Origin of the sequence: Rhodococcus sp. 15-649-2-2 (genome assembly GCF_002258645.1) — a bacterium.
Taxonomy (GTDB): domain Bacteria; phylum Actinomycetota; class Actinomycetes; order Mycobacteriales; family Mycobacteriaceae; genus Rhodococcoides.
Genome location: NZ_NPFM01000022.1, coordinates 228,631 through 286,301 on the forward strand (window position 1 = coordinate 228,631; position 57,671 = coordinate 286,301).

Annotated in this window: 49 protein-coding genes (1 of these 49 running past the window's edge); 25 read left to right on the plus strand and 24 right to left on the minus strand. The window is 65.2% G+C overall.

Annotated features, from left to right (window positions below; genetic code table 11):
• The first annotated feature begins 33 nt into the window (after window positions 1-33).
• From tuf to CH305_RS15065, 3 genes are all read left to right on the plus strand, one after another.
• On the plus strand, window positions 34-1,224 hold the full coding sequence (gene tuf, locus CH305_RS15055; protein WP_032380840.1) for an elongation factor Tu: 1,191 nt from the start codon (window positions 34-36) through the stop codon (window positions 1,222-1,224).
• Between the two features lie 278 nt (window positions 1,225-1,502).
• Window positions 1,503-2,813, plus strand: coding sequence for a 3' terminal RNA ribose 2'-O-methyltransferase Hen1 (locus CH305_RS15060; RefSeq protein WP_256983770.1), 1,311 nt, complete (start codon window positions 1,503-1,505; stop codon window positions 2,811-2,813).
• On the plus strand, window positions 2,810-5,335 hold the full coding sequence (locus CH305_RS15065) for a polynucleotide kinase-phosphatase (protein WP_094704101.1): 2,526 nt from the start codon (window positions 2,810-2,812) through the stop codon (window positions 5,333-5,335). Before CH305_RS15060 ends, CH305_RS15065 begins: the two co-directional genes overlap by 4 nt.
• Window positions 5,336-5,483: 148 nt before the next feature.
• Here the strand turns inward: CH305_RS15065 and CH305_RS15070 are convergent, their stop codons facing one another.
• The 3 genes from CH305_RS15070 to CH305_RS15080 are packed head-to-tail and all read right to left on the minus strand — an operon-like array spanning window position 5,484 to window position 7,387.
• Window positions 5,484-5,873: a hypothetical protein gene (locus CH305_RS15070; RefSeq protein WP_141215847.1), complete on the minus strand. Its 390-nt coding sequence runs from the start codon at window positions 5,871-5,873 to the stop codon at window positions 5,484-5,486.
• Between the two features lie 24 nt (window positions 5,874-5,897).
• Window positions 5,898-6,449 carry a hypothetical protein gene (locus CH305_RS15075; RefSeq protein WP_094704102.1) on the minus strand — a complete coding sequence of 184 codons (552 nt, stop codon included), beginning with the start codon at window positions 6,447-6,449 and terminating at the stop codon, window positions 5,898-5,900.
• Window positions 6,446-7,387, minus strand: coding sequence for a DUF6286 domain-containing Asp23/Gls24 family envelope stress response protein (locus CH305_RS15080; RefSeq protein ID WP_179278298.1), 942 nt, complete (start codon window positions 7,385-7,387; stop codon window positions 6,446-6,448). Before CH305_RS15080 ends, CH305_RS15075 begins: the two co-directional genes overlap by 4 nt.
• Before the next feature lie 182 nt (window positions 7,388-7,569).
• Here CH305_RS15080 and ilvA point away from each other — a divergent pair, with 182 nt between their 5' ends.
• From ilvA to CH305_RS15105, 5 genes are all read left to right on the plus strand, one after another.
• Window positions 7,570-8,733 (plus strand): threonine ammonia-lyase, encoded by a 1,164-nt coding sequence (gene ilvA, locus CH305_RS15085; RefSeq protein ID WP_217901706.1) that lies wholly within the window; start codon window positions 7,570-7,572, stop codon window positions 8,731-8,733.
• Between the two features lie 74 nt (window positions 8,734-8,807).
• The gene (locus CH305_RS15090; RefSeq protein WP_094704104.1) at window positions 8,808-11,939 is read left to right on the plus strand and encodes an arabinosyltransferase domain-containing protein; all 3,132 of its coding nucleotides are present in this window, start codon (window positions 8,808-8,810) and stop codon (window positions 11,937-11,939) included.
• A gap of 55 nt (window positions 11,940-11,994) precedes the next feature.
• A complete protein-coding gene (locus tag CH305_RS15095; RefSeq protein ID WP_032401986.1) occupies window positions 11,995-12,963 on the plus strand; it encodes a daunorubicin resistance protein DrrA family ABC transporter ATP-binding protein in 969 nt (322 codons plus the stop codon).
• Window positions 12,960-13,754, plus strand: a complete 795-nt coding sequence (locus CH305_RS15100) for an ABC transporter permease (RefSeq protein ID WP_032380514.1) — start codon at window positions 12,960-12,962, stop codon at window positions 13,752-13,754. The genes CH305_RS15095 and CH305_RS15100 overlap by 4 nt, the downstream gene beginning before the upstream one ends.
• The gene (locus CH305_RS15105) at window positions 13,754-14,545 is read left to right on the plus strand and encodes an endo alpha-1,4 polygalactosaminidase (protein WP_094704105.1); all 792 of its coding nucleotides are present in this window, start codon (window positions 13,754-13,756) and stop codon (window positions 14,543-14,545) included. The genes CH305_RS15100 and CH305_RS15105 overlap by 1 nt, the downstream gene beginning before the upstream one ends.
• A 68-nt stretch (window positions 14,546-14,613) precedes the next feature.
• Here CH305_RS15105 and greA read toward each other — a convergent pair whose 3' ends face one another.
• A complete protein-coding gene (gene greA / locus CH305_RS15110; protein WP_008714076.1) occupies window positions 14,614-15,108 on the minus strand; it encodes a transcription elongation factor GreA in 495 nt (164 codons plus the stop codon).
• Window positions 15,109-15,332: 224 nt separating this feature from the next.
• A complete protein-coding gene (locus CH305_RS15115) occupies window positions 15,333-15,773 on the minus strand; it encodes a DUF4307 domain-containing protein (protein ID WP_032401988.1) in 441 nt (146 codons plus the stop codon).
• 103 nt (window positions 15,774-15,876) lie between these two features.
• Between CH305_RS15115 and mca the strand changes: the two genes are divergently transcribed.
• The 4 genes from mca (at window position 15,877) to CH305_RS15135 (ending at window position 20,081) form a co-directional block, all read left to right on the plus strand.
• On the plus strand, window positions 15,877-16,752 hold the full coding sequence (gene mca, locus CH305_RS15120; RefSeq protein ID WP_170944756.1) for a mycothiol conjugate amidase Mca: 876 nt from the start codon (window positions 15,877-15,879) through the stop codon (window positions 16,750-16,752).
• On the plus strand, window positions 16,749-17,021 hold the full coding sequence (locus CH305_RS15125; protein WP_032401989.1) for a hypothetical protein: 273 nt from the start codon (window positions 16,749-16,751) through the stop codon (window positions 17,019-17,021). The genes mca and CH305_RS15125 overlap by 4 nt, the downstream gene beginning before the upstream one ends.
• Window positions 17,021-19,045 carry a thioredoxin domain-containing protein gene (locus tag CH305_RS15130; protein ID WP_094609582.1) on the plus strand — a complete coding sequence of 675 codons (2,025 nt, stop codon included), beginning with the start codon at window positions 17,021-17,023 and terminating at the stop codon, window positions 19,043-19,045. The genes CH305_RS15125 and CH305_RS15130 overlap by 1 nt, the downstream gene beginning before the upstream one ends.
• A gap of 97 nt (window positions 19,046-19,142) precedes the next feature.
• On the plus strand, window positions 19,143-20,081 hold the full coding sequence (locus CH305_RS15135; RefSeq protein ID WP_052077447.1) for a GGDEF domain-containing protein: 939 nt from the start codon (window positions 19,143-19,145) through the stop codon (window positions 20,079-20,081).
• Window positions 20,082-20,088: 7 nt separating this feature from the next.
• On the opposite strand, the gene CH305_RS15140 is transcribed toward CH305_RS15135, so the two are convergent.
• Window positions 20,089-20,754 carry a hemolysin III family protein gene (locus CH305_RS15140; RefSeq protein ID WP_032380520.1) on the minus strand — a complete coding sequence of 222 codons (666 nt, stop codon included), beginning with the start codon at window positions 20,752-20,754 and terminating at the stop codon, window positions 20,089-20,091.
• 132 nt (window positions 20,755-20,886) lie between these two features.
• Here CH305_RS15140 and CH305_RS15145 point away from each other — a divergent pair, with 132 nt between their 5' ends.
• Together CH305_RS15145 and CH305_RS15150 are read left to right on the plus strand one after the other, a co-directional pair.
• Complete coding sequence (locus CH305_RS15145; protein WP_032380521.1) at window positions 20,887-21,669, plus strand: isoprenyl transferase; 783 nt, start codon at window positions 20,887-20,889, stop codon at window positions 21,667-21,669.
• A 143-nt stretch (window positions 21,670-21,812) separates the two neighbouring features.
• A complete protein-coding gene (locus tag CH305_RS15150; protein ID WP_094609584.1) occupies window positions 21,813-22,583 on the plus strand; it encodes an AfsR/SARP family transcriptional regulator in 771 nt (256 codons plus the stop codon).
• On the opposite strand, the gene CH305_RS15155 is transcribed toward CH305_RS15150, so the two are convergent.
• Together CH305_RS15155 and coaA are read right to left on the minus strand one after the other, a co-directional pair.
• The gene (locus CH305_RS15155) at window positions 22,552-25,206 is read right to left on the minus strand and encodes a LuxR family transcriptional regulator (RefSeq protein WP_094704106.1); all 2,655 of its coding nucleotides are present in this window, start codon (window positions 25,204-25,206) and stop codon (window positions 22,552-22,554) included. The two genes, CH305_RS15150 and CH305_RS15155, sit on opposite strands and share 32 nt — an antisense overlap.
• A 14-nt stretch (window positions 25,207-25,220) precedes the next feature.
• Window positions 25,221-26,156 carry a type I pantothenate kinase gene (gene coaA / locus CH305_RS15160; protein WP_176457345.1) on the minus strand — a complete coding sequence of 312 codons (936 nt, stop codon included), beginning with the start codon at window positions 26,154-26,156 and terminating at the stop codon, window positions 25,221-25,223.
• 153 nt (window positions 26,157-26,309) lie between these two features.
• Here coaA and CH305_RS15165 point away from each other — a divergent pair, with 153 nt between their 5' ends.
• From CH305_RS15165 to CH305_RS15175, 3 genes are all read left to right on the plus strand, one after another.
• Window positions 26,310-27,506 (plus strand): DUF885 domain-containing protein, encoded by a 1,197-nt coding sequence (locus tag CH305_RS15165; RefSeq protein ID WP_094704107.1) that lies wholly within the window; start codon window positions 26,310-26,312, stop codon window positions 27,504-27,506.
• A 59-nt stretch (window positions 27,507-27,565) separates the two neighbouring features.
• A complete protein-coding gene (glyA, locus tag CH305_RS15170; RefSeq protein WP_032401993.1) occupies window positions 27,566-28,849 on the plus strand; it encodes a serine hydroxymethyltransferase in 1,284 nt (427 codons plus the stop codon).
• A 484-nt stretch (window positions 28,850-29,333) separates the two neighbouring features.
• Window positions 29,334-30,659, plus strand: a complete 1,326-nt coding sequence (locus CH305_RS15175) for a PhoH family protein (RefSeq protein WP_170944747.1) — start codon at window positions 29,334-29,336, stop codon at window positions 30,657-30,659.
• Between the two features lie 118 nt (window positions 30,660-30,777).
• On the opposite strand, the gene CH305_RS15180 is transcribed toward CH305_RS15175, so the two are convergent.
• Both CH305_RS15180 and CH305_RS15185 read right to left on the minus strand, forming a co-directional pair.
• Window positions 30,778-31,185 carry a limonene-1,2-epoxide hydrolase family protein gene (locus CH305_RS15180; protein WP_373454562.1) on the minus strand — a complete coding sequence of 136 codons (408 nt, stop codon included), beginning with the start codon at window positions 31,183-31,185 and terminating at the stop codon, window positions 30,778-30,780.
• Entirely contained in the window at window positions 31,182-32,774 is a 1,593-nt protein-coding gene (locus CH305_RS15185) for a serine hydrolase (RefSeq protein ID WP_094704108.1), read from the minus strand. The genes CH305_RS15180 and CH305_RS15185 overlap by 4 nt, the downstream gene beginning before the upstream one ends.
• 128 nt (window positions 32,775-32,902) lie before the next feature.
• On the opposite strand from CH305_RS15185, the gene CH305_RS15190 reads away from it, so the two are divergent.
• Window positions 32,903-33,760 carry an acyl-ACP desaturase gene (locus CH305_RS15190; RefSeq protein ID WP_094704109.1) on the plus strand — a complete coding sequence of 286 codons (858 nt, stop codon included), beginning with the start codon at window positions 32,903-32,905 and terminating at the stop codon, window positions 33,758-33,760.
• A gap of 101 nt (window positions 33,761-33,861) precedes the next feature.
• On the opposite strand, the gene CH305_RS15195 is transcribed toward CH305_RS15190, so the two are convergent.
• Together CH305_RS15195 and glpX are read right to left on the minus strand one after the other, a co-directional pair.
• On the minus strand, window positions 33,862-35,265 hold the full coding sequence (locus tag CH305_RS15195) for a class II fumarate hydratase (RefSeq protein WP_094704110.1): 1,404 nt from the start codon (window positions 35,263-35,265) through the stop codon (window positions 33,862-33,864).
• A gap of 32 nt (window positions 35,266-35,297) precedes the next feature.
• A complete protein-coding gene (glpX, locus tag CH305_RS15200; protein ID WP_032402963.1) occupies window positions 35,298-36,338 on the minus strand; it encodes a class II fructose-bisphosphatase in 1,041 nt (346 codons plus the stop codon).
• Between the two features lie 135 nt (window positions 36,339-36,473).
• On the opposite strand from glpX, the gene CH305_RS15205 reads away from it, so the two are divergent.
• A complete protein-coding gene (locus tag CH305_RS15205) occupies window positions 36,474-37,046 on the plus strand; it encodes a DUF4245 domain-containing protein (protein WP_032402964.1) in 573 nt (190 codons plus the stop codon).
• Here CH305_RS15205 and CH305_RS15210 read toward each other — a convergent pair.
• The 3 genes from CH305_RS15210 to CH305_RS15220 are packed head-to-tail and all read right to left on the minus strand — an operon-like array spanning window position 37,043 to window position 39,139.
• The gene (locus CH305_RS15210; protein WP_032380531.1) at window positions 37,043-37,267 is read right to left on the minus strand and encodes an exodeoxyribonuclease VII small subunit; all 225 of its coding nucleotides are present in this window, start codon (window positions 37,265-37,267) and stop codon (window positions 37,043-37,045) included. The genes CH305_RS15205 and CH305_RS15210 overlap by 4 nt on opposite strands.
• Window positions 37,268-37,280: 13 nt before the next feature.
• Window positions 37,281-38,543 carry an exodeoxyribonuclease VII large subunit gene (xseA, locus tag CH305_RS15215; protein ID WP_094704111.1) on the minus strand — a complete coding sequence of 421 codons (1,263 nt, stop codon included), beginning with the start codon at window positions 38,541-38,543 and terminating at the stop codon, window positions 37,281-37,283.
• Window positions 38,540-39,139: a lipid droplet-associated protein gene (locus CH305_RS15220; RefSeq protein WP_032402966.1), complete on the minus strand. Its 600-nt coding sequence runs from the start codon at window positions 39,137-39,139 to the stop codon at window positions 38,540-38,542. The genes xseA and CH305_RS15220 overlap by 4 nt, the downstream gene beginning before the upstream one ends.
• Window positions 39,140-39,227: 88 nt before the next feature.
• Here CH305_RS15220 and CH305_RS15225 point away from each other — a divergent pair, with 88 nt between their 5' ends.
• Window positions 39,228-40,235, plus strand: coding sequence for a 4-hydroxy-3-methylbut-2-enyl diphosphate reductase (locus tag CH305_RS15225; protein ID WP_032402967.1), 1,008 nt, complete (start codon window positions 39,228-39,230; stop codon window positions 40,233-40,235).
• A gap of 36 nt (window positions 40,236-40,271) precedes the next feature.
• On the opposite strand, the gene CH305_RS15230 is transcribed toward CH305_RS15225, so the two are convergent.
• Window positions 40,272-41,444 (minus strand): DUF6542 domain-containing protein, encoded by a 1,173-nt coding sequence (locus tag CH305_RS15230; RefSeq protein ID WP_176458259.1) that lies wholly within the window; start codon window positions 41,442-41,444, stop codon window positions 40,272-40,274.
• A 20-nt stretch (window positions 41,445-41,464) separates the two neighbouring features.
• A complete protein-coding gene (locus CH305_RS15235; RefSeq protein WP_032380535.1) occupies window positions 41,465-42,631 on the minus strand; it encodes a DNA recombination protein RmuC in 1,167 nt (388 codons plus the stop codon).
• A gap of 125 nt (window positions 42,632-42,756) precedes the next feature.
• Here CH305_RS15235 and CH305_RS15240 point away from each other — a divergent pair, with 125 nt between their 5' ends.
• Together CH305_RS15240 and CH305_RS15245 are read left to right on the plus strand one after the other, a co-directional pair.
• Window positions 42,757-43,941, plus strand: coding sequence for an exonuclease SbcCD subunit D (locus CH305_RS15240; RefSeq protein ID WP_094704112.1), 1,185 nt, complete (start codon window positions 42,757-42,759; stop codon window positions 43,939-43,941).
• Window positions 43,938-46,946, plus strand: coding sequence for an AAA family ATPase (locus CH305_RS15245; RefSeq protein ID WP_094704113.1), 3,009 nt, complete (start codon window positions 43,938-43,940; stop codon window positions 46,944-46,946). Before CH305_RS15240 ends, CH305_RS15245 begins: the two co-directional genes overlap by 4 nt.
• On the opposite strand, the gene CH305_RS15250 is transcribed toward CH305_RS15245, so the two are convergent.
• From CH305_RS15250 to CH305_RS15275, 6 genes are all read right to left on the minus strand, one after another.
• Window positions 46,928-48,169, minus strand: coding sequence for an AI-2E family transporter (locus tag CH305_RS15250; protein WP_032402970.1), 1,242 nt, complete (start codon window positions 48,167-48,169; stop codon window positions 46,928-46,930). The genes CH305_RS15245 and CH305_RS15250 overlap by 19 nt on opposite strands.
• Before the next feature lie 96 nt (window positions 48,170-48,265).
• Entirely contained in the window at window positions 48,266-48,763 is a 498-nt protein-coding gene (locus CH305_RS15255; protein ID WP_094704114.1) for a methylated-DNA--[protein]-cysteine S-methyltransferase, read from the minus strand.
• A complete protein-coding gene (locus tag CH305_RS15260) occupies window positions 48,760-50,226 on the minus strand; it encodes a DNA-3-methyladenine glycosylase 2 family protein (protein WP_037153511.1) in 1,467 nt (488 codons plus the stop codon). The genes CH305_RS15255 and CH305_RS15260 overlap by 4 nt, the downstream gene beginning before the upstream one ends.
• A gap of 57 nt (window positions 50,227-50,283) precedes the next feature.
• Complete coding sequence (locus tag CH305_RS15265) at window positions 50,284-50,454, minus strand: YbdD/YjiX family protein (protein WP_072692145.1); 171 nt, start codon at window positions 50,452-50,454, stop codon at window positions 50,284-50,286.
• Window positions 50,455-52,728: a carbon starvation CstA family protein gene (locus CH305_RS15270; protein ID WP_094704175.1), complete on the minus strand. Its 2,274-nt coding sequence runs from the start codon at window positions 52,726-52,728 to the stop codon at window positions 50,455-50,457.
• 134 nt (window positions 52,729-52,862) lie between these two features.
• Window positions 52,863-54,044 (minus strand): ROK family transcriptional regulator, encoded by a 1,182-nt coding sequence (locus CH305_RS15275; RefSeq protein ID WP_032380540.1) that lies wholly within the window; start codon window positions 54,042-54,044, stop codon window positions 52,863-52,865.
• 142 nt (window positions 54,045-54,186) lie between these two features.
• On the opposite strand from CH305_RS15275, the gene edd reads away from it, so the two are divergent.
• The 3 genes from edd (at window position 54,187) to CH305_RS15290 (ending at window position 57,075) form a co-directional block, all read left to right on the plus strand.
• On the plus strand, window positions 54,187-56,010 hold the full coding sequence (edd, locus tag CH305_RS15280; RefSeq protein WP_094704176.1) for a phosphogluconate dehydratase: 1,824 nt from the start codon (window positions 54,187-54,189) through the stop codon (window positions 56,008-56,010).
• 30 nt (window positions 56,011-56,040) lie between these two features.
• Window positions 56,041-56,658 (plus strand): bifunctional 4-hydroxy-2-oxoglutarate aldolase/2-dehydro-3-deoxy-phosphogluconate aldolase, encoded by a 618-nt coding sequence (gene eda / locus CH305_RS15285; RefSeq protein WP_094704115.1) that lies wholly within the window; start codon window positions 56,041-56,043, stop codon window positions 56,656-56,658.
• An 84-nt stretch (window positions 56,659-56,742) separates the two neighbouring features.
• Window positions 56,743-57,075: a CD225/dispanin family protein gene (locus tag CH305_RS15290; RefSeq protein ID WP_094704116.1), complete on the plus strand. Its 333-nt coding sequence runs from the start codon at window positions 56,743-56,745 to the stop codon at window positions 57,073-57,075.
• A 22-nt stretch (window positions 57,076-57,097) separates the two neighbouring features.
• Here the strand turns inward: CH305_RS15290 and CH305_RS15295 are convergent, their stop codons facing one another.
• A protein-coding gene (locus CH305_RS15295; RefSeq protein WP_032402975.1) for an SDR family NAD(P)-dependent oxidoreductase crosses the window boundary here: on the minus strand, window positions 57,098-57,671 show its 3' portion. It continues 197 nt past the right edge of the window; only the last 574 of its 771 coding nucleotides appear in the window; the start codon falls outside the window, past its right edge; the stop codon is at window positions 57,098-57,100.

A 57,671-nucleotide genomic window follows, 5' to 3' on the forward strand; every position in this document is an offset into this window, starting at 1 on the left:
GGGTACGCACAGATCAGTCCAGGAGGACACACAGTGGCGAAGGCGAAGTTCGATCGGACGAAGCCGCACGTCAACATCGGCACCATCGGTCACGTTGACCACGGTAAGACGACGCTGACGGCTGCAATCACCAAGGTTCTGCACGACAAGTTCCCGGACCTGAACGAGGCATCGGCTTTCGATCAGATCGACAAGGCTCCGGAGGAGAAGGCTCGTGGTATCACGATCAACATCTCCCACGTCGAGTACCAGACCGAGAAGCGCCACTACGCGCACGTCGATGCACCGGGTCACGCCGACTACATCAAGAACATGATCACCGGCGCGGCTCAGATGGACGGCGCAATCCTGGTCGTGGCAGCTACCGATGGCCCGATGCCGCAGACCCGCGAGCACGTGCTGCTCGCCCGCCAGGTCGGTGTTCCTTACATCCTGGTCGCACTGAACAAGGCCGACATGGTCGACGACGACGAGATCATCGAGCTCGTCGAGATGGAGGTCCGCGAGCTCCTCGCTTCGCAGGAGTTCGACGAGGACGCACCGGTCATCAAGGTCTCCGCACTCAAGGCACTCGAGGGTGACGAGAAGTGGGGCGAGTCGGTTCTGGAGCTCATGCAGGCCGTCGACGATTCCGTTCCGGATCCCGTCCGTGAGACCGACAAGCCGTTCCTCATGCCCGTCGAGGACGTCTTCACCATCACCGGTCGTGGCACCGTGGTCACCGGACGTATCGAGCGCGGCTCGGTCAACGTCAACGAAGAGGTCGAGATCGTCGGCATCCGCCCCGGCTCGACCAAGACCACCGTCACCGGAATCGAAATGTTCCGCAAGCTGCTCGACTCGGGTCAGGCAGGCGACAACGTCGGCCTCCTCGTTCGTGGCATCAAGCGCGAAGACGTCGAGCGTGGACAGGTCATCATCAAGCCCGGCACCACGACTCCCCACACGGAGTTCGAGGGCAATGCCTACATCCTCTCGAAGGACGAGGGCGGCCGCCACACGCCGTTCTTCAACAACTACCGCCCGCAGTTCTACTTCCGTACCACGGACGTTACGGGCGTTGTGACCCTCCCCGAGGGCACCGAGATGGTCATGCCCGGTGACAACACCGAGATGTCCGTCACGCTGATCCAGCCGGTCGCCATGGATGTCGGCCTCCGTTTCGCAATCCGTGAGGGCGGTCGTACCGTCGGAGCCGGTCGCGTCACGAAGATCGTCAAGTGACCTAGTTTCACCCTGCTCTACAAAAAGCGGCACCCACCTTCTGGTGGGTGCCGCTTTTGCGTGCGTGCGGCTCCGCCGCCCGCGTCAATGGACCCTTGCACCGCTCAGACGTATGCAGTGGTTCATTCACGCGGTCCGAGGTGGCCACCCACAGTGGGTGAATGAACCCTTGTCGCGGTCAGACGTATGCAGTGGTCCATTGACGCGGCCCGAGGGCCCCGAAAAATGGGACGCATCGGACGCCCCACTCCCGTAACGTCGCTGCGGTGCTACTGACCGTGGCTGCAAATGCCACAACCGATTTCCCGGACACCTCCGACATCGGGTATCTGTTGCACAAGCACCCCGATCGCGTGCTGAGCCGAAACCTGCCCATGGGTGCCGCGACGGTGCTGTATCCCGAGGTCTCGGCAGAGCGGACAACCCTCGCAGTACTGCTCGACGCTATCGACGACAAGAGTCCTGCCGCATCGGGGCTTGCGGTGGCACTGTCTCGGTTGTTCAAGCAGGCATTGACCGGCGTGTGCGCCACCAGGCCCGAATTGGTCTCTGTCGCAATCGATCTGACCATGTCGATGCCTGCCGCGCCGTCTCGTGGTGAGACCGACCTCACGTCGCGGTTGTTCGGTCCCCTGGGATGGAACGTGGAGGCGACGCCCATTCCGCTCGACCCGACGCAGCCGGAATGGGGCAATTCCGAATACGTCGACCTCGTTCTCACCGGCACGTTCACTCTGTCGGCAGCGCTGCGGCACCTGTACGTACTCCTTCCGGTTCTCGACGACGCCAAGCACTATTGGGTCGGCGAGGACGAGGCAGACAAACTCGTTCGAGCAGCGGGGGATTGGCTCGGAGATCATCCCGAATCGTCGTTGATCGCATCCCGCTACCTGGCGCACCGCCGCGAGCTCGTGGCCTCCGCGCTGGACCGACTGGTGCCCGACGCGCCGCAGGACGACACGACCCCACGGGATCCGACGTTGGCCGAGCAGCGGGTACGCACCGTGCTGGCGGCGCTGACAGACGTCGGCGCGAAGTCGGTGATCGACCTGGGTTGCGGCGAGGGTCGTCTGCTGCGAGAACTGCTCGCAGACAGTACTTTCGAGCGCATTGTGGGTGCCGATGTGAGTGATGGGGCACTTGCGAAGGCGCATCGCCGATTGCGGCTGGACGATATGGCGGATCGGCAGCGAACACGCATCGAACTGCTCCAGTCGTCGGCGACCTACCGCGACGTGCGGTTGCAGGGCTTCGACGCGATGGTGCTCATGGAGGTGATCGAGCACGTCGACCTCGATCGGCTCCCGGCGTTGGTGCGGTCGGTCTTTCGCGAGGCCCGTCCCCGGACGGTGCTCGTGACCACACCGAACTCCGAATACAACGTGCTGTATCCCGGGCTCGAGGCGGGTGCCTTCCGTCATGTCGACCACCGATTCGAGTTCACCCGCGCGGAGTTCGAGCAATGGGGATCGTTGGTTGCACATGAGCATGCCTATGAGGTGCGTGTCGAGGGAATCGGCCCCGTCGACGACACGCACGGCACCCCGACCCAGATGGCCGTCTTCACTCGAAAGGAGCAGTCCCAGTGAGTACTTTCGACATTCCGGATCTGTCCCTCGTCGTACTCGTCGGCATCAGCGGCTCCGGCAAGTCGTCGTTCGCGGCGCAGCACTTCGGTCCGTACGAAACGGTCTCGAGTGATGCCTGTCGAGGGATGGTGAGCAACGATCCCAATCTGCAGAGTGCGACCAAGGACGCGTTCGCCCTCCTCGAATTCCTGGTCGCGACCAGACTGCGGGCAGGCCTGCTCACAGTCGTCGACGCCACCAACGTGCAACCGGCAGCCCGCAAGGCGTTGATCGCGCTGGCCCGAGAACACGACGTCCTGCCGGTTGCCGTTGTGCTCGATGTGCCGGAAGCTGTGTGCGCACAGCGCAACGCCGAACGCACCGACAGGACGTTCGGCCGAGATGTGTTGCGCCGCCAGCAGTCACAGTTGCAGCGGTCCATGCGCGGATTGGGCAAGGAAGGGTTTCGTTCGGTTCATGTGCTCGACGGTGTCGATGCGGTGGCGTCGGCGACGTTCGTTCGTACGCCTCTGCGTAGTGATCGACGTGAGCTGACCGGGCCGTTCGACGTCATCGGCGATATCCACGGCTGTCTCGCCGAGCTCGAAACCTTGCTCGCAGCATTGGGTTACACGGTGGAGCGTGACGAGGCCGGTCGAGCGGTCGGCGCAACGCCGCCGGACGGACGCACAGCTGTGTTCCTCGGTGACTACATCGATCGGGGGCCCGACTCGGTCGGAGTACTGCGGCTGGTGATGGGGATGGTCCGTGCCGGTGCGGCGCTGGCAGTCCCGGGTAACCACGAGAACAAGCTCGTCAAGGCACTGCGAGGTCGGAAAGTGACGGCCTCGCACGGTCTCGCCGAGACTCTCGAACAGCTCGACGGCGAGCCGGCAGAGTTCCGCCGAGAGGTGCTCGAGTTCTGCGACGGTCTCGTCGCGCACCTCGTGCTCGACGGCGGAAGGCTCGTCGTCGCGCACGCCGGTCTGATCGCGAAGTACCACAACCGGGCGTCGGGCAGAGTTCGGAGCTTTGCTCTGTACGGTGACACCACCGGGGAGACCGACGAATTCGGCCTGCCGGTTCGGTATCCGTGGGCCAAGGACTATCGCGGTTCGGCGACGGTGCTCTATGGGCACACTCCGGTACCGGAAGTGGAGTGGGAGAACAACACTGCGTGTCTCGATACCGGTTGCGTATTCGGTGGCAAGTTGACGTCGCTGCGCTACCCGGAGCGCGAGATCGTGTCGGTGCCGGCCGAACAGGTCTGGTACGAGCCGGCCCGTCCGGTGGGTGCATTCGTGCGAGATGCGGCGTCGCTCGATCTGTCGGACGTGATCGGCCCGACGGGTGTCGAGACGTCGCTGCGCGGACGAGTGTCGATTCGGTCCGAGAATGCCGCCGGCGCGTTGGAAGTGATGAGTCGGTTTGCGCTCGCTCCGCAGTGGCTGCACTATCTGCCGCCGACGATGGCACCGAGTCGAACCTCGGAGCGCGACGGGTATCTCGAGTATCCGACGGAGGCGTTCGACGCGTATCGGGCGCTCGGTGCGTCGGCGGTGATCTGCGAGGAAAAGCACATGGGCTCGCGGGTCGTCGTGGTGGTGTGTCGCGATGCCGAAGCCGCGCGGGAGAAGTTCGATGCACCGGAGGGAGCGCTCGGTACCGCGTACACCCGCACCGGTCGTCCCGTCTTCGACGAAGCACTGACGGGAGAGCTGATCTCCGGAGTGGCCGACGCGCTCGAAAGAGCCGGGGTGTGGGACGAAGTGGATTCGCGCTGGCTGATTCTCGACTGCGAGCTGATGCCCTGGTCTGCGAAGGCGGAGGGGCTGATCAAGACCGAGTATGCCGCAATTGGTGCGGAGTCTCGGGCCACTCTCGCGGCCGAAGCAGGTGTGCTTGCCCAGGCTGCGTCGCGTGGTCTGGACATGCAGGAACTGCGAGACCGCAACAGAATTCGTCAGGACAATCTGATGGAGTTCACCGCTGCCTATCGGCGGTACATCTGGCCGACCGACGGGTTGAACGGCGTTCGGATTGCGCCGTTCCAGGTGTTGGCGTCGAACCTCGGAACCTATGCCGATCGTCCGCACCAGTGGCACCTCGATCTCGCCGACCGGATGGTGACGGCTGCTCCCGAGGTGTTCGCCTCGACCCGTCGGATCGAGGTGGATCTGTCATCGGCCGATTCGGTTGCGGCAGGAGAGAAATGGTGGGAGGCGTTGACGGCGCAGGGCGGCGAGGGCATGGTCGTCAAACCTGCCGAGAACAGTCCGCGCGGAAAGATACAGCCCGGCATGAAGGTTCGCGGCCGAGAGTATCTGCGGCTGATCTACGGTGCCGACTACACCGACCCGGATCGACTCACTGCACTGCGCAACCGGAACGTGGGACACAAGCAGTCGATGGCTCTGCGCGAATACGCACTCGGCATGGAGGCGTTGGACCGATCGGTGCGTGGTGAACCGCTGTATCGCATCCACCAGGCGGTGTTCGCAGTACTGGCACTGGAATCGGAGCCGGTGGACCCGCGGTTGTAGATGCCGATCATCGAAGGCAGGCAGTCCGCTGGACGTCGAGTGCTGCGCCCACCCCTGCCTGGATCAATGTGGCTTTCAGTCGGTCAGAGTGCAACAAAGGCGCATTGATCCGGACCGAAGGGGAGGGGGGAGGGGGAGGGCGCGGGCGCTAGTTCTTCGGCGACGCGAAGGGAGTGATTCCGGCACTGATCGGTGCCGCGATTGCAGCAGTTGTCCCGATCGACGCCCAGAAGGTGGTTGAGTCCAGCAGCAGACCGCCTGCCAGTCCGCAGACCGCAACCACAATGCCGCATCCGATCAGCAGCGCCGATCCGACAGCGGCGTGCAACAGGCTGCTTCGGTCGGGGGCGCGGCGCCCTGTGAGCCAGATCATCGTTCCGGTGGCCGCGAATACCAGGGGAACGTAGAAGTAGAGAGAACTGTCACCGAGTTTCGACGCGAAGGTGGCAATCACCAGCACCGCCCCGAATGCCAGAGGTACGGCGAGGGGCATTCCACCGGACCATCTCTCGAACTTGCTGCGCGTCGATGCAACCATGGCCATACCGTACCGCCGGGACTGTTACCGACGCTTGTCGACGTGCAACTGAATGCGGGTAGCGACGTAGGTACCGGCGAGAGATTCGGCGACGAATGCGGCTCGTGATTCGGCCAGGGAGGTGAAGGCAACTACATCGAAGTCTGCTGCAGCATAGACCGATACAGCGATGGTGGGCATTCCGCGATCATCGATCGCTGTTCCTCTGGCTCGTCGAACACCGTGAAATTCTGCCAACTCCGCGGCCACGCCCGAAGCGATCGCACTGAGGTCCACGTGCGCCGAGAAGTGCGGCTCCTCGATCACGCTCGCCGTTCCGGTCCGACGCGGAGAGAAGTTGCCGATCAGCAACACCAGAGCCATCACGACAGTCACTGCGACGGCGATCGCCAGCGTCGGCATCCACCAACCCTGCTGCGGCAGCTCCGCAATACGCGCACGGTCGAAGCGAGACAGCGTCTCTCGTGCCCACGGAACGTCGTAGTGCCAGGCAAGGGCGAAGCCGCCACCGGCCACGAGCACGAGCCCGGCGACGACGGCGAGAAGCCGATCCACCCCGGCGACAAATGTCTTCACGAGACCCTCTTCGGCTGCGCTACCGAATGCTGAACCGTCAGCCTGCGTCCACCCGCGGCGACGGACAGCACCGGAGCGAGGGAATCGCGCACGGCAGTATCGACACTGTCGACCTCGAAACCAGGATCGCGCTCCACCCGCACTTCGATCTTCTTCCGCGTCACGACGGTATGCGCGTCCGTGACTCCGCGAGTGGACTGTGCTGCAGCACTGCACAACCGAGCGATATCGGTGGGGGTTGCCCAGACGGTCGGTACCCCGTCGCCCAGGCCGGAATGAGTTTTCGTGCGCGGTTTGACTCCGACGAACACGAGTGACGATCCGACGACTGCGGAACCGATCGCGGCGGCGATCATCCAACTCTGCCAGTGCAATCGGGCGACCCAGCCTGTCGCGTCGGCGATCCACGGACTGCCACCGATGCTTCCGTGCGCGATGAAGAACTCGCGGCCGGCAACGAAGGCCACGCCCAGCAGCATGAATCCGAACAGCAGCGCCACCGGCATCGCGGCCGGACCGGCGGTGGGTGGACGGGGTGAAACAGCCTGCGGAGCATCGGGATTCGCCTCAGGTGCGGGACCGCTGTCGAGGGTGGTGTCGGATACCAACACGTTCACCCGATGCACGTGCAGTCCCGTCATCGTCGCCAGGGCTTCTTCGACGGCTGCGTGTACGGCCTGGGTCACCTCGGTGATTTGCGACGGCCACCGGACCCCGATGTAGAGGTTGACGGCGATCGTGTCCGCGCCGAGGGTGACGTCGGCGCGGGGTAGCTCTCGCCCGGTCAGTCGCGAGAGGCCACCGGTGGTGCGGGTGACTCGAGGGTCTTTCAAGGCCGCAGCGATGGCGGTCCGGGAGATGGCCCGATCCTTTATTTCCACACTGCCGCGCGAACCGGGGTCGTCGCTGACCTCGTCGGATGCAGCCTGCGTCGTCACCGAGAATCCTTTGCGCCGGTCGCGGCTCGCTCTGGTGCGGCTCGCGCTCCACAACTGTAGTGACGACCGACGTCGCATGCCGTCATAGGAGTAATTGTTCCTGGCATACTGCGACTGTGTCGGAAATTGTGCGGGTGACCGCGTCGGATATCGCCTCGGCCGAGGAGCTGCTGGAACCGGTGATGCGCCGGACCCCGGTGGTGGCCTCGCGGATTCTGTCGGATCTGACCGGCCACGAGGTGCGCCTCAAGTGCGAGAACTTGCAGCGCACCGGATCGTTCAAGCCACGCGGGGCGTACAACCGCATCGCCAGGCTCGACGCCGAGCAACGCGCCCACGGGGTGGTCGCGGCCAGCGCAGGCAACCACGCTCAGGGTGTCGCGTGGGCCGCGTCGCAGGTGGGGATCACCTCGACGGTGTTCATGCCGGTAGGCGTGTCGCTGCCGAAGCTGGTGGCCACCAAGGCATACGGCGCGACAGTGCATCTGGTGGGCAACACCGTGGACGAGGCGTTGAAGTCGGCTCGGGAATTCGCAGAACGTACCGGTGCCACCCTCATCCATCCGTTCGACCATCTCGACATCGTCGCCGGGCAGGCGACACTCGGTACCGAACTGCTGCAGCAGATGCCGGACGTCGGCACCATCGTGATCCCCACCGGCGGCGGGGGACTGCTGGCCGGTGTCGCCGCGGCGGTCAAGCTGACCAAGCCCGATATCAGAATCGTCGGAGTGCAGGCAGAAGGCGCTGCCGCCTGGCCCGCGTCGCTGAAGGCGGGGCACCCCATTGCGCTGGAATCGATGTCGACGATGGCCGACGGCATCGCGATCGGTCTGCCCGGATCGGTGCCGTTCGATCACGTGCAGGGCTGGGTGGACGACGTCGTCACCGTCAGCGAGGACGCTCTGTCGCGGGCTCTGGTGCTGTGCATCGAGCGCGCCAAACTCATCGTCGAACCAGCGGGTGCGGCGGCAGTGGCGGCGCTGATGACGCACTCGGCCGAGGAGCTCGGTTTGACCGGCTCGGTGTGCGCCATCCTCTCCGGCGGGAACATCGATCCGCTGCTGCTCACCCACGTCATCACCCACGGTCTCCGGGCGGGTGGGCGCTACCTCGCTGTGCGCGTGACCATTTCGGACCGACCGGGCGGGCTCACCGGCGTGCTCGGGGTGGTGCGCGACGCCGGCGCAAGTGTGGTCGACGTCGTCCACTCCCGCACGGGTGGCCGGCTCGGCCTCGAGGAAGTCGACGTGATGTTGACCGTCGAGACGCGCGGACCCGATCACCGAGGCTCGGTGCTCGACGCCCTGGGCGCGGCCGGATATGCGGTGCACGTCGAGAACTGACCTCCCGGGCCACACAGGTTGCACTGGTACCTTGATCAGCGACTTGGACCAGGACATCGGTGGGAGATATTTGCATGGCTCGGCTCGTCGCGATCGTCTCCGCTGTCCTGGGAATTCTGCTGACGATCTCGATACCGCTGTTGCCGATAGAGCAGCAGCAGTCGTCGTTGACCTGGCCGCAGAGCGATACTGTCGGCAATGTCGAAGCTCCGCTCGTCGGCTACACGCCGATCAGCGTCGATGCCAACGTCCCGTGTGACGCCGCGGGCAGGCTCCCCAGCGGTGGGATACTGCTGTCCACCTCACCCAAGGGATCGCCCGACGCCTATCGATACGGTCTTGTCGCGGAAGTAACGGGCGGTGAGGCGTCGCAACTGAAGGTGACGCTGCGTGATTCGGTTCTCCTCGAGAAGCCGGTCTCGGAACTGAGCCCATCGACTGCAGGCGAGTGCTCGTTGACGATCATCTCGAACGGCACTGCGACCACTGTCGGACTGACCGGCGAAGACACCGTGACGCGCGACGGCGACGTCCGGCCACAGATGGTCGGCGTGTTCAGTGATCTACAGGGAAGCATTCCCGGTCTGCAGCTGCAGGCCGAGCTGGACAGTAGGTTCTCGTCCACGCCGAGCATCCTGAAGTGGTTCGCGATGATCGTCGGCGTGCTCGCCACCATCGTCTCGTTGGTGGCGCTGCACCGCCTCGACCTGTCCGACGGCCGGCGCGCCCGACGGTTCCTACCGCGTCGCTGGTGGACGTTCGGGCTGGTGGACGCGGTAGTGATCGGAACGCTGCTGGTGTGGCACGTCATCGGCGCGAACACCTCCGACGACGGCTATCAACTCGGCATGGCCCGCACGGCCGATCATGCCGGGTACATGGCCAACTATTTCCGGTACTTCGGTGTGCCCGAGACGCCGTTCGGCACACCGTTGTACGACATGTTCGGCCTCATGTCGCACGTCTCGACCGCCAGTGTCTGGATGCGGTTGCCCACGCTGATCTGCGCCGTCGTCGCGTGGCTCGTCATCAGTCGCGAGGTGATCCCGCGGTTCGGTGCCGCCGCTCGTGCCTCGAAGACGGCGCTGTGGACCGGTGGTCTGGTGCTGCTCGCGTTCTGGTTGCCGTACAACAACGGCCTGCGACCGGAACCGTTCGTGGCGATCGGTGTGCTGTTGACATGGTGTTCGGTGGAGCGATCCATCGCGACCCGCAGATTGCTGCCCGCAGCCGCGGCAATTCTGATCGCGGCATTGACGGTCACGTGTGCCCCGTCCGGATTCATCTGCTTCGCGCCGTTGATCGCCGGAGCTCGACCGGTGCTGCAGATCGTCGTGGCCCGCGCTCGCGAGTTCGGCAGCACCACACTCGGCGCGGTGACGCTGCTCGCCCCGTTGGTGGCGTCGGGCACGGTTGTACTGGTGTTCGCCTTCGGCAACCAGACCGTGGCGGGCATGCTCGAGATGCAACGAGTGCACACTGTGGCCGGGCCGAGTCAGGCCTGGTTCGACGAGTACCTGCGCTACCAGTGGTTGATGAACATGGACATCGACGGCTCGCTCGCGCGCCGGTTCGGGGTGTTCGTCATGATCGTCTCGCTGATCACGGTAGTCGTCGCGATGCTGCGCAAGGGCGGCAAGATCCCCGGCACCGCAACCGGTCCCGCCCGTCGGATCGTCGGTATCACCGTCGGGTCCATGGCGCTGATGATGATCACCCCCACCAAGTGGACACACCATTTCGGAGTGTTCGCCGGTCTGGCCGCCTCGGTTGCAGTCTTGGCGGCCGTGGCGACCGGCGCGGCAGTGCTGCGCTCGCGGCGCAATCGACTGTTGTTCGCCGCAGCGGTCTCGTTCCTGCTGGCGGTCGCGTTCACCGGAACGAACGGCTACTGGTACGTCTCGGCATGGGGAGTTCCGTTCTGGGACAAGCCGATTCTCGTCGCGGGCCTGGGCATCTCGACGATGTTCCTCGGACTGACGCTCCTGCTGTTGCTCGCGGCCGTATGGTTCCATATCCGCGCGCCGTACGTGCGCACCGACAAGCCCTTGGCGCGCTGGTGGTCGGTGCCGCCTATCGCCGTTGCGGCCGCGTTGATGGTGCTGCTCGCCGTGGCATCGATGGCCAAGGGCGCTGTGGCGCAGTGGCCGTCGTACTCGATCGCGAAATCGAATCTCTCGGCCCTGGCCGGGAACACGTGCGGTCTCGCCAACGACGTACTGCTCGAAACCGATCCCAATGCCGATGTGCTGCAACCGGTCAGCGGCGACGCATTTGCCGCATTGGGTGCCGACAACGACGGGTTCACCCCCGACGGGGTTGCGGGCGACCTCACCGCGGACAAGGAGGCCTCGGCGTCGGGCACCTCGAACACCGTCGATACCGAGGATCAACAGCAGCCGACGTCGACCACCGGAGCCGGAACCGGTGGCAGCGCACTTCCGTTCGGCTTGGACCCGGCAACCGTTCCGGTGCTCGGCTCGTTCGGATCCGATACCCCTGCCACGTTGACCACCAGCTGGTACGCGCTGCCCGCAGATCCGGGCGACCTGATCTCCATCGCCGCTGCCGGACGCATCCGCTCGGTGAACTCCGACGGCATCGTCACGTACGGCCAGAGCCTCGAGCTGGAGTACGGAGTCGACGGTCGCGCGCAGGGGCGAGTGACGCCGATCGACATCGGCCCGACGCCGTCGTGGCGCAACCTGCGAGTTCCGATGGACCAGATTCCCGCTGGTGCCAACACGATTCGTCTTGTGCTCTCCGACACCGATCGCGATCCCGACCAATGGCTTGCGATCACCCCGCCACGAGTACCGCGCACCCAGACGCTGAACGACGTCGTCGGCCGTGAGACTCCCGTGCTGCTGGACTGGGAGGTCGGCTTCAACTTCCCGTGCCAGCATCCGTTCGACCATCGCTTCGGCGTCGCCGAGGTGCCCGGGTACCGGGTGCTCCCCGACCGCAGCGGTGCCGTCATCACCAATGCGTGGCAGGACCATTACGGCGGCGGGCCGCTCGGGTGGATCGACATCGTGGCCTCGGCCCGCACCATTCCGTCGTATCTGTCCGGCGACTGGGACCGTGACTGGGGATCGATCGAGCGGTACACGCCGTACGACGAGACGGCGGAGCCGGCGCAGATTGCCACCACGGACGTCCAGCGTTCGGGCCTGTGGACGCCCGGTCCGATCAAAACCGGTTAATCTCTACGCGTTCGGAAGTCCTTATACCGACAGTGAAAGAAACGGGGAGAGGGCCATGGCGAACGCTATAGAAGTAGAGAACCTGGTACTTCGGTACGGGAAGAACGTCGCGCTCGGTGGGATCGACTTCACAGTTCCCGAGGGCACGGTGCTGGGTGTGCTCGGCCCCAACGGTGCCGGCAAGACGACGGCTGTCCGCATTCTCGCCACGCTGCTGAAGGCGACGTCCGGTTCGGCGAAGATCTTCGGTCTCGACGTGCTGAAGCAGGCGAACGAGGTTCGGGGCACGATCGGATTGACCGGCCAGTTCGCGGCCGTGGACGAGTATCTGACCGGCTACGAGAATCTCGAGATGGTCGGCCGACTTTTCGGGCTGCGCAAGGCGGAAGCGAAACAGCGAGCCGGTGAGCTACTCGAGCGATTCGACCTCGAGTACGCGCGCGATCGCACTGCCAAGCAGTACTCCGGCGGCATGCGTCGTCGACTCGACATCGCGGCCAGTCTGATCGGACGACCACGCGTGGTGTTCCTCGACGAACCCACCACCGGCCTCGATCCGCGCAGCCGAATCACCATGTGGGAGTTCATCGCAGACCTCGTGCGCGACGGAACGACAATTCTGTTGACCACGCAGTACCTCGAAGAAGCCGATCGGCTGGCCGATTCGATCATCGTCCTGAACAAGGGCAAGATCATCGCTCGCGGCACAGCGGACGAGCTCAAGGCCCAAACCGGCGGTGAGCGAGTCGAATTCGTGCTCACCGACCGATCTCAGGCCGATCGTGCCAAGGAGATCCTGACACCGCTCGGCGTCGAGCCGCCCACCCTGGACGAGCAGGTGGGCCGCATCGTCATGCCGGTCAACGGTGGATCCAAGGATCTGTCCTCGGCGTTGAGCTATCTCGAAGCAGCGGGGATCGGGGTCGTCGACGTCGGTCTGCGACGGCCGAACCTCGACGATGTGTTCCTGTCTCTGACCGGTCAGACCACCGGCGAGCCCGAGGCTGCGGAGGAAGAGAAATGAGCAACGTTCTCCTGGATTCGGCGATCATCACGAAGCGAAACCTGATCAAGCTCAAGCGAGTTCCCGATCTGCTGTTCTTCGCGACGCTGTCTCCGATCATGTTCGTGCTGTTGTTCGCGTACGTCTTCGGCAGTGCGATCGACGTGCCCGGCATCGACTACAAGAGCTTCCTGATGGGCGGCATCTTCGTCCAGACCATGATTTTCGGCGCGTCGATCACCGGATCCTCGTTGGCCGAGGATCTGCAGAAGGGCGTGATGGACCGGTTCCGGTCGTTGCCCATGGCGCGATCGGCCGTGGTCATCGGACGCACGGCAGCCGACGTCGGCAACAACATCGTCACCATCACGATCATGTCGATCACCGGGCTCATCGTCGGCTGGCGCATCACGTCGTCGTTCTTCGACGCCCTGTTGGGGTACGTGCTGCTGCTGTTGTTCGCCTACTCGATCTCGTGGGTGATGGCTCTGGTGGGGTTGATCGTGCGCTCCCCGGAGATCTTCAACAACGCGTCGTTCATCGTGATCTTCCCGTTGACGTTCATCGCCAACACCTTCGTCCCGATCGACAACTTTCCGAGCGTGCTCAAGACGATCGCGGAATGGAACCCGATCTCCTCGGTGACGTTGGCGGTTCGTGAGCAATTCGGCAACACCAATCCGATGGCACCGCCGCCGGAGGTGTGGCCACTGCAGAATCCAGTGCTCTACACCTTGATCTGGGTTGTGGTGATGCTCGTGGTGTTCGTGCCGTTGTCGGTACGCAAGTACCAGAAAACGATGACCGCCTGATGCGCACCGCGGCGGCGGGAGCATGCCTGCTGGCCGCCGCGGTAGCGATCGGGGGATGCAGTTCCGACCCGACACAGACCGACCCGGTACAGACCCAGCGATTCGATTACCAACTCGGCGCGGCGTACGACGTGCCCGGCGGTCTCGACACCGTCGTGCGCGATTCCACCGCCGAGCCGCTGCCCGGCGCAGTGTCGATCTGCTATGTCAACGGCCTGCAGACTCAGCCTGGAGCCGAGTGGAACCCGGAACTATTGCTGCGCGATGCGGGCGGCGAGGTTGTGGTCGATTCGGACTGGCCCGACGAGCACATCCTCGACCCGGGTACACCCGAGAAGCGCGCGGCGATCGACGCGGTGATCGGGCCCGTCATCGAAGGCTGCGCCGCACGGGGATTCGACGCCGTCGAAATCGACAACCTCGACAGCTGGACTCGGTTCCCGGATTCGATCGACGAGGATTCGGTACTCGCACTGGCGCGCCTGTACGCAGCCCGTGCCCATGCGTCGGGCATCGAGATCGCGCAGAAGAACACCCCGGACGGAGCCGGTCGGATGAGGGACGACGTCGGATTCGATTTCGCCGTCGCCGAGGAGTGTCTCGCCTACGACGAATGTGGCTCGTACACTTCGGCATACGGAGCGCGGGTGTACGACATCGAGTACACCGACAACCTCCCGGAGCCGTTCGATCGGCTGTGTGCCCGGCAGGATCGGCCGTCCGTCACGATTCTGCGAGATCGAGGCCTGGTGTCCCCATCCGATCCGGCGTACGTGTTCGAACAGTGCTGAACCGCCCAGACGAGTGCACCCCCGGTCGCCGAGCGACCGGGGGTGCAGCACATCTTCGGTGAGCAGGCTTACGTGTGGTACGGCTCCGCGCTCACGAGCGTGACCTTCATGGTCTTGCCGTTGGGGAGCGTGTACTGACGGGTGTCTCCGACCTTCGCATCGATGAGAGATCCGCCCAGCGGCGACGCGGGGGAGTACACCTCGAGCTTGCTGTCGCGGGCACCCTCTTCGCGGGTGGCGATCAGGAAGGTCTCGGTGTCGGACTCGTCGCCGTCGTAGTAGACCTTGACGACGGATCCGGGCAGTGCCACGCCGGACTGGGTCGGCGCTTCGCCGACCTTCGCGTTGTTGAGCAGTTCCTGCAGCTGGCGAATGCGTGCTTCCTGCTGACCCTGATCCTCGCGAGCAGCGTGGTAACCGCCGTTCTCCTTCAGATCGCCCTCTTCGCGACGCTCGTTGATCTCGGCGGCGATGACGGGGCGATTGGAAATGAGCTGGTCGAGTTCGCTCTTGAGCCTGTCGTGTGATTCCTGGGTCAGCCAGGTCACCTGGGTCTCGGTCATCTCGATCACTCCCTCGTAGTCGGAATCTCGATATCGATTCCGTTTTCTGAGCAGGTAGGGCACGCAACGAACAGGGGACTCCAATGGTTGGATCCCCTTGGTCGGCCCGCATCCTGGAGCCGTCGTCATCGTTCGCAGGTGAACCCTGCCCGCAATGCAGCAATACACGGCACCTGTTACGGCGGCCGTGTATGTGCCGAGCTTACCACGAACAGGTAGTTCGCCTATCGGGCTCGTAAATATTCGGGAACATCGAGGCTGCAGCCGTACACGTCACCGACCGCGGGGTCGGACGACGTCGTCACCTCGGTGGTCAGCTCGACGGTGCCGGACGCAGACTCCGGTGGGATGTACACCTCACGCCTGCCGGTCTCGGAACCGTCGCGGGAGCGGACACGGACGATGCACACGGCCGGTTGCTCGGGATCCTGTCGGGTGACGCTGAAACGGATGGACATCGTGGAGTCGTCGACGATGTCGAACGACAGCTGGCTGCCTTCGATGGGTTTGACCGAGAACTTGGAGTAGGCGTAGTAGGCCACGCCCAGTCCGACCAGCAGAACCAGGGCCACCAGTGCGATCTTCGTCGCACGTTTCGGGGCCTGCCGAATTCCGCTGGGACCGGAACCCGACGGGTACCTACCTGCGGGAAGTGCGTTGGTCATGGCCGCTCTCGGGGTCGATTCGGGGGTGCCGCTGGGGGCCTGTCGGCGTCAGGTGGAACTATAGGGCAGGCAAGAACCAGGCGAATCCGAGGTGAGGAAGAACGTGTCCGGACTGCGGCTCATGGCAGTACATGCCCATCCCGACGACGAGTCCAGCAAAGGTGCTGCGACGACGGCTCGCTACGCGGCCGAAGGACACGACGTACTGGTCGTCACCCTCACCGGTGGCGAGCGGGGCGACATTCTCAATCCAGCGATGGACATTCCGGGAGTGCACGAGCGTATCCACGAGGTTCGGCGCGAAGAGATGGCCGAGGCCGCTCGCATCCTCGGTGTCCAGCAGACCTGGCTCGGCTTCGAGGACTCCGGATTGCCCGAGGGTGATCCGCTACCACCTCTTCCGGAGGGCTGCTTCGCGCTGGTGCCGTTGGAGGTCTCCACCGAGGCGCTGGTCAAGGTGGTGCGCGAGTTCAAGCCGCACGTCATCACCACCTACGACGAGCGTGGCGGTTACCCGCATCCCGATCACATCCGCTGCCACGAGGTCTCGATGGCAGCGTGGGAGGCCGCGGGCGATCCCGAACGCTTCCCCGACGCGGGTGAGCCCTGGACTCCGCTCAAGCTGTACTACTCCCACGGGTTCATCCGTAAGCGCATGCAGCTGTTCCACGATTGGTTCATCGACCGCGGTGAAGAGAGCCCGTTCGTCGACTGGCTGAAGCGATGGGACGGCCAGCGCGACGAGATCATCGGCCGCATCACCACCCAGGTGACCGTCGGTGATTACTTCGAGCAACGCGACGACGCCCTCCGCGCGCACGCGACGCAGATCGATCCCAACGGATCGTTCTTCGCGGTGCCGCTGGACGTGCAGCGCAAGTTGTGGCCCACCGAGGAATTCGAGCTGGCTCGCACCCGGGTGGCGACCTCGCTGCCCGAGACGGACCTGTTCGCCGGAATCGAAGAGACCGACCGGTGATCGTCTCGATTCTCGCCCAGCAGCCCACCGGCCCCGAGTTCGGTAAGTCTTCGCCGATCGGGTTGGTGATCCTGGTGGCGTTGTTGGTCGGAACAGCCCTGCTGATCTGGTCGATGAACAAGAAGATCAAGCGTCTGCCCGCCACGTTCGAGAAAGAGGATCCGACGTTGGATCAGGCGCTCGACGAGGGCACCGATCGCGGCGGAATCGCCACCACCACTCCGCCGGAACAGAGTCCGGCAAAACCTGCCGCCACCGACGAGACCTGATGCTCGACGCCACGGTCCTGAACACCAATGCGCTGGACGAGTCCACCAGCCCGTATCTGCGGCAACATGCGGACAACCCGGTGCACTGGCAGCAGTGGGGACCGCAGGCTCTGCAGTCCGCACGCGATCGCGACGTTCCGATCTTGCTGTCGATCGGCTATTCGGCGTGCCATTGGTGCCACGTCATGGCCCACGAGTCGTTCGAGGACGAGACCACCGCGGCGCTGATGAACGAGAATTTCGTGTGCATCAAGGTCGATCGCGAGGAAAGACCGGACCTCGATTCGGTGTACATGAACGCCACCGTCGCGATGACCGGTCAGGGCGGGTGGCCGATGACCTGCTTCCTCACTCCCGAGACCGAACCGTTCTACTGCGGCACCTACTACCCACCGACCCCGCGGCAGGGAATGCCGTCGTTCGAGCAGCTGCTCACCGCCATTGCGGACACCTGGTCGACTCGCCGACAGGACGTGTTCGACGCGTCCGCCGCCATCGTCACCGAACTGCGCAAGCAGAGCGCCGGAATTCCGGCCGGCGGACGACCGATCGACGCCGATTTTCTGGCCGCGTCCGTCGCAGCGATCTGCGCCGACGAGGACACGACCTTCGGCGGCTTCGGTCAGGCGCCGAAGTTTCCGCCGGGCGCACTGCTCGAGGGTCTGCTCCGGCACTACGAGCGCACCGGTAACGGTGAGGTTCTCGACGTGGTTCGACGCACCGCGTCGGCGATGGCGCGCGGGGGCATCTACGACCAACTCGGCGGCGGGTTCGCGCGCTACTCCGTCGATGCCGAGTGGATCGTCCCGCATTTCGAGAAAATGCTCTACGACAACGCATTGCTGCTCAGGTTCTACGCGCACGCGGCCCGGGTCGACGACGATCCTCTGATTCGGCGGGTGGCGTCGGACACTGCGGAGTTCATGCTCCGTGAATTGCGCACGGCCAACGGCTGTTTCGCGTCGGCGCTCGATGCGGATACCGAGGGCGTCGAGGGCCTGACCTACGCCTGGACGCCGGAGCAATTGATCGAGACCCTCGGCTTCGAGGACGGGGTGTGGGCTGCGGGGTTGTTCGCAGTGAATTCGGCAGGCACGTTCGAAGCGGGCATGTCGGTATTGCAACTGCCCGCCGAACCCGAGGACTACGACCGGTTCGCCCGGGTACGTCGTGCGCTGTCCGACGCTCGCGCCATCCGGCCGCAGCCCGGCCGCGACGACAAGGTGGTCACCGCGTGGAACGGGTTGGCGATCACCGCGCTGGTCGAGGCCGGAATCGGGTCGAACACGCCGAAGTGGGTGGACGCGGCGGTCGAATGCGGCGAGCAACTCTTCGCCGCGCACGTCGAATCGGGGCGGGTGCGTCGCGCATCTCTGGGTAGCGCGGTGGGGGACGCCACCGGAGTGCTCGAGGACTACGCGTGTCTCGCTGTTGCCGCGGCAGCGCTGTTCCAAGCCACCGGAGACTCGGTATGGATCGAGCGCACGGTCTCGCTCCTCGATGCGGCGATCGAGCACTTCGCCGACCCGGACGACGCCGGCAGTTGGTTCGACACCGCCGACGACGCGGAGACACTCGTGACCCGGCCCCGAGATCCCATCGACGGGGCAACCCCATCGGGAGCATCCACGATGGCAGAGGCGTTGCTCACAGCTGCCGCTCTGGTCGATCACACATCCTCGGCGCGATACGGCGAACTGGCGGCGGCGTCGTTGGCGCGAGCGGCGTTGATCCTCGAGCGCGCGCCCAGGTCCGGTGGGCACTGGCTGGCGGTCGCAGAAGCCTCCGCATCCGGCCCGATTCAGATTGCGGTGTCGACCGCGCCGGGTGGCGACCTGATGTCCGCCGCCCGACGATTGGCGCCGGGTGGCTCGGTTGTCGTTGCGGGCGAAACGGATTCGTCCGTTTTACTGATGGACCGTCCGCCCGTCGACGGTGTCGAAACGGCGTACGTGTGTCGCGGCTTCGTCTGCGACCGTCCTGTGACCTCTGCCGAAGATCTGTCGCTCGCGCTGCAGAGATGACGAAGCTCGTCGATGCTTCTGCTCGAGAACAGTATTGTTGCGGGAACTTGTTCGGCCCGGGGCGGGAACTTCTATCAGTGGATCGATGGTGCGTGTCATGAGCGAAGGCGTCACCAAGGACAGTGTCGTGCGCGACGGCATGCTCGACGAGGCCGTGACCGACGAGCAGCGCGCGGCCGTCGCGGAGTTCGTCGCGTCGGTCCCGATGGCGGCGATGGTCCATTCCATGCAGTTCGAGGTGGTCGGTGCCAACACGCTGTGCGAGGAGGTACTCGACTGCCCGGTGGAGGGCATGCTGGGTCGTCCGGTGGCCGATTTCGTTCCGCTCGGGGACCGCGCGTCGGCCAAGGACATGGCGATGCAGCTCGACAACCGATACCCCGCGGCCGGCTCGTCCGACGGCGGTCGTCCGATCGGAGCTCTTCGTCGAGTACGGCGCAGCGACGGTGAGGTCGTCTCTTGTTGGATGCACGTGGGGATCTCGACCATCCTCGGACGGCGGTTCATCGTCGCGCTACTGGATCTGGTCAATCCCGTCGTCGACGACACCGTGCACTGGCGCGATCGCGCCGAACGCGACGACCTGACCGGCCTGCTGCGGCGGAGTCCCCTGTTGGCCCACGTCGACGAGTGGATCGTGGCCGATCGACCCGTAGCCCTGGCGTTCGTCGACGTCGACCGCTTGAAGTCGATCAACGACGCCCACGGTCATCCTGCGGGAGATGCCGTCCTCGAGGCAGCTGGGCGTCGACTGCAGCAGTGGTCGCCGCGCGGCAGCGTCGTCGGGCGATATGCCGGAGACGAGTTCGTGTTCGCGGTGACCGACGCGGTCGGTGGCAGTTCACTCGACGCCGCGAGACTGGCCGAATCTGTGCGGACCGCAATCTGCAGCGAACCGGTGCCGTTCGGATCTCGATTGCTCGGGGTATCGGTGAGTGTGGGCGTCGCGGTGCGAGAACCCGGCGAATCCAGAGATCGGCTCATTCAACGCGCCGACGAACTGATGTACCGAGACAAGGCATCCGGGCCCGCCTGACGGGTGCTCAGAACAAGACGAGCCACACGGCAACCAGGTGGCAGATCGCCGCCAATACCGTTGCGGCATGGAAGAATTCGTGATGGCCGAACGTCGTAGGCCATGGGTTCGGCCACTTGGTGGCGTACAGCACGGCTCCCACGCTGTAGAACACCCCGCCCACCAGCAGCAAGAGGAACGGTGCGTAGCCGACGTGTTCGATCAGGGTGGGGGCGACCGGTACGATCGCCCAGCCGAGGATCAGGTACAGCGGAACACCGACCCAGCGGGGAGCGGTGGGCCACAACATCTTCAGAGCCACTCCGGCAAAGGCCCCGAGCCACACGATGATCAGCAATGTGCGTCCGGTCGAGGCGGGCAGGCCCAGCACGGCAAACGGGGTGTAGCTGCCGGCGATGAACAGGAAGATCATCGAATGATCGGCGCGCTTCATCCAGATCTGCGACGCCGTGGTCTTCCACGGCACGCGGTGGTACGTGGCGCTGACCCCGAAAACCCCGCAGACGGTGATGGCGTAGACGCCCGTCGCGAGCCCCGCGCTGACCGAGACCATGCTGAACGCAAGCGTGACGAGCGTGATCGCACAGACCACCGCCACACAGAACGCGTACAGGTGAATCCAACCGCGCATGCGCGGTTTGACGGGTATCTCGTCGAGTCCGAACATCGTCATGTCGATTGCCTCCCGTGCCGCCGCCGTGAACCTACGCAACCGTAGGTTCAGACGCTACTGTACCGGCCGCCCGCTCGCAGACGTCGGCGTAAGGTAATCCTCCGTGGTGATGAGAGCAGCGGTGACGAAGTAGTGGTGATCATTCCGCAGAAGGTGCGCGGCGTTCTCTACAACGTGTACGAGCGGCGTCTGCTGAGCCAGCTCGAAGGGGTGCAGCACCCGCGGCACGTGGCAGTGATGTGCGACGGCAATCGCCGCTGGGCGCGCGAGAACGGGTTCACCGATGTCGCACACGGCCACCGGATGGGCGCGCTGAAGATCGCCGAAATGCTCGGCTGGTGCGATGCCGCCGGAATCGAGATGGCCACCATCTACCTGCTCTCCACCGAGAACCTCCGCCGAGACGCCGACGAACTCGATTCGTTGCTCGATATCATCACCGACGTCGTCGAGGAAATCTGCGGGCCCGAGATGAACTGGGGCGTCAAACTCGTCGGCACCCTCGACCTGCTGCCCGCGTCGACCGCGCGTCGCCTCAAAGAAGCGGCCGCGCTCACCGAGGGACGGACCGGAACACACGTCAACGTCGCCGTCGGGTACGGCGGTCGACAAGAAATCGCCGATGCAGTGCAATCCCTGGTGAGCGAGAAGATCGCCGAGGGCGTCACCGGAGACGACCTGATCGCCTCCATCAACGTCGACGGCATCGACAGCCACCTCTACACCTCCGGCCAGCCCGATCCCGATCTCGTCATCCGTACGTCGGGCGAGCAGCGACTGTCCGGCTTTCTGCTGTGGCAGAGCGCGTACTCGGAAATCTGGTTCACCGAGGCCTACTGGCCCGAATTCCGTCGCGTCGACTTCCTGCGCGCTCTGCGAGACTTCGCCGCCAGACACCGGCGCTTCGGTATCTGACGCTTCGGTATCTTACGTGCACAGGACCTCGTAGCCTGCTACGAATTTCCACTCACGACCCGGGGCGACGCACTACGTACTTACCTCTGTATTGCTACGTAATCTGTGGCGCGATCGGCGCGAGGCTCGGAAAATTTCCGATCGTGGACTACAACGTGCTCGGACCCATGGTGGTGCGCGACGGGATCGGCGTGAAGGCGCTCGGTGGGCTCAAGCAGCGGGCCGTGCTGGCGGTGCTGCTCGTGGAAGCGGGGAACGTCGTCGAATTCGACCGGTTGATCGATCTCGTCTGGGATCGTCGTCCGCCGGCCAAGGCGTTGGCGTCGTTGCGTGCGTACGTGGCGAATCTGCGACGAGTCCTCGGTGCGGACGACGGTGCCCGGCTCGTCACGACGTCCTGGGGCTACCGCTTGGACCTGGGTGCAGACCGAGTCGATCTGCGTGAGTTCGAGATGCTCGCGGCCCGCGGCCGTGATGCATTCGGGCGCGGCCGGTTTGCCGAGGCAGACGGTCAGTTCGGTCGTGCGCTGGCGTTGTGGCGAGGCCCCGCCTTCGTCGAATTCGGTGATCTGGGCTTCGCCGTCGACGAGCGGGTGCATCTGGACGAGGTGCGCGCCGTGGTGCTGGAATCGGCATTCGAGGCCCGCCTACACCTCGGTCGACACGAGACGGTGATTGCCGAGATCGAGCGCGCACTACGGGTCTCGCCGTTGCGCGAACACCTGTGGGGCCAGCTGATGATCGCCCTCGATCGGTCGCACCGGACGGCCGAGGCGGTGGTTGCCTTTCGGCGGGCCGAGACGATTCTGCGGACCGAACTCGGGGTGGCTCCCTCGCGCTACCTGCTCGACATCGAGGCCTCTCTCTACACCGGTGTCGCGGTCAATCGAGCAGTGAGCCTCGTAGCGATGTGAGCTCGGCGCGGGTACTGATGCCCAGCTTTCCGAAGATGCGATTGAGGTGGGTCTCGACGGTGCGGATCGACAGCACGACGGCGTCGGCGATATCGCGGTTCGACAGGCCGGAAGCAGCGAGGGTCGCGATCTGACGTTCGCGGGTGGTCAGAGCCGCGTCTCGTGTTCCGTGCAGGAGCGGGGTGCTCGGATGTCCACACCGCTCGGTGAGCACGTGGCCCTGCCTTCCTGCGGTTGCGGCTGCGCGAGGGTTGCTGCGCAACAGAAGATTTCGTGCGTGGAAGTACATCTCTGCGGCGTGCAGGTCCAGGCCGTGCTTCTCGGCGCTCGCAGCCACGGACACCGCCTGTTCGGCCACCGACTGCTCCGATACCGAACTATCCGAACTGTCAGACCCGGGCGATGCGGCGAGAACCTCGACCATGCGTACCTCGGTGCGGACCAGGTCACCCTCGATCAGACTCGACAGGGAGTGGACGGGGGCCAGCACCGCGGCCGCCGCACCACAGCGGGCGGCGTCGACGTAGGAGAACAGAGCGGGAAGATGATGGTCGATGGCGGCGTGCGCCTCGGCCGAGGCGACGAGCAGCTCGCGCGCCCGGCCGACGTCTCCGCGGGCTGCCGCAGCCCAGCCCAGTGCCGCGAGCCGTGTCCCGCGAGCTCCGAACAATGCAGGCGAGGCCGGGTTGTCGAGGTCAGCGGCCTCGATGAGATCCGATGCCTCCTCCGCGCGTCCCGCGAGTGCGAGAGCACGGACCAGATCGCACGCCACCATCGGCTCCATCGACCGCTGGCCGAGCGTGCCCGCGAGTGTGTAGGCCTCCGAGCACCAGCGGATCGCCTCGGCCGCGTGGCCCTGCGAGAGCAACACACCTCCGCGGGCCCACCCGAACCACGCCTGCTGCAACGGCGAGAACTGTTCCACCGCTTCGTCGTACCGGTACCGAGCGAGCGCCGAGGCCTCCTCGAAGTTGCCGGCACAGGCGATCGTGAAGCATCGCGTCAGATCCAAGACCGTTGCCGCCGGGTTGTCGGGGCCGGGCTGCACGCGGGCGAGGGCGGAGAACGCGGCCGACAACCGGCCGACGACGGTGGCCCCGGCAGCAACGGCGAAACTGGCCGAGATCAGCGTCGCACCCTCCAAGTCGTCCATCAGCGGTTCGAGCAGGGCCAATGCGCCGGCAGTATCGCCGATAGCGTGCATCATCAGGCCACGCTGCGCTCGTAGTTGCGTTCGGATACCGGGGTCGACGATGGCGAGCTCGGTACTCGCGTTCAGGGCCAGCGCCCGCGTCGGATCCGCCAGCCGCAGCACCATGTTGTCGGTACACGCGCGCACCGCCGTCGCGCGCCGGATGTCGTTGTCGGACCCGCGTAGTAGCTCGTCGAGTCGCTGCTGAGCCGATGCGGTCAGGCCGAGCTGGCTCTCTGCGGTCGCAAGAATCAGCTGAGCGTCGAACCCGCCGCCGGCCTCGGCAGCAGCCGAGGCCAGCTCGAGCGTCGTCTCGGGAGGAACGAAACGCCACGACAACCGGGCCGCCTCCACAGCCGTCTGCGCATCGAGTGCGACGCCGGCGTGGATACGCAGCAGTGCGGCGATGACACGCTCGCGGGGGCCGAGGCCGTCGGTGGAGGCGTCGAGAGCGTCGGCCACCGTCAGGCTCAGCCGTCGTCTGCGCAGCGTGGCCATGTCTTCGGTACGTACCTGTGCGGTGATCGGTGTCGCGAACGTCACCCGGTCGACGTTGTGCTCGGTGCGGACGGTGAGAACGCCGGCCGATTCGAGTTCCTCGATCAGACGCGGATCGATCACCGCGGCAGCGGCTCCGAACACCAGGGAACCGGCCAGGGCGACGATGTCGAGCGCATCGGCGATCTCGGTGGCTGCCGCATAGTCGGCGAGTGCGACCACCTCGGCCAGATGATCGCGCACCACATCGGCCAGACCGGCGGAGACGGGCAGGGGAGAGGCGAGTCGCCACACGCGCGACGAGACGGTCAACGCCTGCCGCTCGACCGCGGTCGTCACCAGATCACGCAGCACGACCAGATTTCCCGCGGACAATGCGGTGACGGCGAAAAGCGCCGCACTGTCCACGATCTCGTCATCTCGACGAAGCATGGACTCCATCAGGGATCGGCTCTGCTCGGGGGTGAGCGGCTTCAGATCGATGCGGTCGACCAGGCCGTCCTTCCACAGGCCGTCGAGCACCGGGGTGCGACGTCGGCCGGCACTGACACTGAGCAGAATGAACAGGCCCTTCGAGCCGATGCGGCGGGCCAGGAGCTCGATGGTCGAATCGGCCAGCCACTGGGCGTCGTCGATGACCACGACCGTGCGTCGGCCGCTGTGCGCCTCGGCCAGAGCGGCGGCCAGTGCCCGGTCGGATTCGACGGGGACGAATCCGGTGCCGGTCGGCATCACCGTCACCACTCGGTGCGGATGCCAGCCGAGACGCACCAGCGACCGCACCGCCTCGGTCAGCAGTCGGGTACGGCCGACTCCGGGCGCGGCTTTGACCGCCATTCCGCCGTACGTGCGGGCGGCATGCAGAATTCGCGCCGACTCGTCGTCTCGACCGATCAGCGGAACCTCGCCGATCGTGCGCCTTCCCAGCGTCATTGCTGGATTATGGTCTACAACTTCCGCAGGCGCAGCCGGTTGATCGCGTGGTCGTTGTCCTTGCGCAACACCATGGTCGCTCGCGGTCGCGTCGGCAGGATGTTCTCCACCAGATTCGGCAGGTTGATCGAATGCCACAGATCCTCGGCGGCAATCTGCGCGTGGTCGTCGGACAGGCCGGCGTAATGGTGAAAATGCGAGGACGGATCGGTGAACGATGTCTTGCGCAACGCGAGAAAACGCTTGACGTACCAGCTCTCGATGTCCTCGATTCGAGCGTCGACGTAGATGGAGAAGTCGAACAGATCCGAGACCATCAACCGAGGCCCGGTCTGTAATACGTTGAGTCCCTCCACGATCAGGATGTCGGGCTGCCGGACCATGTGGTACTGGCCCTTGACGATGTCGTACGAGACGTGTGAATAGACAGGCGCGCCCACCTCTTCGGTCCCGGACTTGACCTCGGTCACGAACCTGAGCAGCTTGCGCCGGTCGTAGCTCTCGGGAAAACCCTTGCGGTGCAGGATCCCTCGACGCATGAGCTCGGCCGTCGGATACAGGAATCCGTCGGTGGTGACGAGGTCGACCCGCGGATGATGGTCCCATCGGGCCAGGAGTGCCTGCAGCACACGGGCTGTCGTCGACTTGCCGACGGCGACGCTGCCCGCGACACCGATGACGAAGGGGACCTGGCGATCGGGATGCTTTTCGCCGAGGAACGTTGCAGTCGCAGCGAAAAGCCGCTGCCGGGCCGCGACCTGAAGGTGGATCAAACGCGCCAGGGGCAAGTAGACCTCGGCCACCTCGTCGAGGTCGATCTGTTCACCGAGACCGCGCAGCCCGATCAGTTCTTCCTCGGTGAGCACCAAGGGCGTGGATTGGCGCAGCGTGCGCCACTGCACACGGTCGAACTCGACGTACGGGCTGGACTCGCTCACGCACGGCTCCAACCACAGTCGTTCCGCAGGCTCCACTCTTGCCACATCGGAGATGCTGAGGGTCCGGCTGAGCTCCCGTGGAGCGCGAGTCGCATGGTTTCCGATTGTGCTCGGTGCCGGTGGATCGCGCACGGGCGGGGTCGTTCGCCGTACTAGGGTTCGGGTATGGATGCTGCTTCCCTGGTACGCGAATACCTGCTGCTCGGCCTCAGTTTCGACCGCCTCGAAGACGGCTTCGTCGACGCATACACCGGCGATCCGGAGTTGCGCAGAATCACCGAGAACGCCCCCGCGCCGGAGCCCCGCGAGCTCGTCCGTCGAGCACAGACGCTGCGCGCAGAGCTCGGCAACGTCGATCTGACACCCGAGCGCACGACGTTCCTCGACGTCCACCTACGCGCTCTCGAGTGCTCGGCGCGCAAGTTCGCCGGCGAGGACATCGGGTTCGTCGACGAGGTGGACGCCTACTTCGATGTCCGCATCGCCCCCGGCGATCAGGACCAGTACCTGCAGGCTCACCGCAAGATGGACGAGGTTCTCGCCGGTCCAGGCGCGCTGAGCGAACGGTTGATCGCCCACCGCCGCGCCGACGTGATTCCAGCCGACCGGTTGCAGGACTGCGTCGAGGCGTTCTCGTCCGCGCTACGCGACCGCGTCCGGGCCGAGTACACGCTGCCCGACACCGAGAAGGTCACCTACGAGGTCGTCGGAGACAAGCCCTGGTCCGGATTCAACTACTACCTCGGCAACTTCCAGTCCACCGTCGCGATCAACTCCGACATCGAGCAGCAGATGGCCAATCTGCCGCACCTGATCGCGCACGAGTCGTACCCCGGCCACCACACCGAGCACTGCCGCAAGGAGACGGGGCTCGTCGGTGCTGGCCAGCTCGAGCAGACGCTGTTCGTGGTCAACACTCCGCAGTGCCTGATGGCCGAGGGGCTGGCCGACCATGCTCTCGGCGCGATCGTCGGTGAAGGCTGGGGCGCGTGGGCGCAAGAGATCTACGCCGACCTCGGACTGCGCTTCGACGGCGAGAAGGCCGAGCGACTCTCTGCCGCGTCGAGCCAGCTGTTGGGAGTCCGTCAGGACGCCGCGCTGTTGCTGCACGACCAGCACAAGAGCGAGGACGATGTGGCCGCCTACCTGGAGCGGTGGTCGTTGGCCTCACCTCAGCGCGCCCGGCACAGCCTGCGCTTTCTGTCCTCCCCCCTGTGGCGGGCGTACATCAGCACCTACGTCGAGGGCTACAAGCTGCTGGCCGGTTGGCTGGACCAGGGAACGACCGTCAGCGAGCGTGCGCAACTGTTCGGCAGGCTCCTCGACGAGCCACTGACACCGGGCGCACTACGCGTCTCGTAAACTGGTCGAGTCCCTTACTGTGCTGCCCCCTTTTCTGCTGTCCCTTGGAGACTCCTGTTATGACTGACGTCAACAACCTGTCACTGGCCGAACTCGATCCCGAGGTCGCCGAGGCGATGGCCGGTGAGCTGGGACGTCAGCGCGACACCCTCGAGATGATCGCGTCGGAGAACTTCGTCCCCCGTGCGGTGCTGCAGGCCCAGGGCAGCGTCCTGACCAACAAGTACGCCGAGGGCTACCCGGGCCGCCGCTACTACGGCGGGTGCGAGCACGTCGACATCGTCGAGGATCTCGCTCGCAATCGCGCCAAGGAACTCTTCGGTGCCGAGTTCGCCAACGTGCAGCCGCACGCCGGCGCGCAGGCGAACGCCGCGGTGCTGATGGCGCTGATCAACCCGGGCGACAAGATCATGGGCCTGGACCTGGCTCACGGCGGCCACCTCACGCACGGCATGAAGCTGAACTTCTCGGGCAAGCTCTACGAGGTCGAGTCCTACGGCGTCAGCAAAGAAGATCACCGCATCGACATGGACGAGGTGCGCAAGCAGGCCATCTCCGCCAAGCCTCAGGTGCTCATCGCCGGCTGGTCGGCATACCCGCGCCACCAGGATTTTGCAGCCTTCCGGTCCATCGCCGATGAGGTCGGCGCACTGCTCTGGGTCGACATGGCGCACTTCGCCGGACTCGTCGCAGCAGGGGTACACCCCTCGCCCGTGCCGTACGCCGACGTCGTCTCCTCGACGGTGCACAAGACCCTCGGCGGACCGCGCTCCGGCATCATCCTGGCCAAGAAGGAATGGGCCAAGAAGCTCAACTCCGCAGTGTTCCCCGGACAGCAGGGCGGGCCGCTGATGCACGCCATCGCCGCCAAGGCCGTCGCCTTCAAGATCGCGGCGACCCCGGAGTTCAAGGAGCGTCAGGAGCGCACCCTGCTCGGTGCATCGCTGCTCGCCGAGCGCCTCACCGGAGCCGACGTGGCCGACAAGGGCGTCTCGGTCCTCACCGGCGGCACCGACGTCCACCTCGTGCTCGTCGACCTGCGCAACTCCGAGCTCGACGGCCAGCAGGCCGAGGACCTCCTGCACGAGGTCGGCATCACCGTGAACCGCAACGCTGTGCCCTTCGACCCGCGCCCGCCGATGGTCACCTCCGGCCTGCGCATCGGCACCGGTGCACTGGCAACCCGCGGATTCGGCGAGGCCGAGTTCACCGAGGTAGCCGACATCATCGGTACCGCTCTGGCGACCGGTCAGGCCACCGACGCTCTGAAGGAACGCGTCGTGAAACTTGCGCAGAGCAAGCCCCTGTACGAGGGCCTCGAAGACTGGGGATTGCTGGGCTGATCGACGCGCCCACCCCGCCCGCGTCAATGGACCATTGCACCGCTCAGACGTGTGCAATGGTCCATTCACGCAGCACCCCGGTCCGCGTCAATGGACCATTACACCGCCCAGACGTGTGCAGTGGTCCATTCACCCATCCGCGTCGGATCGATGTGGCTTTCAGTCGATCTGAGTGCAACAAAGCCGCATTGATCCACCCGGGGGAGGGCACTTTCGTCACCGGTCTGCCGGCGACCTGGGGCGATGTCGACGTAACGCGTTGTTCACCGACACGCCAGACTTCCAGCGAGCCGAACCTCGAGTTCGGCGGTACCGTCGGCAGTAACAGGCAGCGGGGAAGCTACCTGTGCGGGAGGTTCTGATACGTGACTGAGCTAGTGAGCGCGAGAGGGCCGGTACCCGGTCCTCGTGTCACCTGACACATCGGACCCGACCGGCCGAGCGACAGAGTTTGCGCGGTGCCGCGCAGACGTAGGAGCCCCACGTGACCACTTCACGCTCCGTTTCCGCCCCTCTTCGGACATTCGTGCTCGATACCTCGGTCCTGCTCTCGGATCCATGGGCAGTCATCCGGTTCGCCGAGCACAATGTGGTACTTCCGTTGATCGTGATCAGCGAGTTGGAGGGCAAACGCCACCATCACGAATTGGGATGGTTCGCGCGGGAATCCTTGCGCATGCTCGACGACCTTCGCGTCGAATTCGGCCGACTCGACCAGCCGGTTCCCATCGGAACATCTGGTGGCACACTGCAAGTCGAGCTCAATCACACCGATCCTTCGGTGCTTCCCGTCGGTTTTCGTACCGACTCCAACGACTCCAGAATCCTCGCCTGCGCCCTGAATCTGGCGGCTGAGGGCAAGGACGTCGTGCTGGTCAGCAAGGACATTCCGTTGCGCGTCAAGGCCGGTGCTGTCGGTCTTCCCGCCGACGAATACCACGCTCACGACGTGGTGCCGTCCGGCTGGACCGGCATGACCGAGCTCGACGTGCCGTCCGAGGCGGTCGACACACTGTTCAACGACGGTGTCATCGACCTCGCAGAGGCGCGAGACCTGCCGTGCCACACGGGAGTTCGACTTCTTGCCGGACGGCAGAGTGCGCTCGGCCGCGTCACGCCCGACAAGCAGATTCAGCTCGTACGCGGTGAGCGTGAGGCATTCGGCCTGCACGGCCGTTCGGCAGAACAGCGAGTGGCGCTGGATCTTCTGCTCGACGAGAGCATCGGCATCGTCTCGCTCGGTGGAAAGGCCGGCACCGGCAAGTCCGCTCTGGCGCTGACGGCCGGACTCGAGGCCGTCCTCGAACGTCGCTCGCATCGGAAAGTTGTTGTGTTCCGGCCTCTTTACGCCGTCGGTGGCCAGGAGCTCGGCTACCTCCCCGGCAGTGAGAGCGAGAAGATGGGGCCGTGGGGCCAGGCGGTCTTCGACACCCTCGAAGGCCTCGCGAGCCCGGAGGTCATGGAGGAGGTCATCGCCCGCGGAATGCTGGAAGTGTTGCCGCTGACGCACATTCGCGGTCGGTCGCTGCACGATTCCTTCGTCATCGTCGACGAGGCGCAGTCTCTCGAGCGCAATGTACTGCTGACGGTACTGTCGCGACTGGGTTCGGGCTCACGCGTCGTACTCACACACGACGTCGCGCAGCGAGACAACCTGCGCGTCGGGCGACACGACGGTGTTGCCGCCGTCATCGAAAAGCTCAAGGGACACCCGCTTTTCGCGCACATCACCCTCACCCGCAGTGAGCGTTCACCGATCGCTGCACTGGTGACGGAAATGCTGGAGGAGTTCGGTCCTTCGGGAGCCTGACCCTACGTGAGCGTGGAGCCTGCGGGTCATTCTGCAGGCTCCACTCCTGTCGCGTGGTCATTCCGCAGGCTCCACTCCTGCCTGCCTCGTAGCCCACTACGAAGTTCCGCTCACCTGGTCACCGGCCGATTAATGCGCGAAATGCGCCTCGCGCAACACCTTTCAGAAAATCGACGGTGTCGAAGTAGTCTCGCCACACGGCCACCTTGCCGTCGCGCAACTCGAAGGTTCCGCACACCCAGAACTCGATTCGAAGCCGACGCCAGATCAGGGCATCGGTGCGTTCGGTGAGGACGACGTTTCCATCGGCTGCGATGTTGTGCATCGTGACGTCGAAGCCGAACGTCGGCTTGGCCAGCAATGCCAGGAACCTGCCGACATTCGAGGTGCCGCGCACCTTCGGAAGCCCGACGTTGTGCCACACGACCCGGTCGTCGAGAAGGGCCAGTGCGCGATCGGTGTCGCGAAGCCTCAACGCGTCGAACAGATCTTCCACGATCTCGGTTGCCTGCTGTGTGTCGGTCACTTGGTGAATCGCCCCAATCCATCGCCGTCGAAGAACTCCAGTGTGACCGTGTTCGCGTTGAACGTCGCCTGGGAAATGGTTCCGTCGGGCGCATTCTCACCGGTCGGCTCGAACGTGAACGTGTCACCGTCCCAGGGCGACAACTCGTACGAAGTCGAGTTCGGTCCGAGGGACAACACCAACTTACCGTTGACCTCCGTCACCGTCGCCGGCCCCCAGTACGTGTTCTGGTAAACGCCGGTGTACGACGAGAGAGGCTGTGGTGCAGCGGCATTCGTGGGCGCGGTCTTACCTGCGAGCTCGCCTTCCGGCTCACTCATTCCGGCGAAGGCATTCTTGTACAGTGTTCGCCAGTCCTCACGCACCTCGCCGAACTGGACGAGGTCCGCGAACTCAGCGGTCACGGTTTCGGCGATGCCGAGGGGCGCGGCGTTGGTCAGGACAACGATGGCGACATCGAGCGACGGAATCCACAGGAAATTGGTGCCCGCCCCCAGCGCGAAGGCTCCCGAATGGCTCACCGTCGTGCGTCCGGCCGCACTGGTGGAGACGTTGAATCCGTACCCGTAATAGCCCGCGCGCGAATCCGGTGATGCGGACGGGCTCGAGACGATCTGAGCGCTGACGGCAGGAAGGAGAGCGTCGGGATCGACGATCTTCGCCCCGTCGTAGGTGCCGTCGGCGATGAGCATCTTCAGCCACTTCGCGAGGTCGTTCACTGACGAGCTGACGCCACCGGCCGGGGTCTGCGGATCGGGTTCGCGTTGATACTTGGCCTGATACTCACCGTCGACGAGGACGTGAGGCACGGCTCGGTCGGCCCTGGCGATGTAGTCCGAGAACGACGAGCTGGTCGAGGTCATGCCGAGCGGGCCGTAGATGGTGTCCTGGCTGAGGGTGTCCCAGTCCTTGCCCGACGACGCAGCGACGGCCTCGGCTGCGGCGGTGATCCCGAAATTGGTGTAGTGGTAAGTGGACCGGAACGGGTCGAGGGGCACCTCGCGCAACCGCTCCAGGATTTGCCTGCGGTCGTAGCCGAGGTCCTCGAGCAGATCGCCTTCGTGCTCGGGCAGACCGCTTCGGTGCGCGTAGAAGTCGCCGACCGTGACGTTCTGAGTCACCCACGGGTCGTCGAGCGCAAACCACGGCAGTTGCGAGACAACCGGCGTCGACCAGTCGATCACGCCAGCGTCCACCTGCGACGCAACCACCGTCGCACCCACCGACTTGGACAGCGAGGCCAGCTGGAACACCGAGTCGGCGTCGACCGGGTCGTCCTTACCCATCTCGCGAACGCCGAAGCCCTTGGAGTAGACGACGTCCGAACCGTGCACGACGGCAATGGCCATACCCGGAATGTTCGACGACGCCATCAGCTCATCGGCGATGCCATCGAGCTTGCCGACGGCCTCGTCGATGCGGCCGGCCGGAACGTCCACGCCGGAGACCTGGCCGGGGGACAGATCCTCGGTCGGCACCGGCTCGGAGGTCGGTGGACTTTCTGCGGTGGGTGCGTCGTTCGAGCACCCGACCAGCACGATCATCGAGCACGCAACACAAAGACACAGAAAATTTCGACCCGACCGCATCACGAGAAGTCCTCACGTCGATGGCTGGATGCACTGAGAATAGACCTGCGTCCACCTGGCGTTAGGAGAAATCACAGAGGTCAGGGGCATGACGTCGGGCGCTGGAGTGCAGGCGCTACGGTTACCACATGTCTACGAACCTGTCCGACGGTGATCTGCTGGTCCGTTTGGAGCCCGCGGTCGAAGAGAATCTACGACGCCACATCGAGGTAGCGAGCGAGTGGCACCCCCACGACCTGGCACCGTTCGACGAGGGCAAGAACTTCGCCTTCCTCGGCGGCGAGGACTGGACGCCCGAGCAGTCGCACCTCAGCGACGTCGAAATCCTGGCCGCAACGGTTGCAGTCCTGGTGGCCGACAACCTGCCCGCCTACCACCGCGAACTGGCCCATGCACTCACCGGCCTCGGTGCCTGGTGGAAGTGGACCGGCCGATGGACGTCGGAGGAGAACCGGCAGTCGATCGTGCTGCGCAACTTCCTGGTACTCACCCGCGCCGTCGATCCGGTCGCGCTCGAGCGCGTCCGGATGGAGCACATGACACTCGGCTACGACGCGCCGAGCCATCATCTGCTCGATATCCTGGCCCACTTCGCCATCGAGGAAGCTGCCGCCGCGCTGCGTCACCGCAACACGGTTGCCCTCAGCAAGGATCCGGTACTGGCTACCATCCTCGGCAAGATCGCCGACGACGATGCGCTGCAGTCGACGTTCTACGCCAACATCCTGAATGAGGCCTTCGCCGTGGTGCCGGATCAGGCCGTGCGCGCAATCGCAGATCGCGTCAACGGGTTCGCGATCCCCGTCGTCGACCTGCCCGAGCGCGGTAACAGCACCGTCGCACTCGCCGAAGCCGGCATCTACGACGCCGATCAGGAACGCGAGAAGGTCTTCAAGCCCCTGCTCGCCGGCTGGAAGATCTTCGATCGCACCGATCTGGGCGAGGACGGGCTGAAGGCACGCGAGGAACTCGCTCACCTGGCTTGAGGTTCGGCCCCTTTCGAAAGCGTGAATGGTCCATTGCACACGTCTCGGCGGTGCAATGGACCATTCACGCGTTGAGGGGTCCGGCGGGGCAAGCGGGGAAGCTAGTCCTTGACCTTCGCCATGGCGAGGACGTCGAGGCGCTTGTCGAGTTCTGCCTCGCTGAGCTTGTCGCCGATCAGTCCGCGGTCGATGACCGTCTGACGGATCGTCTTCTTTTCCTTCAGTGCCTGCTTGGCGACGGCTGCCGCTTCCTCGTAGCCGATTGCCGAGTTCAGTGGCGTCACGATGGACGGCGAGGACTCGGCGAGAGTCTTGAGGTGATCGACGTTCGCAACCAAGCCGACGACGCACTTGTCGGCGAAGAGCACCGAGACGTTGGCGAGCAGCTGGAACGATTCGAGGACGTTGCGCGCCATCATCGGGATGTACACGTTGAGCTCGAATGCACCCGATGCGCCACCGAAGGCAACTGCGGCGTCGTTGCCGATGACCTGTGCGGCGACCTGCGTAACAGCTTCGGGCAGAACGGGATTGACCTTGCCGGGCATGATGGAGCTACCGGGCTGCAGGTCGGGGAGGGCCAGCTCGCCGAGTCCGGTGAGCGGTCCCGATCCCATCCAGCGAATGTCGTTGGCGATCTTGGTCAGTGACACGGCGATGGTGCGCAGGGCACCCGATGCCTCGACGAGTCCGTCGCGTGCGGCCTGTGCCTCGAACGAATCCTTGGCTGCGGTGAGCGCATCGATGCCGGTCGACTTGACCAGTTCTGCAACAACTTTCGGGCCGAAGCCGTCGGGTGCGTTGAGGCCGGTGCCGACGGCGGTGCCGCCGATGGGGAGCTCACCCAGTCGGGGCAGGGTGGCCTCGACGCGCTCGATGCCGGCCTCGATCTGACGGGCGTAGCCGCCGAATTCCTGGCCGAGGGTGACCGGCACGGCATCCATGAGGTGGGTGCGGCCGGACTTCACGACGGTCTTCCACTCGACTGCCTTCGCGGCGAGTGCCTCGTGCAGGTGCTTCAGCGCGGGCACCAGTGAGGTGACTGCTGCCTCGGTTGCGGCAACGTGGGTGGCCGTCGGGAACGTGTCGTTGGAGGACTGCGACATGTTCACGTGATCGTTGGGGTGCACCTCGACGCCGTTCGCCTTGGCGATCGACGCGATGACCTCGTTGGCGTTCATGTTGGAGCTGGTGCCCGAGCCGGTCTGGAAGACGTCGATCGGGAACTGGTCGTCGTGCTTGCCGTCGGCGATCTCGGTGGCCGCCGCGATGATCGCGTCGGCCAAAGCGCCGTCGAGCAGGCCCAGGTCCTTGTTGACCTGTGCGCAGGCTGCCTTGAGGAGACCCATCGCGCGGATCTGGGTGCGCTCGAGCGGACGTCCCGAGATGGGGAAGTTCTCCACCGCACGCTGAGTCTGGGCACGCCAGAGTGCGTCGATGGGAACGCGAACCTCTCCCATGGTGTCGTGTTCGATCCGGAACTGCTGTTCGTCTGTCTGCGTCATGAGCCTTACTTTGCCAGTCGTGGTTTCAGGGATCAGAAGGACGGTGCTTGGCCGGATTCGTCGGCGTCGAAGTCGACCGAGGAGTATTCGCGCAGCTTCTCGAGGCGGTGGTAGGCGTCGATCATGCGCACGGTGCCGGACTTGGATCGCATGACGATGGACTGGGTGTGCGCACCGCCGCCTGCATAGCGAACGCCGCGCAGCAGGTCACCGTCGGTGACGCCGGTGGCGGTGAAGAAGACGTTCTCGCCCGAGACGAGGTCCTTGGTGTCGAGGACGCGGTCCAGGTCGTGGCCCGCGTCGATGGCCTTCTGCTTCTCGTCGTCGTCCGTGGGTGCCAGACGCCCCAGGATGGCACCGTCCATGCACCGCATCGCGGCGGCGGCGATGATGCCCTCGGGCGTGCCGCCGATTCCGATGAGCATGTCGGTGCCCGAGTCGGGACGAGCAGCGGCGATCGCACCGGCTACGTCACCGTCGGAGATCAACCGGATGCGGGATCCGGCGTCGCGCACCTGCTGGATCAGTTCGGCGTGCCGCGGGCGATCGAGGATGCACACCGTGACGTCCGACGCAGATCCCTTCTTGATCTTGGCGATCCGAGCGATGTTCTCGGCGACGGGGACGGTGATGTCGATGACGTCCGCGTAATCGGGACCGACGGCGATCTTCTCCATGTAGAAGACGGCGGACGGGTCGAACATCGCGCCACGCTCGGCGACGGCGAGGACCGAGATGGCGTTGGGCATGCCCTTGGCCATCAGCGTCGTTCCGTCGACGGGGTCGACGGCGAAGTCGACGTCCGGTCCGTTGCCGTTGCCGACCTCTTCGCCGTTGTAGAGCATCGGCGCTTCGTCCTTCTCGCCTTCACCGATGACGACGACGCCGCGCATCGAGACCGAGGCGACCAACTGACGCATGGCGTCGACCGCTGCTCCGTCGCCACCTTCCTTGTCGCCGCGACCGACCCAGCGGCCCGATGCGAGCGCACCGGCCTCGGTGACGCGTACGAGTTCGAGTGCGAGGTTGCGATCTGGCGCCATGGCGCGAGTGGACTCGGTGCTGGCCGTCATCGGTTTGTAGCCTCCTGGTTGGTGGGGTGTTACCCAGGCGCGATTATCTCACTTCTGTGATGCCTGCGGTTGGGTCGGGTCGACTGTGAGGTACGCGCCGACCGAGCACTGCCGCGCAGAGGGGATACTGGTGAAGTGGCGAACAGCAAACCTCGGATTCTCAACAACAACCGCGACATGGTCTGGTCGCTCATTCCGCTGGTCATTGCCTGTTTGCTGATCGCGGGTGTGGCCAGCCAGTGCTCGCTGAGCCCCGGTGGCCCCAAGCAGGGGCCCATCCCGAACTTCGACGTGAACACCGCGCTGCAGTACGACGCATCCGAAATCGGCTTCCCGGTGCGCAATCCGAGTGTTCCCGAGGGCTGGACGCCCAACTCGGGCAGTCGCGCGACCATCTCCGGCGACAACGGCGGAGCGGTATCGACTGTCGGATACATCACCGGTACTGGTGCGTACCTGCAACTGACCCAGTCTTCGGCGTCCGAGGAACAGCTGGTTCCGTTCGTGGCCGGAAGTGAAACTGCGTACGCGTCCGGCGCACAGAACGTGTCGGGTCGAGATTGGGTGGTCTACGGCGAGGAAGGTTCGCGAAACTACTGGGTCTCCGATTTCGGCGACGTCCGAATACTGCTGGGCGGCACCGCAACCACCGAGGACTTCACCACTCTCGCGTCGATCCTCGAGGCCACCGAACCGCTCGTTCCCTAGCCGTCCTTCTCGGTGCTCGCGAGCGCGGTCTCGATCCGCTTGCGGGCACCTGCAAGCTGTTCCTCGCACCGCGATGCCAGTTGCTCGCCGCGTTCCCACAGAGCCAACGACGCATCGAGATCGAGCCCGCCCTGCTCGAGAATCCTCACCACTCCCACCAGTTCGTCACGGGCTTCCTCGTAGCCCAGTTCCGATACCGGCTTGTCTTCGTTCTCGCTCATCGAATCTCCTTCGTCATTTCACTCGGCCCATCACTGCGGCGGTGACGGCACCGTCGGCCACCCGCACTCTGATCTGTGTACCCGGCGGCGCGTCCTCCACCGAACGCAGCACTTCGGGATCGGAGCCCGCCACCACCCGCTGCACGACGGCGTAGCCCCGAGCAAGTGTGGCAGCCGGTCCCAGCGTCGACAGCCGCGCCCGCAGATGTTCGACGAGCGTGTCCTGGGTGGTGAGTTCGCGCTGCACGTCGCGTCGTGCCGCGTCGGTCAGCCGTCGAATCTCCTCGCGACGTTGCTCGAGGGAGGCCAATGGATCTGCCAATACCGGTCGGTGCCGGAGCATATCGAGGCCACGTGCCTCGCGCTCGACCCAGTTACGCAGAGCTGCAGCGCTTCTGGACTTCAGCTCCGACACAAGCGCTTGTTCGGCGACGGCGTCGGGAACCACGAGTTTGGCGGCATCGGTGGGGGTTGCGGCGCGCAGGTCTGCGACGTGATCGCTGAGCGGACTGTCGGGCTCGTGACCGATCGCGCTGACGATCGGTGTGGTGGCCCGAGAGATGGCGCGGCACAGAGCCTCGTCCGAGAACGGCAGCAGATCCTCGACACTGCCACCGCCGCGGGCCAGGATGATGACGTCGACAGCGGGGTCGTCGTTCAGGTCTTTCAGCGCGTCAAGAATCGCCGGCACCGCCTGAGGTCCTTGAACCGGGGTGTTGCGGACCTCGAATCGAACCGCAGGCCAACGCCTCTGGGCGACGGTGAGGACATCCTTCTCGGCTGCGCTGGCCCTGGCGGTGATGAGTCCGATGGTGCCGGGCAGAAACGGCAACGGTCGCTTGAGGCGCGGGTCGAACAACCCCTCTGCGGCGAGCAGAGCTCGGAGACGTTCGATGCGGGCGAGCAGTTCGCCGACGCCCACAGCGCGAATGTCGGTGGCGCGCAGCGAAATGGTTCCGCGGCCGGTGAAGAACGACAGTTTGCCGTAGAGAATGACGCGTGCGCCCTCCGTCAGCGGAACAGGCGAACGGTCGAGTAGCTGAGGTGAACATGTCACCGACAGCGACATGTCTGCCGACGGATCACGCAGCGTCAGAAAGGCCGTGCGGGTGCCGGGTCTGGCGTTGATCTGGGTGAGTTGCCCCTCGACCCAGATGCTGCCGAGTTTGTCGATCCAGCCGGCGACCTTCATCGCGACGGTACGCACCGGCCATGGCTGTTCGGCGGTGCTCGCGCCTGGCTGGGTAGGACCGGACTGAGGTGGGGGAGTGCTCACTTGGCCTTGGCGGTGGTGATTCGGTTGGCCAGCATCGTCCGGAACGGCGCGCGGGCGAGCGTGTCGTTCTCGTAGTCCAGCAGAGTTTCGAGGTCCTCGACCGAGAGTGTGCGCAACCGTGCGCGCAGCTGCGCCAGCGCGAGGGTGTCGAAGTCGATCATCTCGACGATCTCGGGCTTGTCGATGGACGGAGCCCGCTTGGCTGAGGTGTCCTGGACGGGCTCGTCCAGCGGAGGCGTCGAGTACAGCGCAAAGCGGCCGTTGGCGGCGACCGGCTCGGCCACCGGCGCATCGGGTACATCGACGTCGTCTGTGATGACAGGGGTATCGAAAGCGTCGTCGTCGTCCTCGTCGAATGAGGCCCACGCGGGCTGCTCCTCGCGCGGAGTGCCGACAACCGGCAGGGTCGCGATGATCAGATCGCCCTTGATGGCCAGCGCCGTCACCTGCTGTTGAAATCGCATACCGCGGGCCAGCGCTTCACTGACAACCGTCATCGGCAGCATCAGGGCGGAACCGGGAAGCTTGCGAGCCTCTTCTACCACGGTCACTGCGACGCCAGCGGCCACGCGAGCTGCAAAGGGGACTCGAGTCATGCCCACCAGACTGCCCGAAGTCGTGAACTTTGGGTAGCCGACAGGCTGGAGACGCAGCGTGGTTCCGACCTACACGTATCCTGGAGGTATGTCTTCGGCCGTTCCTCTGAATCTTGGTATCGCACAATCAGCCGGCGCGGGTAAGTCCGCGTACGCCGGGGGTAAGCGAGTGCTGCTCGCGGAGCCCCGTGGCTACTGCGCAGGTGTCGATCGTGCGGTCGAGACCGTCGAGAAAGCATTGGAACAACACGGTGCGCCGGTCTACGTGCGCAAGGAGATCGTGCACAACCGGCACGTCGTCGAGACGCTGTCCGATCGCGGCGCGGTGTTCGTCGAGGAGACCGACGAGGTGCCCGAGGGTTCCCTGCTCGTGTTCTCGGCGCACGGCGTATCCCCGGCCGTGCACACCTCCGCCGCAGAGCGGAACCTGCGCACCATCGACGCCACCTGCCCGTTGGTGACCAAGGTGCACCAGGAAGCGAAGCGGTTCGCTCGCGACGACTACGACATTCTCCTGATCGGTCACGAGGGTCACGAGGAGGTCGAGGGCACCGCAGGTGAGGCTCCCGAGCACATCCAGCTGGTGGACGGCCCCGAGTCGGTCGACAACGTCACCGTCCGCGACGAGAACAAGGTGATCTGGTTGTCGCAGACCACTCTGAGCGTCGACGAGACGATGATGACGGTCGCCAAGCTCCGCGAGCGATTCCCGACGCTGCAGGACCCGCCGAGCGACGACATCTGCTACGCCACCCAGAACCGTCAGGTCGCGGTGAAAGCAATGGCTCCGGAATGCGATCTGGTGATCGTCGTCGGCTCGAAGAACTCGTCGAACTCGGTGCGCCTGGTCGAGGTTGCGCTGAACGCCGGTGCGCGGGCCAGCTACCTCGTCGACTACGCCAAGGAGATTGACCTGGCCTGGCTCGACGGGGTCGAGACCATCGGCATCACCTCGGGTGCGTCGGTGCCGGAGATCCTGGTGCAGGGTGTCATCGACCTGTTCGCCGAGCACGGCTACGCAGACGTGCAGCCGGTCACCACGGCAAACGAGACGTTGGTGTTCTCACTTCCCCGCGAACTTCGTCCGGCTCGGTAGGTCTTCGACCCGATCGCCGACGCCCACGGAACTCGTTCAGTCCGTGTGGCGGTCGCGGTAGCGAACCTGCGGCACCGGATGCGGCGGAATGTCGTCCCGATGAGCGCCGGGCAGCGAGTGGTTGCCGGGAGCCTGATTCGCGTCGGTCGACGAGCTGGTCTGGCTCGACGAGGTGGTCTGTGGAGTCACGACGGGCCGGGAGCCGGTGGCGTACGGGCCGGGGACCTCACGGGGAGGCTGCACCTGGGTCGACCGCGGGCGGCGAGGCTCCGTCGAGTACCGAGGTTCGCCCGACTGCGGCCGCGGTGATTGCCGAGCCTGAGGCTGCTGAGGCTGAGCCTGTGGGTACTGCGGACGCTGGTAATCGGGCTTCTGGTGCTCCGACCTGGCGTGATCCTGCCGAGGTGAGTCGGTTCCGGAGTGTCGGCTCTGCGGCGCTGGTACCGCCCCGGACGAGCGGCGTGGGCTCGCACTCGGATCCACGACCCGTGACGTGCGCGGAGCCGGATTGGAACGGGAATCGGATGCTCTTCGGCCGACGTACGGCTCGGACACGATATCGGTGGCCTCCGTCGCGGAGACGGCGCTGCGATCGGCCGACGGGTTAGCCCGTCTCCGGGTGCGTTCGGGACGCTCTTCCTGCGCACGTCGCTGCGCACGGGTGGGCTTGTCGTCACCGGTCTTCGGAGTGCGGCGTACTGCACTCTCGGACCTCGAGCTTCGACGAGCGGTGCCCTCGGCCTTCTGGCTTCGCCGAACGGCGGGGGCATGTGTGTTCTGCCGCTTGAGCACGATGCGCAGTGCTCCGAGTCCGACGGCCACGACGGTACCGAGCAGCATCAACGGAAAGCGATTGACCAGCGGAATCGCGACGTTGAGAATGATGTCCTTGAGGCTGGTACCTGCGTTGTCGGTGAAGTACTGGTACGACAGCGGTACGGCGACGAACAGGATCAGCGGAGCTTGCACCATCGCGGTGAACAGCCCGCGGTAACGAACGAGCACCACGGCAGCGATGCAGCCGAGGATGTAGAAGAACGCGAACGCGCCGGTCAGCTCGGTGCCGCGGGCGGCATCGATGAGAAACCCGAGGAAAGTCAGGCCTGCGGCGATCGCGACGGCACCCCACGCGGGCACACCGGGCAGAGTCGCGAGGATGGATCGGTGATCCAGCGGTACCCCGGATCGGGCACGTTGGGAGGTAGACACCCCTCGAGGTTAGCCGTAGTTCAGCCGACTGCATCGTCGACATGACCGAAGTCGTGCCGGTAGCGGGACGAATCGGACAGTGTGGGGCGTCCGTCCACCCGACCGATCGATACCGGCTCGGCGTCGAACAGCTCGAGTTCGTGCAGTTTTCTCGCCGTCACGCTAACCCTGGAGTCCACCGATCCGACGGTGGAGTTGAAGGAGTCCACGGCCTTGCCCAGATTGGCCCCGAGCTTGTCCAAGTGCGTCGACACGACGCCGATGCGGGTGTACAACTCGCGCCCCAACTGCTGGATGCGCGCCGCGTCCTCGGCCAACGACTCCTGCTTCCAGGTGTATGCCACCGTGCGCAACAGCGCGACCAGGGTGGTGGGGGTGGCCAGGATCACGTTCCTTCCGAAGGCGTACTCGAGCAGGCCGGTATCGGACGTCAGTGCTGCATCCAGAAACGGGTCGCCGGGAACGAACAGCACGACGAATTCCGGCGTCGGCTCGAACGCCTCCCAGTACGCCTTGTCGGCCAACTGATCGATGTGGGTCCGCAGCTGTTTGGCGTGACGTCGCAGGTTCTTCTCGCGAGCGCCCGGGGCATCGTCCTGAGCAGCATCGAGGTAGGCCGCGAACGGCACCTTGGCGTCGACGACGATCTGACGACCGCCGGCGAGACGGACGATCATGTCCGGTCTGATGCCGTCCTTGCTGACCTGAGTGTCGAAATCGCAGTGCTTGAGCATGCCCGCGAGCTCGACGACCCGCTCGAGCTGGATCTCTCCCCACCGTCCTCTGATCTGCGGGGCACGCAGCGCCGTCACCAACTGGCTGGTCTGGGTGGACAGATGCATCGACGCTCGGTGCATACCGGTGACCTGCTCGGACAATCCTGCGTAGGCCCTGATTCGATTGTGTTCGACTTGCCGGACGTGCTCGGACAGTGCATCGACGGCGTCGTGCAACGGCTCGACCAGGTGCGAGACCTGTTGCCCGATCACGGTGGAGTGTCGCCGAGCGGAATCCTCGTTGACCGCGCTCAGCGACTGCCGAAGCATGCCTTCGTGCTCGCGCAGCGCAGCCAGTTGCGCCTCGGCCCGCACAGCTCTGTCGCCCATCCGCGAGGCGTGCAGCAACCAGCCCACCACCGCTCCGATGCCGAGGGCCACGAGCAGGCCGAACGCCGTGAGAATGTTCATGGAAACAGATGATGCAGGAAGGTACCGACAGACTTCGTTGCGCGGAGTTCGTTGACCGTCCTCAGTTCCCGACAGGCCGACGCGCCTCGAATAGTTTGTCGGTGCTTGCCGATAGCGTCGAACACATGAGAATCCTGCACACCTCGGACTGGCACATAGGTCGCACCTTTCACGGTGTCGACCTGTTGGCCGATCAAGGCGCTGTGCTGGGGTCCATCGCGGAACTGGTTGCGGCACAATCGATCGATGTGGTGGTGGTACCGGGCGATATCTACGATCGTGCTGTGCCCAGCGCCGACGCCGTGCTGGTCTGCAATCGCGGGCTGGAAGCAATTCGAGCAGCGGGTGCCGTCATCGTCGCGACGTCGGGCAACCACGACTCCCCGGCTCGGCTGGGAGCCGGTGCTGCGTTCGCTGCGGCGGGAGGCCTGCACCTGATGACTCGGGTGGGCGATGTCGCCACACCGGTCGTCGTCGACGACGAGCACGGCGGCGTTGCGTTCTACGGCATTCCGTATCTCGAGCCGGAGACCACCCGCCTGGAACTCGATGTTCCTGCAGCGCGTACCCACGCCGAGGTGCTCGGAGCCGCGATGGATCGTGTTCGCGGCGACCTCGATGCGAGAGCCGCTGCAGGAGAACATGTTCGGTCGGTCGTGCTCGCGCATGCGTTCATCGTCGGTGGTGAGGCGACCGGATCGGAGCGGTCCATTTCCTCCGGTGGCATCGAAACCGCACCGGCGTCGGCGTTCGACGGAGTCGACTACGTCGCGCTCGGTCATCTGCATTCTCCGCAGATTCTCACCGACCGAGTGCGGTACTCCGGGTCTCCTCTGCCGTATTCGTTCGGCGAGCGATCGCACCGCAAGGCCGTGTGGATTCTCGAACTCGACGCGAACGGACTCGGCAACGTCGAGCGAGTGGACCTGCCGGTGGTGCGCGGGCTCGCCCGCATCGAAGGTACGGTCGAGGAATTGCTCTCAAACGCAACCTATTCCGATGTCGAGGACCACTACGTCTCTGCCGTGCTCACCGACGACGTCCGTCCGGTGGACGCAATGCGGTTGCTGCAGCAGCGGTTTCGGCACGCGATACACCTCGAGTGGCGTCGCCCCGAGGGGTCGGGAGAGCTTCGCTACCGCGACCGGGTGCGCGGTCGCAGTGATCTCGCCATTGCCACCTCGTTCCTGACGGACATGCGTAGCGAACCCACCGCAGCGGAGTCCGCATTGCTGGCCCGCGCTCTGGCGTCGGTACAGCGCGAGGACGAAACCATCGACGGAGCTACCGCAGACCGCGGTGCTGCATGAGGCTGCATTCGCTCGAGATCACCGCTTTCGGACCCTTCGCGGGTACCGAGACGGTCGATTTCGATGCGCTCGGAGCCGATGGGCTCTTCTTGTTGCACGGGCACACGGGGGCCGGCAAGACGACGGTTCTCGACGCCGTGGCGTTTGCCCTGTACGGAACCGTGCCAGGGGCGCGCCGCGAGGGTAAGCGACTGCTGTCCGACCACGCGGCCGTGGGAGCGGTACCGAAGGTGACCCTCGAGGCGACCCTCGGCGGACGGCGCATCCGAATCGTGCGCAGTCCGGAGTTCCTGCGCCCCAAGCTCAGAAGCACCGGAACCACCAAGCAACACGCCAAAGCCAGTCTCACCTGGCTCGACGGTCGCGGGCAGAACCTCACCCGGCTCAGCGAGATCGGCGACGCCGTCAACGCGTTGCTGGGAATGAGCGCCGACCAGTTCTTTCAGGTGGTGCTGTTACCGCAGGGCGAATTCGCGCGATTCCTGCGAGCCGACAGTGACGAGCGCGGGAGCCTGCTCGAAAGGCTCTTCGACACAGGCCGATTCGGTGACGTCGAAGAGTGGTTCGCGCAGCGCCGCCGAGAGTTGGCCGCCGATCTCGCCGATGCCCACCACAACATCGACATCATGCTCGGGCGGGTGTCGCAGGCATCGGGAGTGCCCGAGCCCGTCACCGACGACCGCCAACAACAGGACCCGCTCGACTGGGCGGCCGACGTCCTGACCGACGCTCGCCAGAATCGGACCCTTGCTCAGGGGCGCGCGGTGCTGGTCGACGCGGCAGCTCGGCGGGCGTCCGAGGCGCTGGCTCAGGCCACGATCGTTCTGGATCTGCAGCGCAGGCGTGCTCTCGCCGAGGAGCAACTCGCACAGCACCACAACGGGGAGGTGGCACGAGCAGCGCGCAGAACCGAACTGGCAGATTCCGCGGCCGCAGGACCGATCGCCGACGCCGCTGCGGATCTGTCTCTGGCACGTGCGGCGGGCGAGGCGGCGACCGCCGCGCTGGCCGCAGCCGAACGCGAGCTACCGACGTCGCTGGAGGGGCAGCGGTTTCACGACGCCCTGCATTGGCCACCCGCGCCGGGCGATCCTGCGGACGAGCGCACCGTCGTCGCGCAGTTCGTGCGCGACTGGACCACCGACGTCGCACGGATGCAGTCGTTGCTCGGGGTCGTACGCGAAGCAGACAAGCTCGACGGTGCCCTGGTCGACTATCGAGCACAACAACGCAGCATTGCAGCGCAGATCGAACGCACCGAGCAGCAGCAGGCGTCGATGCCCGAGAAGATCGCGGCCGCCGAATCTCGGGTAGCGCGAGCCGATGCCGCCGCGACACAGCTGCCGGGACTCGACGAGCGCTGCGAACGGGCTCGCGTGGCCGCCGAATCCGCCATCGAATTGGTACGCAAGCGCGCCGCGCTTCTCGAGTGCGAACGTTCCCGCGACCGTGCCGCCGCCGCACACAACACCGCGTGGGAGCACCTCCTCGATCTTCGTGAGCGCCGCATCGACGGGATGGCAGCAGAGCTGGCGGCCTTCTTGAAAGCCGGCGAGCCGTGCCAGGTGTGTGGATCGGCCGCGCATCCTCACCCCGCTGCGGCCTCGACGTCGACGGTGACCAAGGCGCAGGAAGACAAGGCAGCCGCTGCCGAACGTAAGGCAGCTGCCGCCCGCGATCAGGCGGTCGGGGCTGTCGCGGAGGCCAGACTCGCAGTGGACCTGCTGCACGATCGCACCGGGGGAGCGACTCTCGCGGAGCTGACCCAGGCCCTCGATACCGCAACGAGTTCGGTGCAGGATGCCCGTGTGAGCGCCGCGGATGCCGATCCGGCGCGGGCGGAACTGAGCCGACTGCGCCGTGAGACGGACGAACTGACGGTCACACTCAACCACCTCGTCGCGTCCCGCGTGGCCGTGGACGAGCGAATATCGGCCACCGAGGAATCGCTGACGCAGATGCGTGCGTCGGTGTCGCAGGAAGTGGGCGAGGGCGAGTCGCTGATCGTTCGAATTGCCGAACGTGAGGCCCTGATAGACGGTGCGCGGCGAATCCAGGAGGCACGGATCGTCTGGCTCGACGCCACCGCACAGTCCGATGCGCTGCGCGCCGAGCTGGACCGACGAGTTACCGCATCGAGTTTCGCCTCCGTCGAGGCCGCTGCCGGGGCCGTTCTGACCGCCGATCGCGTCGAGCGAATCGAGGCCGAACTCCGCGCCGCCGACGAGCGTCGGGCGCATGCCGAACACGTACTACGTGAGCCCACCATCGTTGCCGTCGACGGGCATGCGCCGGTGGACCTGGATCCGCTGCGTCAGGCCTGTACCGAGCTGGACCGGCAGGTCAGATCCGCCGCCGCCACGGTAGCGGAATGCCGAAGGCGCGCAGACGATCTGGAACGGCTGATCGCCGAACTGTCGACTGCGGCCGAGGCCATCGCGCCGCAACGCGCGGAATTCGACGAGCTCGCCAACCTGGCGGACGTGGTGGCCGGGCGCGGTCAGAATGCCAGGAAGATGTCGCTGCGGTCCTATGTTCTTGCGTCCCGGCTCGAGGACGTCGCCGAGTCGGCCTCGGCGCGACTGCGTCGGATGTCCTCGGGGCGATACGAATTCGTCCATTCCGACGAGGCGGGTGCGAGGGGCAAGCGCGGTGGTCTCGGCCTCGACATCCGTGACGATTACACCGGTGTCGTGCGCTCGGCGAAGACCCTCTCGGGCGGCGAGGCGTTCCTCGCCTCGCTCGCCCTCGCGCTCGGACTCGCAGATGTGGTGGCCGCCGAATCCGGTGGCGTCGTACTCGACACCATGTTCATCGACGAGGGGTTCGGCACGCTCGATGCCGACACTCTCGAGCAGGTGATGGCCGTCCTCGACGAACTACGCGCAGGCGGACGCGTCGTCGGCGTAGTCAGTCACGTCGACGAGATGCGCCAGCGCATTCCCAGTCGCCTCTACGTCAAACGGGAGCGCACCGGTTCGACGCTTCAGGTCGTCGCGTCCTGACCTGACGCAGTCTTGTCGGGCTTCGACTCGCCCTCGTCGTCCAGACCGGCCTGCTCGTCGGTCAGTCCCTCGGGCGGCGGGATCTCGTCTTCCAGTTCGTCCTGGTCCGGTTCGTTCGAGCGTGCGTCGATCTGTTCGGACAGGTATCGGATCAGCACTGCGGCAACAGCAGCGGCCGGAACTGCGAGGAATGCACCGATGATGCCGAACAACGAGCTGCCGCCCGTCACCGCGAGGAGCACGATCGCCGGATGCAGGTTCATGCTTCGACTCTGCAGAATCGGCTGCAGCACATTGCCTTCCAACTGCTGCACCGCGACGATGATGGCGAGCACGATCAACGCCGTGGTCAGCCCGTTCGCCACCAGGGCCACGAGAACTGCGAGCGCACCCGCGACGAAAGCACCGACAATCGGGATGAACCCACCGAGGAATGTCAGCGTTGCGAGTACCAGCGCCAGCGGAACGCCGAGAATGACGAGTCCGAGGCCGATGAAGAAGGCGTCGATGAAACTGACGATGGCCTGAGTTCGGATGAATCCGCCCAGCGTCGCCCACATCCGCGAGAGCACCTCGCCCAGATGGCGTCCGGCGCGGCCACCGGAGAACCCGTGCAGCCACGGCAGGAACTTCGGACCGTCCTTGACGAAGAAGAACGACAGAACCAGCACCAACGCGAGAGTGACCAGCAGCGAGCCGGCGGCGGAGACGCCGGTGAACACGCCGGTGGCGATGACCTCGCCGCTGTCCTGTAGACGCGACACGATCGCCGACACGGCCGAGTCGATCTGGTCGTCGCCGATGTTCAGCGGCGGGCCCTTCAGCCAGTCCTGAACCTGCGCGATTCCGCCCGACGCCTGGTCCACCAACTCGGGAGCCTGCTCGGCCACCGACGGAATGATCAGAGTGATGACGCCGCCGATGACGACGAAGAACACCACGAGCGAGACCGACGCGGCCAGCGCGGGAGGAAATCCGAGCCGCATCATCAGTTTCGCCGGCGGCCACAACACCGTCGCGACGATGACTGCGAGCAGGACCGGCAACAGGATCACCCACAGATGACCGATCAGCCAACCGAACACCCAGGCTCCGGCCGCGATCGACACCAGGATGAGCGACCACTTGGCGAGCCACAGGCCGCCGACCCCGATGAGGTCCCCGCGGTCCTTGTCGGGCTTGGCGGATGCCGTGGATTTTCCTGGCACTGCCGATTCGGTCACTGGGGCTTCCTCACATTCGGCGGATGGCGGATCGTGAAGAACCATAACGCCCGGGACCGTTAGGCCGCGGGCCACCGCCACCCGACGCGGCAGCGGTCAGGCGCTCTCGTGTGCCAACAGCCATTTCTTGGCGGGCAATCCCCAACGGAATCCGCCGAGGGCACCGCCGATACGGACCACCCGGTGACACGGCACGAACAGCGCAGCCGCATTGCGCGCACAGGCGGACGCCGCACCGCGGATGGCTGTGGGTCGGCCCGACAGCTCCGCGAATCGGGAGTAGGTCACCGGAGCGCCGGGTTCGACGGTGCGCAGCACATCCCAGGCGTGCATCAGGAATTCACCGGACCGTTGCGCGACGGGCACATCGTCGATCCGATCGAGTTCGCCGCGGTGGTAGGCGTCGACGGCGTCGGTGACCGTGCCGAGGTCGGCGGCACTGCGAACGGTGTGGGGTCGCATCGTCGGGTGAATCAGGATGCGCAGCTCCTCGATGTCATCGGTCCAGCCCGACGCGAGTACGCGCTGATCGGCGTCGACGATGGTGGTGAACGGGCCGATCGGGGTGTCTCGGGTGGCGGCTGTGGCAGTCATGCTTGTCTTCTTTCCAGTGCGGTGATCCACAGGTGCATCGAGACGTACGAGCGCCACGGTGCCCAGCGGGCTGAGTTCTTCAACGAGATGTCCAGGGCTTGCGCACCCTGGCGGACGACCAGGTCGGTGTCGAGGAGAACGTCGGGGTCGCCGAGCAGACGCATCACGACATAACGAGCGGTCCACGGTCCGATGCCCTTGAGCGCCAGCAGTTCTCGCTCCAGTTCGGGACCCTCGCGCGCGGGATGCAGCTCTACGGTTCCCGACGCGATGGCGTCGGCGACGCGGATGACGGTCTGGACGCGGGCCGCAGGGCCGGTGAGAACCTCGTGACCGCGTTCGGCGATGACGGCGGCCTCGGGAAACAACCTGGTGACGGTGTTGTTGCCGAGGTCGAGTGGTGCGCCGAGCGCGTCGACGAGCCGGGCAGTGTGGGTGGCCGCGGCCTTCAGGGAGATCTGTTGTCCGATCACGGTGCGCAGCAACATCTCTGCGCCGTCGACCACCCCGAGGGCCCGAATTCCTGGATGGGCCTCGACACTCGGTGCCAACTGCGGGTCGGCGTGCAGGGCGTCGTCGACGGCAAGTGGATCGGCGTCGAGGTCGAGGAGATGTCGGATTCGGGCGACGGCGGGAGCGAGGTCGCGCATGTCCTGCAATGTCACGGCTGCACTGACGAATCCGTCCATCACCCGCAGAGCCACCAGTCCGCCGGCGTGCGGCAGGCGCAGTGATCGGACGTATTCTCCGTCCTCGGAGAACGATTCGATGCCCTCGACCACGTGACCACGAAGGAACCACTCGATCCAGCCGCGGTCCAACGGCTGGCGGTAGGGCAGTCGCAACGTGACCGTTCCACCCGCGGTTGTCACCGCGGTGCGGTGTGCCTCCCGCCGCAGCGTCGATGGATCGACGGCGAACACTTCCTTGACGGTGTCGTTGAACTGCCGAACGCTGGAAAAGCCTGCTGCGAAGGCGATGTCGGACATCGACATGTCCGTGGTCTGAATCAGTGTGCGGGCGGTGTGTGCTCGGTGCGCGCGGGCCAATGCCAGCGGGCCTGCACCGACCTCGGCGGTCAACACCCGAGTCAGTTGTCGGCTCGAGTAACCGAGGGTGCTGGCGAGGCCGTCGACGCCGCCACGCTCGACGGCCCCGTCGGAGATCAGTCGCATAGCGCGAGAGCTGAGGTCGGAGTGGATGTTCCACCGCGGGGAACCGGGGGTGGCGTCGGGCTGGCAGCGGCGGCACGCACGATAGCCGGATTGTTGAGCTGCGGCGGCCGTGGCCAGGAACGAGACGTTGCCCGGCTTGGGTGTGCGCGCCGGGCAGGACGGGCGGCAGTAGATGCCGGTGGTGCGAACGGCGGTGAAGAACTGGCCGTCGAACCGTGCGTCACGCGAGGAGACCGCGCGATAACACCGATCGAAGTCCAGTTCTTGCACCTGCCGTTCGCTGCTCATGTACCTACTGTGTCAGCGCGATCCCGCCAGTGCTAGCGGAAATCGGACAGCACCGTGTCAGCAGCACCGTGCCCCTGGATTTCGGTCCGCTTCCGCGTGCCGGTCCTTCCAGTACTGACGCACGGTCGGCGGTTCCTGACCCGGGTGGTGCCGAGCCAGGTGGGCGACGTACCGGTCGTAATCGTGGTCGCCCATCACCGAGGTGATCCACCACCACAGCCCGCGCATCTAGTGCGCCGATCCGGGTCTACGGACGGTGCCCGCGTCGATCAGCTCGTCCCACTCGGCCTGCACTTGCTTCTCGGCCGGAGTGAGCACGAAGCCGCTGGGGCCGAAGATCTTCGACGGAACCTCCGGCTCTTCGTTGTCGGGCAGATCAGCTCCGCGAACGGCCTTGATACACACCCACACCCCGGCGATCACGACCACCAGGACGAGTACCGCGAAGACGATCGACAGCGTGCCCTGGATGAAGGTGTTGCGGATGACGGCGTCGATGGCCTCGGGTGTCTTGGCGCTGCCGAACTCGCTCAGTCCCTGCGCCTTGGCGTCGCGGAACTGCGAGTGCTGAGTCCAGTAGCCGATGGCCGGGGTCGAGGAGAAGATCTTCTGGTAGGAGGCCGTCATGGTGACGATCAGGTCCCAGGCCAGCGGAACACCGGGAATCCAGGCCCACTTGTAGAGGCCACGCTTGACGACGATGACCATCACCACCGTCAACGCGATCGCCGCGAGCAACTGGTTGGCGATACCGAACAGCGGGAACAGGGTGTTGATGCCGCCCAGTGGATCGGTGACGCCCATGAGAAGGATTGCGCCCCAGGCTGCGACGACGATCAGCGAGCAGATCCAGGCTCCGGGACGCCAGGACGGGTCCTTGAACTTCTTGGCCGAGGCTCCGGGCAGGTTGCCGATGCTGTCGGAGAGCATGAAGCGCGCGACACGGGTGCCTGCATCGACCGTGGTGAGGATGAACAGTGCCTCGAACATGATCGCGAAGTGGTACCAGAACGACTTGAGCGATTCGCCGCCGAACACCTGGTGCAGTACCTCGGACATACCGAACGCGAGTGTCGGTGCTCCGCCGGTGCGGGAAATGATCGATTCCTCGCCCACATCGGCTGCCGCCTGGCTCAATTCGGCCGCCGAGATGTCTCCGCCGCTCAGGCCCAATCCGTTGACGTAATCCGCCGCTGTCTCGGGCGTGCCGCCGGTCAACGTCGCCGGTGCGTTCAATGCGAAGTAGATGTGCTGATCGAGAACGCAGGCGGTGATGAGCGCCATGATGGCGACGAACGACTCGGTGAGCATGCCGCCGTAGCCGATCATCCGCATCTGCTTTTCCTTCTCGAGCAACTTCGGCGTGGTGCCGGAGGAGATCAGAGCGTGGAAACCGGAGAGTGCACCGCAGGCGATGGTGATGAACAGGAACGGGAACAGCGATCCCGCGAATGCCGGGCCGTTGCCCTCGGTGGCGAAGCTCGTCATGGCGGGCATCTGGATCTCGGGACGAGCGATGAGAATACCGACGGCCAGCAGCGCGATGGTGCCGACCTTCATGAACGTCGACAGGTAATCGCGCGGTGCGAGCAACAGCCACACCGGCAGGATGCAGGCGAGCAGGCCGTAGCCGATCAGCAACCAGGCGACGGTCACCTTGGAGAGGGTGAACCAGTCGGTGCCCCATTCTGTTTCGGCAACCCAGCCGCCGGCGACGATGGCGAACAGCAGCAGGACGACACCGATGAGCGAGACCTCAGTGACGTTGCCCGGTCGCAGGTAGCGCAGGTACACGCCCATGAACAGTGCGATCGGGATGGTCAGCGCGATGGAGAAGACGCCCCATGGGCTTTCGGCGAGCGCGTTGACGACGACGAGTGCCAGCACCGCGATCAGGATGATCATGATGACGAACACCGCGATCAGCGCCGCGGTACCACCGACGACGCCGAGTTCGTCGCGGGCCATCTGGCCGAGGCTGCGGCCGTTGCGGCGCGTCGAGATCCACAGCACCAGGAAGTCCTGGACGGCACCGGCGAACACGACGCCGATGATGATCCACATCGTGCCGGGTAGGTAGCCCATCTGGGCGGCGAGAACGGGTCCGACGAGGGGGCCGGCTCCGGCGATCGCGGCGAAGTGGTGGCCGAACAGCACCCGACGATCGGTCGGCATGTAGTCCTTGCCGTTTTCCAGAATCTCGGCCGGTGTGGCTCTGTCGTCTCGAGGAAAGACGATCTTGCGTTCGATCAACCTGGCGTAGAAGCGAAACGCGAAGATGTAGGTGCAGACGGCGGCGATGACGAACCAGACGGCGTTGGGGTTCTCCCCGCGCACGATGGCGATGATCGTCCAGGCGACACCGCCGAGTAGGCCGATCGCGACGAGCATCAGACGCTTGATCGGCGTCATCGGATGTGACTCGACGACGCCGACGGGTGGTAGGTCGGGATCTGTCTTCAGCAGTTCGACGTGTGGATCGTCGGGTGCTTTCAGTGACATGTGTGGGGTCTCCAGGATCGCAGGTGTGACTGCGATCACCCTATGTGGGCAGCCGGTGCTCGTCCTCGAATCGACGCATCGCGTTGCGCCCGGCGGTCGCTGGAGTGCGACGAACGGAAATGTCTCCGGGGCCGTCAGCTACCGAGAGCGTCGTCGACGGCCCGGGCACTGAGTACCTGATCCAGCACCAGTGCTGCGCTACCGATGACCCCGGAGAGGTCGCCGTGGGTGGTGGCCTGGATGGTGAGAGCCTTGGTGGCCAGCGCAGTCGCGTTTCCGTAGACGGTCTCGCGCAGTCCTGCAACGAAGATGTCGTACGCATTGGCCATGTCGCCGCCGACGATGAGGACCTCGGGGTTGAGCAGATTGACGGCTCCGGCCAGGGTTTCGCCGATGTGGCGTCCACTGTCGCGGATGAGTCTGCGTGCTTCGGGGTCACCGCTGACCGCGAGGTCGACAACACCGCGGATGTGTCCCACTTCTCGGCCCTGCTCGTTCAACGCGCGCACCAATGCCCAGCCGCCGGCAATGGCCTCGAGGCAACCACTGTCGCCGCACCGGCACGCGACACCCGCTGCGGCTGCGGTCTTGGTGTGGCCGAATTCGCCTGCTGCGCCCAGTGATCCACGCTGTAGTGCGCCGCCCGCGACGATCCCGGCACCGAGACCCGTCGAGGCCTTGACCAAGAGGGCGTTCTGGAAGCGATCTCGATTGTCCCGGCGTTCGGCGAGGACCATCGCGTTGGCGTCGTTGTCGAGAAAGACCGGAGCAGATGTGGTGTCGGCGAAGAACGGGGCCAGTGGCACTCCGTCCCAGCCGTGCATGATCGGTGAGTCCAGGCTGCACCCGCGCGCGGTGTCGGCGGTGCCGGGGATGGACAGGCCGACGCCGAGAATGCGATGTTCGGTTCGGTGCGATTCGTCGAGCAATGCCTGCAATCGCTTGGTGATCTGCGGCATCAGCTCGTCCGGCCCGATGCCGATTTCCTGATCGACGGTATCGCCGGCGAGGAACTCCCCACCGAGAGTGAAGACGCCCAGTTGCGAGCGGCTTCGTCCGATCGCGGCCGCGAGTACGACACCCGCGTCGACGTCGAAGGACAAGCGCGCAGGGGGGCGTCCACCCGTCGACTGAGTGTCCTCGGTTTCGATGATCAAGCCGAGTCCGGCGAGTGCAGCTACCCGGGAGGCGACGGCCGAGCGAGACAGTCCGGTGATCCGGCCCAATTCGGCGCGGGTGTCGGCTTCGCCGTCGCGAACCAGAGCAAAGATCTCACCTGCGGTCGCAGGTGGAGCGCTCAGGCGCGGCATCGACATATACGCCATTCAACCAACTGGCAACTTTTACGGCAACACCCTAAGAATTGCTACTTAGAACTTTGAAAAACATAAGTTGGGTTGCTGATCGACTTAACCGGCTCTAGGCTGAGTCGTGAGAGACCGAACATCGGAGATGCTCATGGACACACTTCATCCGGTTCTGCGTCAGGTCACCGACCGCATCGCAGACCGCAGCCAGTCCGACCGCACGAAATATCTCGCTCGAATCGCTGCTGCCGGGGATCGAGGCCCGGCGCGTGGCCGACTCGCCTGCGCCAATATCGCCCACGGATTCGCGGCCTCAGGGAAGGCCGACAAGCAAGCGCTGCGTGGCATGGTCAAGCCCAACATCGCGATCGTCTCCGCCTACAACGACATGCTCTCGGCGCACAAGCCGTTCGAGACATACCCGGCCGTACTGAAGAAGTCGGTCATCGACGCCGGTGGCATCGCGCAGTTCGCCGGTGGCGTCCCAGCGATGTGCGACGGCATCACGCAGGGCCACGACGGCATGCAGCTGTCCCTGTTCAGTCGGGACATCATCGCGATGTCGACGGCAATTGCGTTGTCCCACGACATGTTCGACGCCACCCTGATGCTCGGCGTGTGCGACAAGATCGTCCCCGGAATGCTCATCGGCGCACTGAGTTTCGGCCATCTGCCTGCGGTGTTCGTGCCCGCGGGCCCGATGACATCCGGACTTCCCAACGGCGAGAAGGCAAAAGCTCGTCAGCTGTATGCCGAGGGCAAGGTGGGCCGTGAGGCACTGCTGGACGCCGAGGCCGCGTCGTATCACGGCAGTGGCACGTGCACGTTCTTCGGAACGGCCAATTCCAACCAGCTGCTCATGGAGGTCATGGGTCTGCATCTGCCGGGCTCGTCGTTCGTCAACCCCGGAACCGCGATGCGCGACGCGCTCACCCGCGAGGCCGCGCACGTCGTCACCGGTCTGACGTCCCTCGGAGACAACTACACCCCGGTGGGGGAGGTCGTCGACGTCAAGTCGATCGTCAACGGCTGCGTCGCACTGCTGGCCACCGGCGGCTCGACCAACCACACGATGCACCTCGTCGCCATCGCGAAAGCCGCCGGCATCACGCTGACGTGGCAGGACCTGTCCGATCTGTCGGCCGTGGTGCCGCTGATGGCCAGGATCTACCCCAACGGCAAAGCCGACGTCAACCACTTCCACGCGGCCGGTGGACTCGGGTTCGTCATCGGGTCTCTGCTCGACGCCGGATTGATGCACGAGGATGTGAAAACCGTTGCCGGGCAGGGCCTGCGGCGCTACACGCAGGAACCGAAGCTCGACGGCGACGGGGTGATGTGGCAGGACGGTACTCGGATGAGCCACGACGACACCGTGTTACGTGGCGCGAACGAGCCGTTCAGCGCCGACGGTGGACTGAAGATGCTGATCGGGCCGATCGGAAAGTGTGTCATCAAGACTTCGGCATTGGCACCCGAACATCGGGTGGTCACCGGACCGGCGCGAGTGTTCGACGACCAAGCGGACTTCCTCGAGGCATTCGATGCAGGGCTTCTCGACGGCGACTTCGTTGCGGTGCTGCGTTATCAGGGCCCGCAGGCCAACGGCATGCCCGAGTTGCACAAGCTGACCCCGGCTCTGGGAATCCTGCAGGACAAGGGACGGTCCGTCGCGCTGATCACGGACGGCCGGATGTCCGGGGCCTCCGGAAAGGTTGCTGCAGCAATCCATCTCACTCCCGAAGCCGCGAGTGGGGGACCGATCGCGAAAATTCTCGACGGTGACATGATCACCCTCGACTCCCTCGACGGCACATTGTCGATCGACGTTCCGCTCGACGAGTTCGAGGCACGACCGGTCGCCGGACGAGTCCTGGACAAGGACGAATGGTCCAGCACCGGTCGTGACCTGTTCTCGGGCATGCGTGCGCTCGTCGGCCCGGCCGACGAGGGCGCAATGTTCGTCATGCGCTGAGTCCCTGTAACTCCACAAGAAGGTAAGAACGTGACTGCATCTCTGCTCGACCGCGTACCCGTCATCCCCGTCGTCGTCATCGAGAACCTCGATCATGCTGTTCCGATCGCACGTGCCCTGGTGGCGGGCGGAGTGCCCGTCATCGAGCTGACGTTGCGGACTCCGGTGGCACTCGACGCCATCGAGCGCATCGCGGCGGAGGTCCCCGAGATCCTCGTCGGTGCGGGCACGATCGTCACTCCCGGCCAGGCCAAGCAGGCTGCCGACGCGGGTGCTCAGTTCCTGGTCTCGCCCGGCTGCACGGCTTCACTGACGAAGGCCATGCGTGATACCGGACTACCGCATCTGCCCGGTGCCGCAACGGTATCCGAGGTGCTGACCTTGCTCGAAGCCGGTTACACCGAGCTCAAGTTCTTCCCGGCCGAAGCATCCGGTGGTGCGAATTTCTTGAAGTCGATCCACTCGCCGATCCCGGCCGCACGCTTCTGCCCGACGGGTGGAATCTCCACCGCCAATGCGTCGACGTACCTGGCGCTGCCGAACGTCGGATGCGTCGGGGGATCGTGGCTCACTCCGGCCGCGGCTGTCGCAGAACAAGATTGGGATGCAATCGTCGCTCTTGCGGCAGCCACAGCCGAATTGGTCTGAGATTCCCCGTCCTCCGATGGAACCAGACGTGACGGTGCGGCGTCCTACTGGTTGTCCGTCATCGAACAATCGGGGGAAATTCTCATGTCAGGTCCGTACGAGCAACCGTTCCCAGCCGCACAGTCGTTTCCAGCGGGGCAGTCCTTTCCGGCCGAGCAGCCGTATCCGCAGCCAGCTGCTCTGCCGTCCTCCAATGCAGGCTGGGCCGTCGTGGCCGTCATCTTCTTCTGGCCGCTGGCCATTCCAGCGTTCAACCACGCACTGAAGGTGCACCCGCTGTGGATGATGGGAAACGTTCAGGGAGCAGAGTATTCGTCGAATCGGGCCGGGTTCTTCGGGAAGCTGTCGCTGATCATCTTCGGTGCCTTCATCGTTCTCTACCTTGCGTTCATCGGCTTGGTCGTCTCGACCATGTGACCGGTCGACGGCGGTTCACTGCTCACCCGCGCGTGACCGAGATGCCGCCGTCGACGTAGAGGGTTGTTCCGTGGACCATCGCGGCGTTGTCCGATACCAGGAACAGAACGCCATCGGCGATGTCCTGAGGCGAGAGCACCGCGCCTGCGGGCGTGCCGGCCGTCATGGCGTCGAGTACTTGACGAGCGTCCTCGTTGCCCGGGGTCAGAGTCGCTCCGGGTGCGAGGGCGTTCACTCGCACGCCGCGCGGTCCGAACTCGGCTGCCCAACTGCGCGTGAGCTGTTCGTCGGCGGCTTTGGTGGCGGAATACATAGCGGCAAAGGGGCTGCCCATCGTGGCCATCCACGACCCGATGTTCACGATGACTCCGCTACCGCGCTCGGCCATGGCCGGGGCCAGCGCGCCGACGAGCACATGTGGAGCTCGGACGTTGACGGCAAGCATCGCGTCGAGCTGATCATCGGGCAGGTCGGCGGTGGCGGTGGCCGGATAGATGCCGGCGTTGTTGACGAGAATGTCGACGCGGCCGCCGAGAGCGTCGGTGCTGCGGGCGGCGAATTCGCGGAGCTCCTGGTAGCTGCCCGAGAGATCGACG

Excerpts from the sequence above, each read along its gene's own strand:
- CH305_RS15235 (WP_032380535.1), bottom strand. The coding sequence starts at position 42,631 with ATGAACATTCTCACGGCGTTCGGCCTGCTCGTGGCCCTCGGCATCGGA.
- CH305_RS15185 (WP_094704108.1), bottom strand. The coding sequence starts at position 32,774 with ATGCGGTCGGGTCGAAATTTTCTGTGTCTTTGTGTTGCGTGCTCGATG.
- CH305_RS15190 (WP_094704109.1), top strand. The coding sequence starts at position 32,903 with ATGTCTACGAACCTGTCCGACGGTGATCTGCTGGTCCGTTTGGAGCCC.
- CH305_RS15105 (WP_094704105.1), top strand. The coding sequence starts at position 13,754 with ATGCGCACCGCGGCGGCGGGAGCATGCCTGCTGGCCGCCGCGGTAGCG.
- CH305_RS15195 (WP_094704110.1), bottom strand. The coding sequence starts at position 35,265 with ATGACGCAGACAGACGAACAGCAGTTCCGGATCGAACACGACACCATG.
- CH305_RS15135 (WP_052077447.1), top strand. The coding sequence starts at position 19,143 with ATGAGCGAAGGCGTCACCAAGGACAGTGTCGTGCGCGACGGCATGCTC.
- CH305_RS15220 (WP_032402966.1), bottom strand. The coding sequence starts at position 39,139 with ATGACTCGAGTCCCCTTTGCAGCTCGCGTGGCCGCTGGCGTCGCAGTG.
- CH305_RS15115 (WP_032401988.1), bottom strand. The coding sequence starts at position 15,773 with ATGACCAACGCACTTCCCGCAGGTAGGTACCCGTCGGGTTCCGGTCCC.
- CH305_RS15240 (WP_094704112.1), top strand. The coding sequence starts at position 42,757 with ATGAGAATCCTGCACACCTCGGACTGGCACATAGGTCGCACCTTTCAC.
- CH305_RS15095 (WP_032401986.1), top strand. The coding sequence starts at position 11,995 with ATGGCGAACGCTATAGAAGTAGAGAACCTGGTACTTCGGTACGGGAAG.
- CH305_RS15165 (WP_094704107.1), top strand. The coding sequence starts at position 26,310 with ATGGATGCTGCTTCCCTGGTACGCGAATACCTGCTGCTCGGCCTCAGT.
- CH305_RS15275 (WP_032380540.1), bottom strand. The coding sequence starts at position 54,044 with ATGTCGATGCCGCGCCTGAGCGCTCCACCTGCGACCGCAGGTGAGATC.
- CH305_RS15155 (WP_094704106.1), bottom strand. The coding sequence starts at position 25,206 with ATGACGCTGGGAAGGCGCACGATCGGCGAGGTTCCGCTGATCGGTCGA.
- CH305_RS15255 (WP_094704114.1), bottom strand. The coding sequence starts at position 48,763 with ATGACTGCCACAGCCGCCACCCGAGACACCCCGATCGGCCCGTTCACC.
- CH305_RS15260 (WP_037153511.1), bottom strand. The coding sequence starts at position 50,226 with ATGAGCAGCGAACGGCAGGTGCAAGAACTGGACTTCGATCGGTGTTAT.
- CH305_RS15225 (WP_032402967.1), top strand. The coding sequence starts at position 39,228 with ATGTCTTCGGCCGTTCCTCTGAATCTTGGTATCGCACAATCAGCCGGC.
- edd (WP_094704176.1), top strand. The coding sequence starts at position 54,187 with ATGGACACACTTCATCCGGTTCTGCGTCAGGTCACCGACCGCATCGCA.
- CH305_RS15245 (WP_094704113.1), top strand. The coding sequence starts at position 43,938 with ATGAGGCTGCATTCGCTCGAGATCACCGCTTTCGGACCCTTCGCGGGT.
- CH305_RS15070 (WP_141215847.1), bottom strand. The coding sequence starts at position 5,873 with ATGGTTGCATCGACGCGCAGCAAGTTCGAGAGATGGTCCGGTGGAATG.
- CH305_RS15140 (WP_032380520.1), bottom strand. The coding sequence starts at position 20,754 with ATGACGATGTTCGGACTCGACGAGATACCCGTCAAACCGCGCATGCGC.
- CH305_RS15100 (WP_032380514.1), top strand. The coding sequence starts at position 12,960 with ATGAGCAACGTTCTCCTGGATTCGGCGATCATCACGAAGCGAAACCTG.
- CH305_RS15210 (WP_032380531.1), bottom strand. The coding sequence starts at position 37,267 with ATGAGCGAGAACGAAGACAAGCCGGTATCGGAACTGGGCTACGAGGAA.
- CH305_RS15290 (WP_094704116.1), top strand. The coding sequence starts at position 56,743 with ATGTCAGGTCCGTACGAGCAACCGTTCCCAGCCGCACAGTCGTTTCCA.
- glyA (WP_032401993.1), top strand. The coding sequence starts at position 27,566 with ATGACTGACGTCAACAACCTGTCACTGGCCGAACTCGATCCCGAGGTC.
- CH305_RS15090 (WP_094704104.1), top strand. The coding sequence starts at position 8,808 with ATGGCTCGGCTCGTCGCGATCGTCTCCGCTGTCCTGGGAATTCTGCTG.
- CH305_RS15270 (WP_094704175.1), bottom strand. The coding sequence starts at position 52,728 with ATGTCACTGAAAGCACCCGACGATCCACACGTCGAACTGCTGAAGACA.
- greA (WP_008714076.1), bottom strand. The coding sequence starts at position 15,108 with ATGACCGAGACCCAGGTGACCTGGCTGACCCAGGAATCACACGACAGG.
- CH305_RS15130 (WP_094609582.1), top strand. The coding sequence starts at position 17,021 with ATGCTCGACGCCACGGTCCTGAACACCAATGCGCTGGACGAGTCCACC.
- ilvA (WP_217901706.1), top strand. The coding sequence starts at position 7,570 with ATGCGCCGGACCCCGGTGGTGGCCTCGCGGATTCTGTCGGATCTGACC.
- glpX (WP_032402963.1), bottom strand. The coding sequence starts at position 36,338 with ATGACGGCCAGCACCGAGTCCACTCGCGCCATGGCGCCAGATCGCAAC.
- CH305_RS15265 (WP_072692145.1), bottom strand. The coding sequence starts at position 50,454 with ATGCGCGGGCTGTGGTGGTGGATCACCTCGGTGATGGGCGACCACGAT.